53 protein-coding genes (2 of these 53 only partly in view) are annotated in these 57671 nt (G+C 64.4%); 18 read left to right on the plus strand and 35 right to left on the minus strand.

Annotation, left to right across the window (positions count from 1 at the left end; all coding sequences use genetic code 11):
* A protein-coding gene (locus AC5Y42_RS14085; RefSeq protein WP_499898921.1) for a hypothetical protein crosses the window boundary here: on the plus strand, positions 1–510 show its final stretch. Its footprint begins 807 nt before the window's first position; 510 of the gene's 1317 nt are visible here — the last part of the coding sequence; the start codon falls outside the window, past its left edge; the stop codon is at positions 508–510.
* 49 nt (positions 511–559) lie between these two features.
* Here the strand turns inward: AC5Y42_RS14085 and AC5Y42_RS14090 are convergent, their stop codons facing one another.
* Positions 560–790 carry an MbtH family protein gene (locus tag AC5Y42_RS14090; protein ID WP_499898923.1) on the minus strand — a complete coding sequence of 77 codons (231 nt, stop codon included), beginning with the start codon at positions 788–790 and terminating at the stop codon, positions 560–562.
* Positions 791–1521: 731 nt separating this feature from the next.
* On the opposite strand from AC5Y42_RS14090, the gene AC5Y42_RS14095 reads away from it, so the two are divergent.
* From AC5Y42_RS14095 to AC5Y42_RS14105, 3 genes are read left to right on the plus strand one after another with little or no spacing between them, the layout of a single operon-like run.
* On the plus strand, positions 1522–1941 hold the full coding sequence (locus tag AC5Y42_RS14095) for an MmpS family transport accessory protein (RefSeq protein ID WP_499899048.1): 420 nt from the start codon (positions 1522–1524) through the stop codon (positions 1939–1941).
* Complete coding sequence (locus AC5Y42_RS14100; RefSeq protein WP_499898925.1) at positions 1938–4823, plus strand: MMPL/RND family transporter; 2886 nt, start codon at positions 1938–1940, stop codon at positions 4821–4823. Before AC5Y42_RS14095 ends, AC5Y42_RS14100 begins: the two co-directional genes overlap by 4 nt.
* Before the next feature lie 46 nt (positions 4824–4869).
* Positions 4870–7785: an MMPL/RND family transporter gene (locus AC5Y42_RS14105; protein ID WP_499898927.1), complete on the plus strand. Its 2916-nt coding sequence runs from the start codon at positions 4870–4872 to the stop codon at positions 7783–7785.
* Positions 7786–7826: 41 nt separating this feature from the next.
* Here the strand turns inward: AC5Y42_RS14105 and AC5Y42_RS14110 are convergent, their stop codons facing one another.
* Entirely contained in the window at positions 7827–8333 is a 507-nt protein-coding gene (locus tag AC5Y42_RS14110) for a DUF2505 domain-containing protein (protein WP_499898928.1), read from the minus strand.
* A 422-nt stretch (positions 8334–8755) separates the two neighbouring features.
* Between AC5Y42_RS14110 and AC5Y42_RS14115 the strand changes: the two genes are divergently transcribed.
* The 3 genes from AC5Y42_RS14115 to AC5Y42_RS14125 all read left to right on the plus strand — a co-directional run bounded on the left by AC5Y42_RS14115 (position 8756) and on the right by AC5Y42_RS14125 (position 10199).
* Complete coding sequence (locus AC5Y42_RS14115) at positions 8756–9094, plus strand: hemophore-related protein (RefSeq protein WP_499899050.1); 339 nt, start codon at positions 8756–8758, stop codon at positions 9092–9094.
* A gap of 150 nt (positions 9095–9244) precedes the next feature.
* A complete protein-coding gene (locus AC5Y42_RS14120; protein WP_499898929.1) occupies positions 9245–9943 on the plus strand; it encodes a cupin domain-containing protein in 699 nt (232 codons plus the stop codon).
* A gap of 43 nt (positions 9944–9986) precedes the next feature.
* Positions 9987–10199 (plus strand): dodecin, encoded by a 213-nt coding sequence (locus tag AC5Y42_RS14125; protein ID WP_499898930.1) that lies wholly within the window; start codon positions 9987–9989, stop codon positions 10197–10199.
* On the opposite strand, the gene AC5Y42_RS14130 is transcribed toward AC5Y42_RS14125, so the two are convergent.
* The 5 genes from AC5Y42_RS14130 to mutA all read right to left on the minus strand — a co-directional run bounded on the left by AC5Y42_RS14130 (position 10196) and on the right by mutA (position 19031).
* Positions 10196–11758, minus strand: a complete 1563-nt coding sequence (locus AC5Y42_RS14130; RefSeq protein ID WP_499898932.1) for an RNA-guided endonuclease InsQ/TnpB family protein — start codon at positions 11756–11758, stop codon at positions 10196–10198. The two genes, AC5Y42_RS14125 and AC5Y42_RS14130, sit on opposite strands and share 4 nt — an antisense overlap.
* 828 nt (positions 11759–12586) lie before the next feature.
* On the minus strand, positions 12587–13852 hold the full coding sequence (gene lipL, locus AC5Y42_RS14135) for an esterase/beta-lactamase LipL (RefSeq protein WP_499898934.1): 1266 nt from the start codon (positions 13850–13852) through the stop codon (positions 12587–12589).
* Between the two features lie 52 nt (positions 13853–13904).
* Positions 13905–14894, minus strand: a complete 990-nt coding sequence (gene meaB, locus AC5Y42_RS14140; protein WP_499898935.1) for a methylmalonyl Co-A mutase-associated GTPase MeaB — start codon at positions 14892–14894, stop codon at positions 13905–13907.
* Positions 14895–14898: 4 nt separating this feature from the next.
* Complete coding sequence (gene scpA / locus AC5Y42_RS14145) at positions 14899–17187, minus strand: methylmalonyl-CoA mutase (protein WP_499898936.1); 2289 nt, start codon at positions 17185–17187, stop codon at positions 14899–14901.
* Between the two features lie 5 nt (positions 17188–17192).
* Positions 17193–19031, minus strand: coding sequence for a methylmalonyl-CoA mutase small subunit (gene mutA / locus AC5Y42_RS14150; protein WP_499899051.1), 1839 nt, complete (start codon positions 19029–19031; stop codon positions 17193–17195).
* Between the two features lie 120 nt (positions 19032–19151).
* Here mutA and AC5Y42_RS14155 point away from each other — a divergent pair, with 120 nt between their 5' ends.
* Positions 19152–19910 carry a TVP38/TMEM64 family protein gene (locus AC5Y42_RS14155; RefSeq protein WP_499898938.1) on the plus strand — a complete coding sequence of 253 codons (759 nt, stop codon included), beginning with the start codon at positions 19152–19154 and terminating at the stop codon, positions 19908–19910.
* 766 nt (positions 19911–20676) lie between these two features.
* Positions 20677–21810 carry a PPE family protein gene (locus AC5Y42_RS14160; RefSeq protein ID WP_499898940.1) on the plus strand — a complete coding sequence of 378 codons (1134 nt, stop codon included), beginning with the start codon at positions 20677–20679 and terminating at the stop codon, positions 21808–21810.
* A gap of 24 nt (positions 21811–21834) precedes the next feature.
* Here AC5Y42_RS14160 and AC5Y42_RS14165 read toward each other — a convergent pair whose 3' ends face one another.
* Positions 21835–23355, minus strand: coding sequence for a DUF7159 family protein (locus tag AC5Y42_RS14165; protein WP_499898942.1), 1521 nt, complete (start codon positions 23353–23355; stop codon positions 21835–21837).
* Positions 23356–23551: 196 nt separating this feature from the next.
* Between AC5Y42_RS14165 and AC5Y42_RS14170 the strand changes: the two genes are divergently transcribed.
* Complete coding sequence (locus tag AC5Y42_RS14170; RefSeq protein ID WP_499898944.1) at positions 23552–23860, plus strand: helix-turn-helix domain-containing protein; 309 nt, start codon at positions 23552–23554, stop codon at positions 23858–23860.
* A gap of 42 nt (positions 23861–23902) precedes the next feature.
* On the opposite strand, the gene AC5Y42_RS14175 is transcribed toward AC5Y42_RS14170, so the two are convergent.
* The gene (locus AC5Y42_RS14175) at positions 23903–25231 is read right to left on the minus strand and encodes an MFS transporter (RefSeq protein WP_499899053.1); all 1329 of its coding nucleotides are present in this window, start codon (positions 25229–25231) and stop codon (positions 23903–23905) included.
* Between the two features lie 177 nt (positions 25232–25408).
* Here AC5Y42_RS14175 and AC5Y42_RS14180 point away from each other — a divergent pair, with 177 nt between their 5' ends.
* Together AC5Y42_RS14180 and AC5Y42_RS14185 are read left to right on the plus strand one after the other, a co-directional pair.
* Entirely contained in the window at positions 25409–26029 is a 621-nt protein-coding gene (locus AC5Y42_RS14180) for a TetR/AcrR family transcriptional regulator (protein WP_499898945.1), read from the plus strand.
* A 22-nt stretch (positions 26030–26051) separates the two neighbouring features.
* On the plus strand, positions 26052–26546 hold the full coding sequence (locus AC5Y42_RS14185; protein ID WP_499898946.1) for a nitroreductase family deazaflavin-dependent oxidoreductase: 495 nt from the start codon (positions 26052–26054) through the stop codon (positions 26544–26546).
* A 92-nt stretch (positions 26547–26638) separates the two neighbouring features.
* Here the strand turns inward: AC5Y42_RS14185 and AC5Y42_RS14190 are convergent, their stop codons facing one another.
* The 3 genes from AC5Y42_RS14190 to AC5Y42_RS14200 are packed head-to-tail and all read right to left on the minus strand — an operon-like array spanning position 26639 to position 28594.
* Positions 26639–26998 carry a DoxX family protein gene (locus AC5Y42_RS14190; RefSeq protein ID WP_499898948.1) on the minus strand — a complete coding sequence of 120 codons (360 nt, stop codon included), beginning with the start codon at positions 26996–26998 and terminating at the stop codon, positions 26639–26641.
* A gap of 1 nt (position 26999) precedes the next feature.
* Positions 27000–28142, minus strand: coding sequence for an SPFH domain-containing protein (locus AC5Y42_RS14195; RefSeq protein ID WP_499898949.1), 1143 nt, complete (start codon positions 28140–28142; stop codon positions 27000–27002).
* Between the two features lie 17 nt (positions 28143–28159).
* A complete protein-coding gene (locus AC5Y42_RS14200) occupies positions 28160–28594 on the minus strand; it encodes an NfeD family protein (protein ID WP_499898950.1) in 435 nt (144 codons plus the stop codon).
* Positions 28595–28652: 58 nt separating this feature from the next.
* Between AC5Y42_RS14200 and AC5Y42_RS14205 the strand changes: the two genes are divergently transcribed.
* Positions 28653–29510: an Rv1486c family protein gene (locus tag AC5Y42_RS14205; protein WP_499898951.1), complete on the plus strand. Its 858-nt coding sequence runs from the start codon at positions 28653–28655 to the stop codon at positions 29508–29510.
* Here the strand turns inward: AC5Y42_RS14205 and AC5Y42_RS14210 are convergent.
* The 9 genes from AC5Y42_RS14210 to AC5Y42_RS14250 form a co-directional block, all read right to left on the minus strand.
* A complete protein-coding gene (locus AC5Y42_RS14210) occupies positions 29476–30531 on the minus strand; it encodes a ferrochelatase (RefSeq protein ID WP_499898952.1) in 1056 nt (351 codons plus the stop codon). The two genes, AC5Y42_RS14205 and AC5Y42_RS14210, sit on opposite strands and share 35 nt — an antisense overlap.
* 16 nt (positions 30532–30547) lie before the next feature.
* Complete coding sequence (gene inhA, locus AC5Y42_RS14215) at positions 30548–31357, minus strand: NADH-dependent enoyl-ACP reductase InhA (protein WP_499898953.1); 810 nt, start codon at positions 31355–31357, stop codon at positions 30548–30550.
* Between the two features lie 78 nt (positions 31358–31435).
* Entirely contained in the window at positions 31436–32167 is a 732-nt protein-coding gene (fabG, locus tag AC5Y42_RS14220) for a 3-oxoacyl-ACP reductase FabG (RefSeq protein WP_499898955.1), read from the minus strand.
* A gap of 83 nt (positions 32168–32250) precedes the next feature.
* The gene (locus AC5Y42_RS14225; RefSeq protein WP_499898956.1) at positions 32251–33258 is read right to left on the minus strand and encodes a VWA domain-containing protein; all 1008 of its coding nucleotides are present in this window, start codon (positions 33256–33258) and stop codon (positions 32251–32253) included.
* Positions 33255–34166, minus strand: a complete 912-nt coding sequence (locus tag AC5Y42_RS14230) for a DUF58 domain-containing protein (RefSeq protein WP_499899054.1) — start codon at positions 34164–34166, stop codon at positions 33255–33257. Before AC5Y42_RS14230 ends, AC5Y42_RS14225 begins: the two co-directional genes overlap by 4 nt.
* 38 nt (positions 34167–34204) lie before the next feature.
* Positions 34205–35329, minus strand: coding sequence for a chaperone MoxR1 (gene moxR1 / locus AC5Y42_RS14235; protein ID WP_499898957.1), 1125 nt, complete (start codon positions 35327–35329; stop codon positions 34205–34207).
* A gap of 202 nt (positions 35330–35531) precedes the next feature.
* Positions 35532–36242, minus strand: coding sequence for an NlpC/P60 family peptidoglycan endopeptidase RipB (gene ripB, locus AC5Y42_RS14240; RefSeq protein WP_499899056.1), 711 nt, complete (start codon positions 36240–36242; stop codon positions 35532–35534).
* Between the two features lie 14 nt (positions 36243–36256).
* Positions 36257–37717 carry an NlpC/P60 family peptidoglycan endopeptidase RipA gene (gene ripA / locus AC5Y42_RS14245; RefSeq protein ID WP_499898959.1) on the minus strand — a complete coding sequence of 487 codons (1461 nt, stop codon included), beginning with the start codon at positions 37715–37717 and terminating at the stop codon, positions 36257–36259.
* Positions 37718–37956: 239 nt separating this feature from the next.
* On the minus strand, positions 37957–38538 hold the full coding sequence (locus AC5Y42_RS14250) for an Rv1476 family membrane protein (RefSeq protein ID WP_499898961.1): 582 nt from the start codon (positions 38536–38538) through the stop codon (positions 37957–37959).
* Positions 38539–38802: 264 nt separating this feature from the next.
* On the opposite strand from AC5Y42_RS14250, the gene acnA reads away from it, so the two are divergent.
* The gene (acnA, locus tag AC5Y42_RS14255; protein WP_499898963.1) at positions 38803–41625 is read left to right on the plus strand and encodes an aconitate hydratase AcnA; all 2823 of its coding nucleotides are present in this window, start codon (positions 38803–38805) and stop codon (positions 41623–41625) included.
* Between the two features lie 89 nt (positions 41626–41714).
* Positions 41715–42278 (plus strand): TetR/AcrR family transcriptional regulator, encoded by a 564-nt coding sequence (locus AC5Y42_RS14260; RefSeq protein WP_499898964.1) that lies wholly within the window; start codon positions 41715–41717, stop codon positions 42276–42278.
* Positions 42279–42364: 86 nt separating this feature from the next.
* Here AC5Y42_RS14260 and AC5Y42_RS14265 read toward each other — a convergent pair whose 3' ends face one another.
* The 6 genes from AC5Y42_RS14265 to AC5Y42_RS14290 form a co-directional block, all read right to left on the minus strand.
* Positions 42365–42556 (minus strand): helix-turn-helix domain-containing protein, encoded by a 192-nt coding sequence (locus AC5Y42_RS14265; protein ID WP_499898966.1) that lies wholly within the window; start codon positions 42554–42556, stop codon positions 42365–42367.
* A gap of 84 nt (positions 42557–42640) precedes the next feature.
* Positions 42641–44269, minus strand: a complete 1629-nt coding sequence (locus AC5Y42_RS14270) for an ABC-F family ATP-binding cassette domain-containing protein (RefSeq protein WP_499898968.1) — start codon at positions 44267–44269, stop codon at positions 42641–42643.
* A gap of 24 nt (positions 44270–44293) precedes the next feature.
* Positions 44294–45103, minus strand: coding sequence for an enoyl-CoA hydratase (locus AC5Y42_RS14275; protein WP_499898970.1), 810 nt, complete (start codon positions 45101–45103; stop codon positions 44294–44296).
* A 39-nt stretch (positions 45104–45142) separates the two neighbouring features.
* Positions 45143–45511 (minus strand): thioredoxin, encoded by a 369-nt coding sequence (gene trxA / locus AC5Y42_RS14280; protein WP_499898973.1) that lies wholly within the window; start codon positions 45509–45511, stop codon positions 45143–45145.
* Positions 45512–45674: 163 nt separating this feature from the next.
* Complete coding sequence (locus AC5Y42_RS14285; RefSeq protein ID WP_499898975.1) at positions 45675–46487, minus strand: MBL fold metallo-hydrolase; 813 nt, start codon at positions 46485–46487, stop codon at positions 45675–45677.
* 9 nt (positions 46488–46496) lie between these two features.
* Positions 46497–46856 (minus strand): hypothetical protein, encoded by a 360-nt coding sequence (locus AC5Y42_RS14290; protein WP_499898976.1) that lies wholly within the window; start codon positions 46854–46856, stop codon positions 46497–46499.
* A 93-nt stretch (positions 46857–46949) separates the two neighbouring features.
* On the opposite strand from AC5Y42_RS14290, the gene AC5Y42_RS14295 reads away from it, so the two are divergent.
* Positions 46950–47216, plus strand: coding sequence for a hypothetical protein (locus tag AC5Y42_RS14295; protein ID WP_499898978.1), 267 nt, complete (start codon positions 46950–46952; stop codon positions 47214–47216).
* A 163-nt stretch (positions 47217–47379) separates the two neighbouring features.
* A complete protein-coding gene (locus tag AC5Y42_RS14300) occupies positions 47380–49212 on the plus strand; it encodes an acyl-CoA dehydrogenase (protein WP_499898980.1) in 1833 nt (610 codons plus the stop codon).
* Here the strand turns inward: AC5Y42_RS14300 and zwf are convergent.
* From zwf to AC5Y42_RS14340, 8 genes are all read right to left on the minus strand, one after another.
* On the minus strand, positions 49209–50678 hold the full coding sequence (gene zwf, locus AC5Y42_RS14305) for a glucose-6-phosphate dehydrogenase (protein WP_499898982.1): 1470 nt from the start codon (positions 50676–50678) through the stop codon (positions 49209–49211). The two genes, AC5Y42_RS14300 and zwf, sit on opposite strands and share 4 nt — an antisense overlap.
* 84 nt (positions 50679–50762) lie before the next feature.
* Positions 50763–51110, minus strand: a complete 348-nt coding sequence (locus AC5Y42_RS14310; RefSeq protein ID WP_499898984.1) for a metal-sulfur cluster assembly factor — start codon at positions 51108–51110, stop codon at positions 50763–50765.
* Positions 51107–51607: a Fe-S cluster assembly sulfur transfer protein SufU gene (sufU, locus tag AC5Y42_RS14315; RefSeq protein WP_499899057.1), complete on the minus strand. Its 501-nt coding sequence runs from the start codon at positions 51605–51607 to the stop codon at positions 51107–51109. Before sufU ends, AC5Y42_RS14310 begins: the two co-directional genes overlap by 4 nt.
* Complete coding sequence (locus AC5Y42_RS14320) at positions 51604–52857, minus strand: cysteine desulfurase (protein ID WP_499898985.1); 1254 nt, start codon at positions 52855–52857, stop codon at positions 51604–51606. Before AC5Y42_RS14320 ends, sufU begins: the two co-directional genes overlap by 4 nt.
* A 2-nt stretch (positions 52858–52859) precedes the next feature.
* The gene (sufC, locus tag AC5Y42_RS14325) at positions 52860–53633 is read right to left on the minus strand and encodes a Fe-S cluster assembly ATPase SufC (protein ID WP_499898986.1); all 774 of its coding nucleotides are present in this window, start codon (positions 53631–53633) and stop codon (positions 52860–52862) included.
* The gene (gene sufD, locus AC5Y42_RS14330; protein ID WP_499898988.1) at positions 53630–54817 is read right to left on the minus strand and encodes a Fe-S cluster assembly protein SufD; all 1188 of its coding nucleotides are present in this window, start codon (positions 54815–54817) and stop codon (positions 53630–53632) included. Before sufD ends, sufC begins: the two co-directional genes overlap by 4 nt.
* Positions 54814–56268 carry a Fe-S cluster assembly protein SufB gene (gene sufB / locus AC5Y42_RS14335; RefSeq protein ID WP_499898989.1) on the minus strand — a complete coding sequence of 485 codons (1455 nt, stop codon included), beginning with the start codon at positions 56266–56268 and terminating at the stop codon, positions 54814–54816. The genes sufD and sufB overlap by 4 nt, the downstream gene beginning before the upstream one ends.
* The gene (locus AC5Y42_RS14340) at positions 56265–57041 is read right to left on the minus strand and encodes a helix-turn-helix transcriptional regulator (RefSeq protein WP_499898991.1); all 777 of its coding nucleotides are present in this window, start codon (positions 57039–57041) and stop codon (positions 56265–56267) included. The genes sufB and AC5Y42_RS14340 overlap by 4 nt, the downstream gene beginning before the upstream one ends.
* 52 nt (positions 57042–57093) lie before the next feature.
* Between AC5Y42_RS14340 and mptB the strand changes: the two genes are divergently transcribed.
* Positions 57094–57671: the beginning of a polyprenol phosphomannose-dependent alpha 1,6 mannosyltransferase MptB gene (gene mptB, locus AC5Y42_RS14345; RefSeq protein WP_499898993.1), read on the plus strand. It continues 1135 nt past the right edge of the window; only the first 578 of its 1713 coding nucleotides appear in the window; its start codon is at positions 57094–57096; its stop codon lies off the right edge, out of view.

The following is a 57671-nucleotide window of genomic DNA, read 5'->3' on the forward strand; positions in this document are numbered from 1 at the left end:
GACCGCACCGAGAATGATGCGCGTGCCAACGCAGTATCGCTTGCCCGCGTCAGCGTCGACCCGACGCCGGTAACGACGGATCTGCATGACGTCCGCGCTGCCATCAAGCAGGCGCTCAAGACTTCGCGAGAGACACCAGATGAGTCGTCGCAGTTGCTCTGGCTGATGGCGTTGATGCCCAAGCGGGCGTTGAAACGGATGGCCGACGCGGCGCCCGCCGACCCTGATCTCCCGGTTCTTTCCTCTTATCTCGGCGACCTCGGCTCGATGGTGCGCCTGGACGGCACCGACGCCGAGTACGGCACCGCCCGAGGGATCTGGCAACGCGTAACGCGACAGCGGCTTGAGCAGATGGGCGGCCAAATGAGGGTGCAATCATGGCGCATCAGCGGCAAGCTGGGCATGACGGTCGTCGCCTACCAGCCGGGTGCCGAGAACACCAAGCCCGCTTTGCGCGAACTGGCTGCGCGCACGCTGGCTGAGTTCGGTCTGACCGGCGAGATCGACTAACGCGTTGCCGATAGCCCTATATAAGGACTAGCCGACTGCGGAAACGGGCTTAGTTATCAGAGTCCTGGGCCGCAGCCAGCCTGTCGCGCAGACTCTTCGGCCGGATGTCAGGCCAGTTCTGTTCGATGTACTCCAGGCACGCAGCACGGTCCGCTTCGCCGTAAACCACCCGCCAGCCGGCTGGAACGTCGGCGAAGGTTGGCCACAGGCTGTGTTGCTCCTCGTCGTTGATCAGGACGAAAAAGCTGCCGTTGTCGTCGTCGAACGGATTGACGCTCACCGAATCTCCAGACCTCATAGTCGACACGAGTGGTACCGGTTCCAGACCATAGTGGTGGCCAACAGGTCCGTCCGGTATTTCGAGGAAGTCCCTGAGTGCTTACGCGGGACTCCCGGCCAGATTAGCAACCGGTGCGGCGCACACCACGACGGGCTCGGGACCTGCATCTTTAGCGTTCGCATGCGATGGGCGGGGAGCTGCGCGAACGCCGGTAACGCACATGGCGTGATTTGCGGCGTGGGCAGAAGTATCTGTAGCGTGCCGTTACGCACACGGCATGCATTACGATCCGATATCGATTGAGCAACAGCCGATATGGAGGCTACCGGCATGGTTTACTCACCGAGATCGGGTCGTGTCAAGTTTGGGTCGTGTTCTGGGAAGCGTCGCAAGTTTGAGGTGACCGCCGCGCGATTATCCTGCGATGGCCACCGCATTCGCTGTACTGTCGGCTGGTCTATCACGGCCGGTGTGTAAACGGCATGTTCGGACCGGCGGACATGCGCGGGGAGTTAGACAGCGGAAGGTTGGGTGCAGTGGTCGAACGCGGTGGGCGCGCCGTTGCGGAGGCATGGTCGGAAGTCGACGACGCCGGTCACCCAGACGCCAACCAGGAATCTGGCCGTCGACCCGGTCGCTTCGGACGCCGTCGCCAATCGTCAACCGAGCCTCCAACCCGAGCTCATTCTCGACGGAATCGTCCGAATCGGGGGCGTGCGATCCTCAGGGTCCTGCGGCAACTGTGGATTCCGCTGGTCATCGTGGCAGTGATCGTTGCCGGCGGATTCACCGTCTCGCGGCTGCACGGCATCTTCGGCTCGGAGAAGCGCACGTCGTATGCCGACACCAGAGCCGGGGAATCGAAACCGTTCAACCCCAAGCGCCTCACCTACGAGGTCTTCGGGCCGCCCGGGACGGTGGCCTCAATCAGCTACTTCGACGCCGAGGGTGACCCGCAGCGCCTCGAAGGAGTGCATTTGCCGTGGTCGCTGGAATTCCCGATCACCGCGGCGGCGGGCATTGGAAATGTCACGGCTCAGGGTGACGGCGCCAGTATCGGCTGCCGCATCACGGTGGACAATGAGATCAAATCCGAAAGGGTTTCGCACGAAGTGAATGCCTTCACCTTCTGCCTGCTGAAGGCCGCGTGATTACCGATCACACGGGCTACGAGCAGGCCACTCAGTCTCGCGTAGCGCGCACAATTCATCGATTCTCGGTACCGATCATTTTGGCGTGGGTGGGAATCGCCATCATCGTCGGTATCGCCCTTCCCCCATTGGAACAAGTCGCAAAAGAGCATTCAGTCTCGCTGAACCCCAGCGATGCACCGTCGTTTCAGGCGATGTCGCGCATGAATGACGACTTCAAGCAATCCACGTCCGATAGTGCGGCGATGATCGTGTTAGAGGGGAAAGAACCCCTCGGCGACGAGGCCCACAAATATTACGACCATTTGATCCGCCAGTTGAAAGACGATCCCGAACATATCCGGCACATCCAGGACTTCTGGGGCGATCCACTCACCCGCGGCGCCGCACAAAGCTCCGACGCCAAGGCCGCATATGTGCAAGTAAACTTGGCCGGTCTGCCGGCGACGACCTTGGCCGACAATTCACTCGAAGCCCTCCAAAACATCGTGGCGCGGACACCGGCTCCGCAGGGCGTCAAGGCATACGTCACCGGGCCCGCGGCGATCGTTGCGGATATGGGCCATAGCGGTAACCGCACGGTCATTACAATCACGCTGGTCAGCGCCGCCGTGATCTTCGGGACGCTGTTCATCGTTTATCGCTCATTTCTTACCGTCATTCTTTTGCTGGTGACGGTCGGACTGGAATTGCAGGTGGCTCGAGGACTCGTCGCGTTCCTCGGCAACCTGGATATGGTCGGCCTGACGACCTTCGCCGTTAACTTGTTGGTATCCATCGGGATCGCGGCCGGAACCGACTATGGGATCTTTTTCATCGGGCGATATCAAGAGGCACGTCAGGCCGGCGAAGACCGGGAAGCGGCGTACTACACCACGTATCACGGGACCGCCAAGGTTGTGTTGGCCTCCGGCGTGACGATCGCCGGCGCGCTTTTCTGCCTCAGCTTTACCCGGTTGCCGTGGTTCCAGGCGCTGGGCGTCCCCTGTGCAGTCGGGGTACTCGTCGCGGTCGCCGTCGCTCTCACTCTGGTTCCGGCGGTCATCAACGTCGGGAGTCGTTTCGGTGTGTTCGACCCCAAGCGGCCGCTTTCCACTCATGGATGGCGACGAATTGGCACGGCGATTGTTCGGTGGCCAGGACCCATTCTCGTTGCGTCGTTAGCTGTCGCGCTTATCGGGCTTTTGACGCTGCCCGGATACAGCCCCAGCTACAACGACATGGATTACATTCCCAAAAATATTCCCAGCCAGGAGGGGGTCGCGGCCGCGAAACGGCATTTCCCCGAGTCGGCCATGATGGCCCCGGAGATGCTGTTGGTCGAGACCGACCACGATTTGCGCAATCCGGCCGATGCTCTTGTATTGAATAAACTGGCGAAGGGTGTACTCGCGGTTCCGGGAGTTTCCCGGGTGCAGTCGGTCACTCGGCCCGAGGGAACTCCGATCAACCACACGTCGATACCGTATATGCTCAGCATGCAAAACGCGGGTCAGCTTTCGGTCATGGGTTTCCAAAAAGACCGTATGAATGACATCCTCAAGCAAGCTGATGACCTCACCGCAACGATCAACATCATGCAGCGCATGTATGACCTGATGCAGCAACTTGTCGGTACGACGCATAAGATGGTCGCCTCAACACATGAGATGCGGGACATCACGCAAGATTTGCGGGATCACATCGCGGATTTCGAGGATTTCATCAGACCGATCCGCAGCTACTTTTATTGGGAGAAGCACTGCTACGACATCCCCATATGTTGGGCAATCCGATCGGTATTCGATTCCATTGACGGCGTCGACGAGCTCAACGACAAGCTCGACGTTTTGGTGGGAGACCTTGATCAGCTCGACGTGCTCATGCCGCAACTCGTCGCACAATTCCCATCGATGATCGCGACCATGCAGAGCATGCGGACCATGATGCTGACCATGCACAGCACCATGTCCGGGATGATCGGCCAGATGGACGAGGTGGGCGATAACGCGACAGCCATGGGTAAGGCATTCGACGCATCCAAGAACGACGATTCTTTCTACCTCCCTCCGGAGGTTTTCAAGAACAAAGACTTCAAACGAGTCATGGACGTCTTCATCTCTCCGGACGGGAAAGCCACTCGTCTGCTCGTTTCCCAACGGGACGATCCAGCGTCGCCGCAGGGCGTAGCGCGAGTCAACGAGATAAAGACCGCCGCCGAGGAAGCGCTTAAGGGAACTCCGCTGGAAAACGCCAGAATCTACCTCACGGGCACCTCAGCGATGACGAAAGACTTGGTGGACGGCTCCAAGTTCGATCTCATGATTGCCGGCGTCGCCGCGGTCTGCCTCATTTTCATCATCATGCTGCTCATGACGCGAAGCTTTATCGCCGCGCTGGTGATCGTGGGCACAGTATTGCTTTCGCTGGGCGCATCCTTCGGGCTGTCCGTACTGGTCTGGCAACATTTGCTGCACACTCAAATCCACTGGGCCGTGCTCGCGATGTCGGTGCTTGTCCTTTTGGCGGTAGGTTCCGACTACAACTTGCTATTGGTGTCCCGGATGAAAGAGGAAATACACGCGGGCATAAAAACGGGCATTATTCGCGCAATGGGCGGTACCGGCAAGGTCGTAACGAACGCGGGCCTGGTGTTCGCGTTCACCATGGGGTCGATGATCGTCAGCGATCTGGTCATCATCGGTCAGCTGGGCACGACGATCGCAATGGGTCTGCTGTTCGACACACTGATTGTCCGGGCATTCATGACGCCATCCATCGCCGCGCTGCTGGGACGCTGGTTCTGGTGGCCGCAACAAGTGCGTCCACGACCCGCCAGTACGTTGCTCCGACCATCGGGACCCCGTCCGCTGGTGCGTGCCTTGCTGAGACAGCCGCAGTGAGTGGCGATATCCAGGTGGGGACGGAGCCCGGGATAATGAGCGCCGCATGAGCACCGAACACCCTAAGAGCCCTTTCGTGCCGCGGGCCATACGCAGGTTTTCGCTGTTGGTCATCCTGGCCTGGGTAGCGCTCACGCTCCTTGTGACGTTTGCCGTTCCGTCGCTGGAACGCGTGGGCGAAGAGCATTCCGTACCGCTGGCTCCGCAAGACGCGCCGGCAGTACAGGCCATGAAGCAGATGGGCAAGGACTTCCAAGAATCCGATTCGGACAGTTTTGCAATGATCGTGCTGGAGGGGCAGCAGCCGCTCGGCGAGGATGCGCACCTTTACTACGACACATTGGTGCGGGATTTACGCGACGACCCGACGCATGTGCAACACGTGCAAGATTTGTGGGGTGATCGGCTTACCGCCGCCGGCGCGCAAAGCGACGATCGCAAGGCCGCGTATGTGCAGTTGAATCTGGCCGGAAACCAAGGCACAACCCTGGGGCAAGAATCTATCGCCGCGGTCCGGGATATCCTGCACCGGACGGCGCCGCCACCCGGCATGAAGGCCTATGTCACCGGCCCAGCGGCGCTCGTCACCGATATGCAGCGCAGCGGTAATAGATCCATTGTGAAGATGACCGTGATCACCGTTGCGATCATCTTCACGATGCTGCTTCTTGTTTACCGCTCGGCCATCACCGTGGTGCTGTTGCTGGTTATGGTCGGCGTCGAATTAGGGGCGGCTCGGGGTATCGTCGCATTTCTCGGCGACAGTAACATCCTTGTTCTCTCGACTTTTGCCATTAACCTATTAGTGGCTCTCGGTATCGCCGTCGGAACCGACTACGGCATATTCTTCTTCGGTCGGTATCACGAGGCGCGCCAGTCCGGCCAGGACCCGGAAACGGCCTACTACACCACGTATCGAGGAGTCGCTCCCGTTGTCTTGGCCTCGGGTTTGACGATCGCCGGCGCGATCTTGTGCCTGAGCTTCACCCGAATGCCCATCTTCCAGACAATCGGCATCCCCTGTGCAATCGGCATGGTGGTTGCGGTCGCGGTCGCGCTCACTCTGGTACCGGCCGTTCTGGCGCTCGGAAGTGGCTTTGGGTTATTCGACCCCAAGCGCAGAGTCGGCGTCCGCCGGTGGCGCCGACTCGGCACCGCGATTGTTCGCTGGCCCGTACCGATTCTCACTGCGACGCTAGCAATTGCGCTGGTCGGCCTGCTGACCCTGCCGGGTTACAAGACCAGCTACAACGACCGGCTCTACATACCTCAGGATATTCCGGCCAACGAAGGGTATGCGGCTGCCGACCGTCATTTCTCTCAATCGCGGATGATGCCCGAAATTCTGATGATCGAATCAGATCACGACATGCGCAATCCGGCTGATTTCCTAGTCCTGCACAAATTGGCCAAGGGGATCTTCCACGTCCCCGGCGTCTCACTTGTCCAGGGCATAACCCGGCCCGAGGGAGCGCCAATAGAACACACGTCAATCCCCTTTATCATCAGTATGCAAAACGCGAGCCGACAGCAGGTCATGCAGTATATGAAGGCCCGTATTGACGACATGCTGAAGCAGGCGGACATATTGTCCACTCAAGTCGCGACGATGCAGCGGCTGTACGATTTGCAGAAGCAAATCACCGACAATACTCTTCATACGATTGGCGTGACCCGTGAAATGGAGGCCGTGACCAGCGAGCTGCGGGACCATATCGCGGATTTTGAGGACTTCTTTAGGCCGATCAAGAGCTTTTTATTCTGGGAGAAGCACTGTACAAACATCCCGTTGTGCTATGCAATCAGGACAGTATTTGAGAGCGTCGACGGTGTCGATCTGGCGGCCGACAATCTTTCGATTGTGGTTCAGTATCTGGGAGAGCTCGAAAAGCTGTTGCCGCAGCTCCTTGAAAACTTCCCCCAACTCATCGCGACTGCGCAGCGCGCACGCACGATGTTGCTGACGATGCACAGCACCATGTCGGGGCTTTTCAAGGCGATGGACGAATCGAGCGAGAACGCGACCGCCATGGGGCAGGCGTTCGACGCGGCCAAAAACGACGACACCTTCTTCTTGCCTCCGGAGGTTTTCGAGAACAAAGACTTCCAGCGGGCGATGAGCTCCTTCCTGTCCCCGGACGGGAAAGCGGCTCGATTCATCATCTCCCACAAGGGCGATCCCGCCACGCCTGAGGGCATAGCGCGTATCGACAAGATCAGGACGGCGGCCGAGGAGGCGCTGAAGGCGACACCGCTGGAGGACTCCAAGATCTATCTCGCCGGAACTGCATCGACCTTCAAGGACTTCCACGACGGGGCAAAATACGACTTGTGGATCGCCGGCGTTGGTGCACTCTGCCTGATTTTCATCATCATGCTCATCATCACGCGTAGCTTTATTGCCGCGTTAGCGATCGTGGGCACGGTGGCACTTTCGCTCGGCGCATCGTTTGGCTTGTCTGTGCTGATTTGGCAGTACATTCTCGGCATTCAATTGCACTGGATGGTACTGCCGATGTCCGTGATCGTTCTATTGGCGGTGGGGTCTGACTATAACCTGCTGCTCGTATCGCGGATGAAAGAGGAAATAGCCAGCGGTATCAATACCGGCATTATTCGGGCAATGGGCGGCACCGGCAAGGTCGTGACCAATGCAGGCCTGGTGTTCGCCATCACGATGGCCTCGATGGCGGTCAGCGATCTGCGGATCATCGGTCAGGTCGGTACCACCATCGGCTTGGGCCTGCTGTTCGACACCCTGGTGGTGCGCGCGTTCATGACACCGTCCATTGCCGCGCTGCTCGGACGTTGGTTCTGGTGGCCGCAGGTGGTTCGTCCGCGCCCGGCCAGCCTCATGCTTCGCTCTATGGCACCGCGCCCTGTGACACGGACATTGATGCTTCAGGACGAATACCGCGACGACGAGGCCGTCACAGACGTCTTCCCGAGGACGACCGTCTAGGTTGGCGCTCGACGGGTAATCGCAATTTCAGCGACGATCATTCAGGAATTTTCGGCGATCCACGTCGTAGTGAACCGCTGCAATGCCGGGATGCCCTCAGCTAAATTGGTTCCAATGGATTTCTCGAGTTTGCTGCCCAACAGGGGAATTTTGACTTCCACTGTGCCAGAAAACTCCAGCTGCGAACCGTTGCCCGCAGGCACCAAACACCCTTCCGCACGACCAGATCCCAATTCGCCGGAGGCCGAGACGTTGACTTCCCCGCGTACTCTGCGATCACCGATCGCTCTCCACGTTTCGCTGTGCACAATTTTTAGATCGCCCGGAAGGAGTTTGGCGATTAGTCGAGGCAGTAACTGACGGCCTAGATGTTGGGTGGCGCGCATTGTCACCGTCTGGTCGGAGTCGACCGTAAACGAATCCAGTGTGGTGTTGTCGCTGCCACCGGCCGCGATGCGGGCCAGCCAATAGTCCTCGCGGCCGAATGCAGCATGAATCTGTTCAACGCTGCTAGAAGACTCGGCCAACACATTGAATGAACGTGACATAGAAGACCATTCTTATCGAGTGGCAGTTTGTTAGTTCGGCGGACCCCGTGACAGTCCACCATATTCGGGAGCTAGGTGCGGCGCGCAGAGGTAACTGAGGCGGGCCCGTCCAGGGGGCACTGGCCCGTCCAGTGGGCACTGGAAGGCCCCTACGATGGCACCAAGACCCGTTGCGGACCCTCGGAGGACCAGCATCTCACCAGTAGGTATTCACCATCAGAGAACAACCCCCAGGCCCAGCGACGATAGGCCGTATACTTGCGACTGGTAAGGTCAGCTAAGTGCTGATCGCCGGCCGATTGTGGTCCCGTCCTCGGCGTTGTGGGCGGTTTGGGGGGCTACGAAAAGTTCGGGCAGAATGTGAACTGGACGGTTAGAGTCGGTGCAATCAGGGTGCAATCAATGGGAGGAAGCCACACATGATCAAACTGTCGTTGACCAGATCCGCTATCGCGGCTGGCGGTCTGGCACTGGCGTTGACTGCTGGGGCGGGGGTCGCGTCCGCGGATCCCAATCTGGACGTTTTCGTCAACACCACCTGCACGTACGATCAAGCGGCAGCAGCGCTCAACGCTTCGGCAGATCCAGCCACCGTCGAGCAATTCAACAGTAATCCGCAGCTGCAGAATCAGGTGCGGATGTTCCTTGCCGCGCCGCCGCCCCAGCGCTTGAAGTACGCCAAGATGGTCCAGAACTCGCCACAGGGCCAGCAGTACATTCCCCTTCTCACACAAGTCTTCAGCACCTGCAACAACTACTGAGCGGACAAGCACGAGCTTCTTGCTTGTGCCCATCACGCTGCCAGGCGCTGATGATTTCAGCGATGACGCGACGTCCCGGTCCGGGGCGTCGCGTCATTCGTTGGAAGGCAAGGACCCCCCAAGGTTGTTCGCGGCCCATAACATGGGGATATGCCCATCAATAGACGGGTCATGCTGAGCAGCGCCGGCTTGGCCGGTGCCGCGGCAGTCGGCGGGGTTGGTGTCGACCGCGCACTGTCCGGCAATGCCCCCAACAGCTACCGCGAAGGACCCACGGACGATTCGATGACCGATGACCCTGCCCGGTTCGGCGATCCGCGGATTCCCGCCGAACTGAACACCTCGCAATCGCACTTGTTTCGTTTGGGTGCCCTGTCCCCCACCACATTTGACGGCGGCTTTCTGCGCCAGGCCCACGAGGACAATTTCCCGATCCTCACCGGACAGCAGGCCAGCGTCGTTTTTGTGACGCTGCAGCCCGGAGGCATCCGGGAACCACACTGGCATCCCAGCGCATGGGAAATCAGCGTGATCATCAGCGGGACCGCCACCTGGACCCTGCTCGATCCGCTCGGACACACCGAAACCTTCGACGCTGATTCCGGAGACGTGATTTTCGCGCCGCAAGGCTCGCTGCACTACTTCGAGAACAAGGGCAGCGATGACCTGAATCTGGTCATCGTGTTCAACGCCAGCACACAAGAAGGCAAAGACGATATCGGCATCGGCGCCTCGATCAGCAGTCTTCCACCCGAGGTCCTCGCCACTGTCTTCGGCGTTCCTGCAACGACTTTCACGGCATTCAAGAAGATCGATAAGTCGATCACCATCACCCGGCGAACGTCCTGACGCACTATCCCGTTCAAGCCCGCCCGAAAACTAGGGGAAGCCGATGAACAACCACACCTACCGCGTGATCGAAATCGTCGGAACGTCTTCAGAGAGCGTCGACGCGGCGATCCGCAACGGACTGGCCCGCGCAGCGGAGACCACCCGCAACCTCGACTGGTTTGAGGTGCAATCGGTGCGCGGCCACCTCGAGAATGGAGCCGTCGCGCACTACCAGGTGACGATGAAAGTCGGCTTCCGGCTCGAAGACGCCTAAAGCGTGTCGAACAACTCTGGTGAGTATTCGGCACCGCCCTTCTCGGGCGTCGTCGGTTCAGGCCGCGGATGCGGTGTGAACGTCGGTTCCCGCGTCATTCGGGCTGGTTTCACCAACACTAGGGTGTCGGCCAGCGCCGTCCCGTCGGCGGGCATTGGTGGCCCGGCCTCCTGCTTGGGGGTCCGGGGATCGAGGGGGTCGTGGTGGGTGTGGCCCCAGCGGGCCAGATTCACCGCGGCGTTAGTGTCTCTGTCGGCGGTATGCCCGCACCTGCAGGTGAACACCCGATCCGCAAGCGTCATTTCACGGTTGACGGCCCCGCATTGGGGGCATAGGCGGGTCGAGGGATACCAGCGGTCGGCTTCGACGAGCTGCCCGCCGCGCCATCTCTGCTTGTAGGCGAGCATCCGGGCGAACTGCCACCAGCCGGCATCGGAGATGGCGCGAGCCAACCGGTGATTGCGCAGCATTCCGTGCACGTTGAGGTTCTCGATGACGAGCCGGTCGTGGGTCTTGACCAGCTCGCCAGACACCTGGTGCAGAAAATGGCGGCGCACACTGGCGACACGGTGATGATGCCGCCCCAACCGGGTAGCGGCATCCTTGCGGTTGTGTGATCCTTTCTTCTTGCGCGACAACGATTTCGCCAACCGTCGTTGGCGTTTGAGCCCAGCAGCCAACGCCTTGGGCGCGTCGCTGATGCGGGCGACCTCGGTGCCATCGGCGGTGGCGGCGACCAGAAACGCCGACAAACCGCGATCCACGCCTATCCAGCCGCCACCATCGTCAAGGCGAGCCGGGTGCTGGTAGTCGGGATGCAGGTCGGCGGCCTCGACGGTCAGCGAGATCCACCACCGACCCCCGCGATGGCTGATGGTGACGAACGGGATTTTCGCCCGACCCTTTGTGAGCATGCGGCGCAGTCGGCGGGTGTCATCACACACCCCGATCAACCCGATGCCAGGCAGCGTCACCGAGCGGGGCCGCTCGCTGTCGCCGACCCGGATGGCCGGCGGTCTACCCTTGGAATGTTTGTTGCGCAGCCGAAACGACGGAACATCACCGGTCCTCTTTTTGAAGCGCGGAAACCCGACCCGCCTGCCTTTACGCCAACCAGATCGCGAATCCGACCACGATTTCAGGCCCTTACCCAGGTCGACGGCGGCTTCCTCGAACACCTGCTGACACACCTCACCCCGCCACGCCAAGCCGGTCACCGTCGTATCGGCAACACCACGGCTGTCGACAGTGAAGACCCGCCCGGCGTCCTCAGTCTTCTTCCACGCGTTGAAGGTGTTGATCAGATCAAACCCCGTCCAGGGCACCTTAGTATTCGGGTCGGTGCAACGTTGTGTGAGCGCATTTTTCAGCATCCGAAGGCACTGGTTGAACGCGAACCGCGATGCCCCCGCATGCCGCGCCAGCATCTCATGTTGCTCAACCGTCGGGTCCAGACAGAACCTGAATGTGGTGTGTCGGGTCATCTCACCACGCACCATTTCATAGCCCACCGACAACACCCTGGCCAGCGAAGAATTGTCGAACCCTGCGATCACCATCGCCAGCTCATCCGACCCGGAACTCGGTTCCCGACGCCGCTATCGATCCGATCCGTCCGACACCGCGTAGGCTCGCATTACCCGCTTTGTCGTACCGAACATCCCAAAGGTGGACGGTAGTCCGTACCGCGAATATCTCGACGCCGTCCTGTATGTGCTTCGCACCGGCTGTGTGTGCGCCACCTCCCCCACGACTTCGCCGTGAACTGGGCGGCGGCGGCCCACCAACACTTCCTGTGCTGGTGCTGCAACGGCACCTGGGCCCAAATTCTGACCACGATCCGCGCCGAAGTCTGCGCCCGATCCGCTCGCCGCCGCAGACCGCGGCGGCGGTTTGGACTGCTCATTTGGTCAAGGCGTCTCCGGTGCCCGGGCCACACGGGTTTGACGCGGCGAAGAAAGTCGACAGCGTGAAACGGCACATGTTCATCGACTCCGCCGCCATCTTGGTCGCGGTCGCCCCCCTTCCCACCGGTGAGCCTGCAGGACCGGGCTGCCTTCCTGGCGTTATTTTGCGAAGGCCAAAACGGGTCGCGCCCACCATCAGCCACATGTGGGTCGACAAGGGCTACACCGGCCAAACCGTCACCCGGGCGGCAAGCCAAGGCCAGTGTGACCGTCGACGACGTGTCTGGACCAAAACCCGGCCGTGGTTTCATCGTTCAACCCCGCCGCCGGGTCGTCGAACGCACCGATGGCTGGATCAACCACTACCGACGCAGCGGTCACCACTACGAAACCACCCTGGCCGCACGAAGGCTTCGTTTGCCTCAGCCAAATCGCCCTGTTACTAAGCAAACTCGACCGTAGCCACTTGGTCGACACGCTTCAGCCCACAGCAGCTCCGGGCTCAGAGAAGGGTGCCCCGAACTCTGCCACCCGCTCGAACCCGTGTTTGCGGGCCTCAGCGGCACCGTGCCGCAGCATGGTGCCCGTCGCGACGAACCCGGCGTGATCCACCACGACAAACGGCGACAGCAGCCGGTTGTGCACGAAAGCGAATGCCAACCCGCTCGCCGGATCGGCCCATCCCAGCGAACCGCCAAGCCCGACGTGGCCGAAGCCTGGCATCAGATTGAACGGCACCTGGTGATACCCCAGGTGGAAACCCAGCGGCACAAAGATGTTCCGGTCTGGACGGAGACTCGGCCGGCCGGTGAGGCCGGCGACCAACTCGCGGGACAGGAACCGGGTGCCGTCGATCTCGCCGCCGTTGGCGATCGCCCCGTACATCTTCGCCAGAGCACGCGCAGTCACCACTCCGTTCACCGCTGGCAGCTCGCCGTCCAGGAACGGAATCTCGCCCTGCACAACCGCTCTCATTCCCGGGAAATACATGGCGCCGAATCCCGCGGACCTCTGCAGCGCGGCGATCTTAGGGGCCACCGCGTTGAACAGCGGGTTGGGGATGGTGCTTTGCGGCGTAATGATCTGCGCGGGCTGCGTCGGCGCGTGGACTGGAGGCCGGCCCAGGTGCAGCCCGTCGGTATTCAGCGGCTCGGCCAACTCCTGGCGGAACAGCTCGCGCATGCCCTTGCCGGTGACCGCCCGGGCCAGCCCCGACATCAACCAACCGTATGTCAGCGCGTGATACGCGGGTTTGCCCAGGAGCTTCCCGGCCGGCGCCGCTGCCATCCGCTGTTCCATCACCGCGTGATCCAGCAAGTCTTGCGTACTCGCGCCGTGCAAGGCCGACAAGCCGGCCCGGTGCCGCATGACCTGACGGACGGTGATGTCGGCCTTGCCGTTGGCGCCGAACTCCGGCCAGTACTCGGCAACGGGAGCGTCGTAGTCGATCAGGCCTCGGTCGGCCAATCGGTGGATGACGGTGGAAGCCATGCCCTTGGTTGCCGAGAACACCATCGGAGCGGTATCCGCTGTCCATGGCACCCGTCCGCGCCGGTCCGCGCACCCGGTCCACACATCGACGACCGGTTCGCCGTCGAGATACACGGCCAGTGCTCCGCCACCGAGCCGGCCCCCGGGGAACATGCTGGCAAAGCTGCGGACTGCGCAGGAAAAGTGTGGATCGGCGGCTCCGTGTACCCGGCGCGGAAGTACCGACCGCCGGTTGCCCACGACTTCGAGCCTCACATCTTCGAATTTACCGACGTCATCCGCAAACAAGACTGAAGTTACCTTTCCGTTAGCCTGATGCAACCTTGAGTATTTGCTGAGCGGCCAACGCAGGGGTTAATTCCCCGGCAATGACCTGGCGTTCCACCTCGGCGCGGATCTTGCGGACCGCCGGATTGGCCAACACCCGATCCAGCACCGTGTCGCGGACCATCTGCCAGGTCCAGTCGACCTGCTGGGCGCGACGGCGCGCATCGAACTCGCCGGCGTCAGTCAGTACGTGCCGATGACGTTCCACCGTGTCCCACAGCTCAGACAGGCCGGTTCCCTCCAGTGCGCTCATCGTGAGAACCGGCGGTCGCCAGAGCGTCTCGCGCGGATAGATCAACCGGATCGCCCCGGACAGCTCACGTGCAGCGGATCGAGCCTCGGGCAGATGCTGACCGTCGGCCTTGTTCACCACGACGATGTCGGCCAGCTCCAGCACACCCTTCTTGATGCCCTGCAACTGATCCCCGGTGCGGGCCAACGTCAAGAAGACGAAGGTGTCGACCATGTGGGCGACCGCTACTTCGGATTGGCCGACCCCGACGGTCTCGATCAGGATCACGTCGAAACCGGCGGCCTCCAACAACACAACGGTTTCCCGGGTGGCCTTGGCAACCCCGCCTAGGGTGCCCGAGGTCGGTGACGGTCGGATGTAGGCGTCGGGATGCACTGCCAGCCGCGCCATCCGGGTCTTGTCGCCGAGGATCGATCCGCCGGTGCGGGTCGACGACGGATCGACCGCCAGAACCGCCACCCGATGACCCTGCCCGATCAAATACATGCCGAGCGCCTCGATGGCCGTCGACTTGCCTACCCCGGGAACCCCGGTGATGCCGACGTGGTGGGCCCTTCCGGCTTCCGGCATCAGCGCCAGCAGCAGTTGTTGCGCCCGGTCGCGGTGGTCGGCCCGGGTGGACTCCACCAACGTGATGGCCCGCGGCAGGGCCGCACGATCACCGCTGCGGACAGCGGCGGCGAGTTCGTCGATGCTGTCGCCGTTCTCGGTTGTCATTGAGTTAAAGGGTGTACCCCAGCCGCTCGGCCAGCTTGTGCAGCAAGCCGCTCGCGGCGTCGGCGATGACGGTTCCGGGCGGGAAAATGGCGGTGGCTCCGGCGGCGTAGAGCTCGTCGAAGTCGCCCGGCGGGATGACGCCGCCCACCACGATCATGATGTCGGGCCGGCCCACTTCGGCCAGCGCATCCCGCAGCGCCGGCACCAGCGTCAAGTGACCGGCCGCCAGCGACGACACCCCGATGACGTGCACGTCGTTGTCAGCGGCCTGGCGGGCCACCTCGTCCGGAGTTGAGAACAGCGAACCCACGTCGACGTCAAACCCGATGTCGGCGAACGCCGTTGCGATCACCTTTTGCCCACGGTCGTGGCCGTCCTGGCCCATCTTTGCCACCAGGATGCGCGGACGTCGACCGTCGGCCTCGGCGAACTTCTCCACCAGCTCGGTGGCTTTGGAAAGCGGGGTAATGTCTCCGTCTCCTCCCGCCTCGTCGCGGTAAACCCCGGCGATGGTACGGATCTCGGCCTGATGACGTCCGTACACCTTCTCCAGCGCATCGGAGATCTCCCCGACGGTGGCCTTGGCCCGGGCCGCGTTGATCGCCAGTGCCATCAGGTTATTGCCCAGCCCGTCCTCGCCGCCGGGCCCGTGCTCGCCGGCGGCGCGGCTGAGTTCGGCCAACGCATGCTCGACGGCGCCCTGGTCCCGATCGGCCCGTAGCTCCTGCAGTTTGGCGAGTTGCTCGCTACGCACCCGGCTGTTCTCGACCTTTAGCACCTCGATCTCGTGGTCCTCGTCGACCTGGTACTTGTTGACGCCGATCACCGGCTGCCGCCCGGAGTCGATACGCGCCTGGGTGCGCGCGGCAGCCTCCTCGATACGCAGCTTGGGGATGCCATCGTCGATGGCCTGGGCCATACCGCCATGCTCTTGCACCTCGGTGATGTGCGCACGGGCGCGTTGGGCCAACTGGTAGGTCAGCCACTCCACGTAATACGAGCCGGCCCAGGGATCGATCGGCCGGGTGGTTCCCGACTCCTGTTGGAGAACCAACTGCGTATTGCGCGCGATGCGGGCGGAAAAATCGGTGGGCAGGGCCAACGCCTCATCGAGCGCATTGGTGTGCAGTGATTGGGTGTGCCCCTGGGTGGCGGCCATCGCCTCGATGCAGGTACGCGCGACGTTGTTGAACGCGTCCTGGGCGGTCAACGACCAGCCCGACGTCTGCGAATGTGTACGCAGTGACAGCGATTTGGGGTTCTTCGGGCTGAATTGGGCGACGAGCTCGCTCCACAGCAGCCGGCCGGCACGCAGTTTGGCGACTTCCATGAAGAAGTTCATCCCGATGCCCCAGAAGAACGACAGCCGCGGCGCGAACTGGTCGATACTCAGGCCGGCGTCCAGGCCGGCTTTGATGTAGTCCACCCCGTCGGCCAGCGTGTAGGCCAACTCCAAATCAGCTGTGGCGCCGGCCTCTTGGATGTGGTAGCCGGAAATCGAGATCGAGTTGAACTTAGGCATCTTCGTGCTGGTATAGCCGAAGATGTCGGAGATGATCCGCATCGACGGCTTGGGCGGATAAATGTAGGTGTTGCGGACCATGAATTCTTTGAGAATGTCGTTCTGGATGGTGCCGGCCAGTTTTTCCGGCGGCACCCCCTGTTCCTCGGCGGCCACCACATAGAGCGCCAGGATCGGCAGCACCGCGCCGTTCATCGTCATCGACACGCTGACCGCAGAGAGGTCGATCCCGTCGAACAGCTGCCGCATGTCGAGGATGGAATCGATTGCCACACCCGCCATTCCGACATCGCCCTGCACCCGTGGGTGGTCGGAGTCGTAGCCGCGGTGAGTCGCCAAATCGAACGCCACCGACAGGCCCTTCTGGCCGGCGGCCAGGTTGCGGCGATAAAAGGCGTTGGAGTCTGCGGCCGTGGAGAAGCCGGCATACTGGCGGATGGTCCACGGCTGATTGACATACATCGTCGGATAGGGACCGCGCACATACGGCGGTTCACCGGGGAAGCTGTCCAGCGGGTAGCCCTCGGCAACCGCCGCGTCACGGTCAGCGGCGATGTAAACCGGTTTGACCACAATGCCTTCCGGCGTCTGCCAGTCCAACTGGTCCGGGGTGTACCCGTGCGCCGACGCGGCTTTCGCTACGTGCTCGGTGACCGCTGCTTCGGTGGCGGGCTCGGCGGCACGCTCGCCGTGCAACGGAACGTCGGCGAAGCTACCGACGGCGGATGCGGTCTCCGGGGCCGGCCGGCCGGCGACATCGTGGACGGTCATGGTGGCTAGGCTCCCAACCGGGTCAGCAGGTTCGACAAAGCCTGGACCGCATCGATCTTGGCGGTCAGGTAGTCATCGGGCCGGTGTTGGGCCTCCCCCATGGCCTTTTCCGGCCCGGCCAGATAGACGCGCTCTACCCCGGCGTTGCGTGCGGCCTCGACGACGCTCTCGGCCTCGGCCGCGTAGCGCTTGTCGGTGCCGCAGATGATCGCCAATGTCGGAGAACCGTTGGCGGACAGGGCCTGAGCGACACCGTCGGCGTCGAGTGGGCCTGGGTTGACCGCTTCGATACCGCCGGACGCCAACAGGTTTGCTGCAAAGGTAGTTCGGATATTGTGCTCGGCCAGCGGCCCCAACGGCAACAACAGCACCCGGGGGCGCTCGTCGGTGCGTTCGAGGTACGCATCCGAACGGTTCCGCAACGCCTCGAACGCGGCTGCGTATCGTTTGATAGCCGCCGATGAATCTGATTGCGGCAACGGCGGTTCGGTGAGGTTCGGGTATTCATTGACGCCGGTGACGGCGGTGCGTCGGCGCGCAATGTCGTCGGCGCGGCGCCCGGCGATCTCGGCGATCTGATCGGCCACATAGTCGCGGGCGTCGACGAATCCACCGCGATGCTCGATGGCCTGGAAATGTTGCCACGCCTGCTGCGCCAACTGCTCGGTGAGGTCCTCGACAAACCACGACCCGCCGGCCGGGTCCAGTACCCGCCCGATGTGTGACTCCTCGAGCAGCAGCAATTGGGTGTTGCGGGCGATGCGCCGCGAGAAGCTTGTCGCCATGCCCGGGAAGCCGCCGGGGATGGCGACGTCGAACGGCAGCACGAACACGGTGTCGGCTCCGCCGACGCCCGCGCCGAACGCGGCAAGGGTGGTGCGCAGCATGTTCACCCAGGGATCGCGCTGAGTCATCATCGGTAGCGATGTCTCGGCGTGGATGGTGGTCGCTCCGGCCGCTGGGGCGCCGGTAACCTCGGCGACTCGCGCCCAGAGTTGGCGGGCGGCACGGAATTTGGCGATCGTCATGAATTGGTCGTCATCGGCTGCGAATCGGAAACTGATCTGCGGCAGCGCTTTTGCGACCGATAGACGCGATTTTTCGAGTATCCGCAGATACGCCACCGCCGCGGCGATGCTGCCGGCCAGTTCCCAGGCTGCGTTGGCGCCCAGGTTGTGGAACGCCGGGCCGTCGACAGTGATCGCCCGTGCGCCCTGGCTGTCAGTGACCCGTTCGGCGAGCGCGACCACCTCGTCTAGCGGTGCGGATGCCCGTCCGCTCAGGGGGGCGGTCAGCGGGTCGGCTCCCAGGTCGATCGACAACGTCGCCGGGTTGTCCGATTGGGCAGCCAATGCCAGCAGCCGATCAGCAGCGCCGGTGTAGTCCGCGCCGGCATCGAGGATTATTGGCGCCAGTTCGAGGTAGACCCCGGCGAGCAACTGGTCGAGCTGTTCCGGCGGTACACCGTCCTGACCGACACGAAGTAGCAGCGCGCTGGCCCCATCGGTGAGTGCGGCCAGCACCGCGGCGTTGCCGTCGGCGCCATTGGCCGGGAATGCCTCGACGACCTTCCAGCCCGAATTGACATCGCGCAGCGCGTCGCCGCCGCGGAGATAGGGCCATTCGCCAGGCAGAGACGTTTCCGGCAACGCATCGAATGCGGTGTACAGCGGCCGGATGGCGAAGCCCTCATACGTCGGGGTGTCCAACTGCCGCTCCGGCTCGGCGCCGAACTCGTCGGCGTCGCGTCGCATGCTCTTGGCCAACACCCCGGCCACCGCCGCGCGCCATTTCGCCCGGCCCTGACCGAGGTCGGCGGGCTCGGCGGACACATCGAGAGACACCGGCGGCTCCTGTTGTTGCAGCATGTGGCCCCCTTCGTCGGGGGTCGCCACTTGATAACCAGGCTAATTGATACCGGTCCGCGCCCGGAAACCGAGGGCAGCCGCCCGTAGTCTTGAGCTGTGACGGCTCGCGCGACCAGCAAAATCGCTGATGTGCTGCGCGGCGTGGCTTCCTCGGTCGTCGCCACCGCACGGCAGGTGCCCCGACGACGGGTTGTCGTGATCGCGACGGCAGTAGCCGCCCTGGTGGCGGTGGCATTGCTGGTGCCGCTACCCACGGCGGTGCAGCTGCGCGACTGGGCGACGTCCGTCGGGCCGTGGTTTCCGCTGGCGTTTCTGGCCGCCCACATCGTGGTGACGGTATTGCCGTTTCCGCGGACCGCCTTCACCCTGGCCGCCGGGCTGTTGTTCGGGCCGGCGGTGGGGGTGGCGATCGCTGTGGTGGCCAGTACCGCCAGTGCAGTGATTGCGTTGGCGTTGGTGCGCGCGGCCGGTTGGCAGCTGAGCCGTCTGGTGCGCCATCAGGCCGTCGAAACGCTGGATGCCCGCCTGCGCGAGCGCGGCTGGGTGGCGGTGGTATCGCTGCGGCTGATTCCCGCGGTGCCATTCTCGGTGCTCAACTACGCCGTCAGCGCGTCAGCGGTGCGGGCGATGCCGTACACGCTGGCGACGCTTGCGGGTCTATTTCCCGGGACCGCCGCGGTAGTCATCCTGGGCGATGCGCTCACCGGCCACCTCAGCCCGCTGCTGGTTTTAGTGTCGCTGTGCACGGGCCTGGTCGGCGCGGCGCTGTTGAGCTACGAAGTACGCCAGCATCGGCGGCATCACTCGGGATCTGGCGTCGAGCAAAAGACTTGTGCTGCACCCAAAACACGCTGAATCTGGCGACTCGGGAGTGACTGGGCGTAGCGCAGGCTCCGCGAACTCTCTCTATGTATTTGATTTGACCGAAGCGCGGGAGACGTCCATGGGGCAACTGCCTTGATAGTTTTGAATGACTATGAGTTTTCGCGACGGCCCCAGCCCGCCATGGCTGCGGTCGGCCGTTGCACTCGTTGTTGCGACGTGTGTGTTGGTTGGCGTACTCGGATACGGGTTGGTGCGATTCGGGGTCGCGGTGTCTTCACCGTCGCCTCCTGTGTTGGTATCGCTGTCCGTCGACGACATTCAAGGCGCCGATGTTGACGACGACTCGTCGCCGACAAGCCAAAAGGCATCTGCCACTTTGGGACTGCACCGTGCGGTGGCACCGCGGCTACGTTGGTGGCCGCTATCGCGATGGTCGCCTGCGCCGACTCCCTCACCGACGCTCGGTTACCGGCCCAGTGGTGCCGGCACCCACGCGCCTGCCATCTTGCTTGCGGGCCAACAACTTTTGACCCAGTTCTGCATCAACCGTTGCTGATCGGTTCGAGCCGAGCCGTTGTTACCGCACAACGGCCGGTGCGAACTGACTCAATTGCTCCGGTGCGCATCTGTAGCGACCGGTCACTCGCGTCGACCTGCTGATAGGCCCACGCCCACACGACGAGTCGGCGAGACCCATTTCCCTAACGACTTTTCAGGAGAACTCATGTCTTTAGTCAGCATTGGTCCGGAAATGACGACTCGTCCGATCTCGACCGGCTGAAACAGGGTAGTAGAAATGGATTTTGGACTGTTGCCTCCGGAAATCAATTCCGCACGCATGTATTCCGGTCCCGGCTCAGGGCCGATGCTGGCCGCCGCGGTGGCCTGGGACAGACTGGCCGCCGAGCTCCATACCACGGCCGTGGGCTACCAGTCGGTGATCTCACAGCTGAGCAGCGGGCCCTGGCTGGGGCCGGCGTCGGCGTCGATGGCAGCCGCCGTGGCACCGTTTATCGCGTGGTTACACACCACCGCCGGGCAAGCAGAGCAGTCGGCGTCTCAGGCCAGGGCTGCGGCGGGCGTCTACGAGACGGCGCGGGCGATGACGGTGCCTCCGCCGGTGATCGCTGCCAATCGCGCGCTGCTGATGTCGTTGATGTCGACAAACGTTCTGGGCCAAAACACTCCGGCGATTGCGTCCACCGAGTTTCACTACGGCCAGATGTGGGCGCAGGATGCCGCGGCGATGTACGGCTATGCCGCAGGCTCCGCGACGGCGTCGACGGTAATGCCGTTCACCTCCGCGCCGCCCAGTGCGGACCCGGCCGGTGTGGCCCGTCAGGGCGCCGCAGTTGCCAGAGCCGTCGGTGAATTTACCGGCACTCAGGCGCAGAAAATTCTGTCGCCCTCAGTGATTCCCAGAGCGCTGCAGGGACTCGCATCGCCGTCGTCGCCGCTGGAACCGGCTCAGTCGATCCTGGATTCGCTGAGCGGACATACCAGAACTGTGGCGTCGTCGTTGAGTTTCCTCGTCGGTGCGGCTGGGCTGGCGAGGACCGCGAATATCGCCGGCGCGACAGGAGGCGCCAGTGTTCAGACGCTGTCCTCAGCGGCGGGGGCGTCGGGATCAGCGGGGTTATCAGGCCTGGGCGCCGGTGCTGGCGGTGCAATCTCCGCGGGTGTGGGCCGAGGCGCCTCGGTCGGCGCGCTGTCGGTACCGCAAAGTTGGGCTGCGGGGGCGCCGGTCAGCAGCCCGGTTGCCCTGTCGACGACAAACATCGGTTCGAGCGCTTCGCCGGTTGTTGCGCCGGCAGGCATACCGCTAATGCCGATGGCGCCCATGACCGGGCGAGGTGCTGCCCGCGTTGCCGATGCTGGCCGATTCCTGTTGCGGCCCAACATGGTTCCGCGGTGGCCGGTGGGTGGATGACGGGGCGTCGGCCGGGCGGCGGTGTCAGCGACCTCTGCCGTGCCCGCCTCCAAAGCCACCGCCGAAGCCCCCGTGACCGCCACCGATTCCGATGCCGCCACCACCGCCGCGATTACCGCCGCCTGGCTGCCAGCCGCCCCGGTTTCGCGGACCACCGCCTGGCCGCCAAGCCGGACGCTGCGGTAGGCGCTGCGACGGCGGGCTCTGTACCGGCGGATTGAAGACTGGCGGTAGCCGGGGAGCCAGCGGCACCATCGGAACCGGCACCGGTACTGGGACTGGAGCTATCGGCACAGGTGCAGGAGCCGCGGGCGCAGGCGCCGCCGGAACCGGAGCCAGCGCGTCGGGGGCAGGCGCCGGGGCCTCGGGCGCAGGCGCCGGGGCGTCCGGAGCGGGGGCGGAGGCAGCGGGCACATGAACGGGCGCCGGGGCGGAAGCCGCGGGCGCGGGTGCCGGAGCCGCCGGTATGGCATCCGGTATTGGCTGCGACTCGCGCACTGGCGGCTCGATTTTGTTCAGCGACGCCGGCGGAGGCGCCGGGGCCTGCTGAGCCGGCACGACGAGATTTCCGCGCGGGCTTGGCTGCTGACTGACCGCGGGGCGCACGGCAACAGCCAGGGAAACGACCAGTGCCAGGATCCCAGCGAAGAAGACCATCATCACGCTGAGCGCCACCAGGAACGGTCTGCGTCCGTAGTCGTTCTCGTCAGCGCTGAGCTCGGCATCTGCACCGGCGAAAGCGTCGTCGTCCGCTGCAATACTGTATGCACGAATTTCGGTCAGGCCGGTGTCGGCGGAGACGTCGATTCGCTCAGCCGTCGTCCAGTCATGCACTTGCGAGTAGGCCAACGCGGTTGTCGATGACGCAAACAGCGGCGAATTGGCCGACGCTAATGCCGCCCCGCGTGCCAGCGCCGTTTCGGGATCGTCTGGACCGCTGACCGGAAGAGCGGTGGCGGTCGCCAGCTGGGGTCTGATCGCTGTGACGTCGACACCGCAGCCGACGACGAAAACCCCGTCCGGGCGCCCATTCAACGTGTCGAGCCCGTCCATCATCTCGGTCAAGGCGGTGGGCGCATCGGCGCTGCGCAGTGGCTGTCGGCGTACGTCGACGATCGAGCCGTCAGCGGTGTCGACAATGGCCAACGTCGCAGTGTCCGGCTCGACGAACAGCAGCCCGGTATGCGCATACCCCACAGCGCTGCCGGCGGTCTGAGCCAAAGCGGCTGCGGCCAAGAAGGCCGAGACCAACATGACGTTCTCGACTTTGTGGGCGGCCAGCGCGTCGCGTAGTGCCGCGGCTTCCACCGGATCCGTCCACGTCACCCCGGTCGATGCGAGATGGTGGTCGCCTTCGGCCGCACTCTCCCGGGTGCCCAGGATGGCGGCGATCACTTGATCGGCCGCCCCGGAGTTCGCCGAGTCATCGACGGTGGCTACGTCGAAGTCGTCCTTGTCGACCGTCAGCCCGTCGGCGTTTTCTCCCTCGACCAGCACCATGCGGACCGTCTCGGGCGCCATCGACATACCCAGGACGATGTCCACTGATCCTCCCCCGCTGGTTTGCTGGCTTGGCGGTCCTCGGATGACGGCGCATAAGACCGCCGGCTACCACCATAGCGTCGTGGCCCACTACATCAAGACGGCGCGCGCCGCCCATAACCCGCGCCCGCCAACCGGGTCGCCAGCTCTGCATGGCGGAGGGACAACAACTCCATGCCGAGTATTAAAGTTCAAGATCATGGATGACCGCGAAAAGGATCCTGCGGTGGTGCTGCCCTATCTGGTCGGCAGACCGCTGGCCGCGACCGAAGTCTACGAGGCGTTCGGCTACCGCAAGTCCGCGTACTACAAGGCGGCACGCGAGAACAGGCTGATCAGCGCCGACAACCTGATCAAGGTGGCCCGCTACTTCGGCCTGAATCCAGTTGACTTGCAGGTCCGCTACGGGTTGATCGAACCCGAGGCGGTCACCGAATACGTGCAGTCAGATCCCGACCTGCCGCGACTGCGTGATCTTCGCCCGGACCCCACCAAACCGCCGGTTTAACCAGAGCACGCGGGAAACGGCTTAACGATGAGACCCCGCTGACTACACGTCTGCGGCCAACTCACGCGCCTCCTGCTCGTTTTCGACCGATGGTCCGGATCCGGGCAGCCTCCTGCCGGCCATTTCGGGCGTGAAGGGCAAAGTGACCGCGCCGACCAGGCCAGCGACCATCAGCATGTAAGCAGGCACCATCTGACTGCCGGTAATGGAGATCAGCGACTCGGCGATCAGTGGGGTGGTGCCGCCGAAAGCCGACACCGAGATGTTGAATCCGATCGCCACTGCGCCGTAGCGCACATTCGTTGGAAAAAGCGCCGGCAACATGGATGGCTGAGTGCCGTTGAAACAGAGCAGCATGATCCCGACGAGCAGCACGCCGATGAATACCGCCAGGTAGCTACCGCCGAATCGGATGAGCAGGAAGGCCGGGATCGATACTGCAATGAGCAAGCCGCAGCCGGTCCACATGATCGGTTTGACACCGATGTGGTCGGACAACTTTCCGACGAATACCACGGCAGACAGCAAAATAACCAGGACCAGCAGGATCATTACCAGCGCCGCCGACTCGCCGATGCCTGCGGTCTTCTTGAGATAGGTAGGCAGGTAGCCACTGAGCATGTAACTGCTGACGCTGAACGTCAGCACCAGACCCATGCAGACCAGCAGTGGCTTCCATTGCTCCACAACCGTCTGTCTGAACTGTCGCCCGGCGCCCTCGCTGGACCTCTGCTCACTTTCATCCTTGTTCTCGTAGTCCGGCGATTCTTCAAGGCGCCATCGCATGTATACCGCGACGACGGCGAGCGGCGCGCTCACCAGGAACGGGATTCGCCAACCCCAGCTCGCCATCGCGTTGGTCGGCAGCGCGGTCTGCAATCCGGTCACCACGAGCGCTCCGACCACGAACCCGCTCATCGTGCCTACCGGCAGGAATCCGGCCATCATGCCGCGTTTGCGGTCCGGGGCATTCTCACCGATGTAAGTCATCGCGCCGACGTAGTCACCGCCGGTGGAGAGGCCCTGGAGGATTCGCGTGACGACGAGCAGGATCGGGGCCCAGATACCGATGGCGTTGTAGTCCGGCAGCACCCCCGTGGCCGCCGTGGCCGCACTCATCAGCAAGATGGTGATCACCAGCACCTGTTTGCGTCCGATACGGTCGCCGAGCGGGCCGAAGATGAACCCGCCGAGCGGGCGCACGAGGAAAGCTGCCGCCAGCGTGCCGAAGGTGGCCAATAGGCCGACTGCGCTGGAACTGTCGGTCGGGTAAAACACCTGCGCGATCGTCGTTGCCAGATAGCCATAGACGCCGAAGTCGTACCACTCCGTGAAGCTCCCGACGGCAGTACCGGCGATCGACCGCCGCATCGCCTCCTGGTCGGCGACCCGGATCTCGCGTCGTTTCCATTTTCTCTTGTGCCGACGCTTACGGCCGGTCGCGCGACGTCCCTGGCTCATCAGGACATGGCGTACCCAGAACGGCCCGATTCATCCGCAAAGCGGTGCCATTTGGCGTCGACTAAACAAGCGTTTACAATTGTGAACATGCATTTACCGCCGCCGGATGATCGCACGGCGCGGGCCCGCATCCGTGACGAGGCGCTGGCGCTGTTCGCCGCCCGTGGTCCCGACGGCGTCACAATGCGCGACATCGCCGCCGCCGCACGGGTGTCACCGGCCCTACTGGTGCGCCACTACGGTTCCAAGGACGGCTTGGTGGCGGCAGTCGACGATCACGTCGTCAGCAGTCTTGAGGCGGTGCTGAGTGAAATGACGACGCGCACTGCAACTTCCGGTCTGGATCCCGCCACGGTGCCCAGCATGCTCGACGGCCTGGCTACCCACCTGCCACCTGACTCGGCGATCCCGGCCTATCTGAGCCGGTTGCTGATCAGCGGCGGTGCAGCCGGGACAGCACTCTTCGCGCGGCTGCACCGCCTCAGCCGCGACACCCTCGACGCCATGGTCGCCGCCGGAACCGCCAGCCCGGGTGTGGACCCCGACATGCGGGCGGCCTTCCTGTTGGTCAACGACCTGGCGGTGCTGACCCTGCGTTCGCGGCTGGCCGAAGTGCTCGGCGTCGACCCGCTCTCGGCAGAAGGCATAACACGTTGGGCGGGCGAGGTTTTCGCTATCTATCGCGACGGACTTGCCAGCGACGCCTGACCCGCCAAGAAATGGAGGCCCCATGTCCACCACGCATCCGTCCTCGCTGTTCGCTGCTGTGGGCGCACGGATCCTGCGGTCGCGCCGGCTCATGCGCGCGCCGATCTGGATCTATAAGGCCCGTGCCGGAGCGTTGTTGGGGTCACGTCTACTGATGCTCGAACACATCGGCCGCAAAACCGGTACGCCGCGTTACGTCGTGCTCGAAGTCGTCGGCCATCCCGCGTCCGACCGATATGTCGTCGTCGCGGGCTTCGGCGAAAAAGCTCAATGGTTTCGTAATGTCCAGGCCAACCCGCACGTGCGGGTCTACGCGGGGAGCCGTGCGCCTGCGCCAGCAACTGCGCGGGTGCTGAATACGGCGGAGGCAGATCAGGCGCTTGCGGAATACATCGCCGATCGCCCCCGCGCCTGGGAACAGTTCAAGCCCGTGCTCGAGCAGACGCTGGGCGCCCCGATCACCGAAACCGACACACCTCTGCCGATCGTCGAGCTGCGACTCAACGCGAGGGAATGACGACGGCCAACCTCACCCGGTCCCTGACCACCGCAACGACGGCTGCCGCGGAACTCGTGTCCGCGGCAGCCGTTACTTGTTCACACCGCGAGTCACTGACGCCGACTCGGGCCCTTCGCCGTCAGCACTGCGTACATCGCCAAAAATGACGCCGCCGGAACCGTATTCACGACTCGGTCGCGGGCCCGGATGTGCGCCCCGACCGCGAGCACAAAGTAGAGCGTCAGCATCGCCGTCGTCAGCCGCGCAAGTCCTGGGATCCGGGTAACCGACAGCAATCCGACTACGGAGGCCACTTTGGCCACCGGAAGAATCCACCGGATGTTTTGCGGAACGCCCAGCGTATCAAGGGATTTCGCGATGTACGGGAGCGGGATGGCACACGCCACGGCATCACCGGCCTGGAAAACAGCCAGCGCCGCATAGGCTTTTGGGGATGTCAACGCACTCACCTTACTGATGGAGTTCCGGCGGAACACCGATCACACCCTCCACCGGCTTGCGTGCGTCGGCTTCGGCTTTGGCCACCGCCTCGATGATCTTTGGATCGGTTTCGGTGGAGAACCAATCGGCGATCTCGTCGCTGTCATCCTCCGGCTTGGGCAGATCATCCTCGACCGGTGACGGTTGGTAACGAAAGACCCCGTCATCGCCCGGGGCACCCAGCAGTTTGGTGAAACCCTGCAGCGCTGAACCGAAATCGCTGGGTACGACCCACACTTTGCTCGACTCGCCCTGGGCGATCTGTGGCAAAACCTGCAAATACTGATAGGCGAGCAGCTCCGGGGTGGGCCGGCCGGCCTTGATCGCGGCGAATGTCTTCTCGATTGCCTTGGCCTCGCCTTGGGCCTGTAGGTAGGCAGCCGCCCGCTCCCCTTGCGCGCGCAGCATCCGCGACTGCCGATCGGCCTCGGCGGCCAGGATCGCGGCCTGCTTGGCGCCTTCGGCTTGGAGGATCTGCGACTGCTTCTGTCCCTCGGCCTGTTTGATCGCCGACTCCCGCTGACCTTCGGCGGTCAAGATCATCGCCCGCTTTTCGCGGTCGGCCTTCATTTGCTTTTCCATCGACGCCTGGATCGACGGCGGCGGGTCGATGCTGCGCAACTCGACACGGGCCACCCGCAGTCCCCAGCGCCCGGTGGCTTCATCGAGGACACCGCGCAACTGCTGGTTGATCTGATCGCGCGAGGTGAAGGTCTGCTCGAGGTTCATCCCGCCGACCACGTTGCGCAACGTGGTGGTGGTCAACTGCTCGACGCCGACGATGTAGTTACTGATCTCGTAGACCGCCGCCTGCGGATTGGTGACCTGAAAGTAGACGACGGTGTCGATGGCCAGTGTCAGGTTGTCCTCGGTGATCACCGGTTGCGGCGGGAACGACACCACCCGCTCGCGCAGGTCGATGCGGGCGCGGATGCGGTCGATGAACGGCACCAGCAGCGTCAGCTGCCCGCTGACCGTGCGGCTGTAGCGGCCCAGCCGTTCGATCACCGCCGCTTCGGCCTGCGGGATCAGCGCGATGGACTTGGCCACAATGATGACCGCGAAAATCACCAGGACCGCGAGAAACACCAAACCGGCAGCTGCACCTTGCATTCTCCGATTCCTCTCTCTTAGACGTTCTTCCAGACCACGGCGGTGGCTCCGTCGATGTGCATGACGGTCACCTGGTCGCCGGGTTCATAGACGTCGCCGTCGTTGAACGGCCGCGCCGTCCACACTTCGCCGCCCAGCTTTATCTGGCCCTCATGGCGCGCGACGCGATCGAGCACCAGCGCACTTTTGCCTTCCAGCGCCTGAACACCCGTCTGCGCGCCTTTCGCGGGGGTCAACCGTCGCCGCAGTCCCGGTCGGACCAGGACCAGCAGCAGGACTGAAACCACTGCGAACACCGCGCCGTCGGCCCAGACCGGCCAGTCCAGTAACCAACTGCTTCCGGCAGCCGCCAGCGCCCCGCCCCCGAGCATCAGCAAGAACATGTCGCCGGTCAGCGCCTCGGCACCAGCGAGGGCCAGCGCGAGGATCAACCAAATCAGGGCGGCGGGCATGCCGCCAGGATAACGTGCGACCCGTCGATCACGGCGAACAACAACTAGACTGCGGATCATGTGGTGCCCCAGCGCTTCGCTGTCGGTATGGGCCAACGCCTGGCTCGCCGGCAAGGCCGCGCCCGATGATGTCCTCGATGCGTTATGGCTTTGGGCGCCAGCGCAATCCGTCACCGCATATGATGCCGTCGCGGCGGGGCATACCGGCCTGCCGTGGCCGGATCTGGACGACGCCGGTGCGGTGTCGCTGCTGCAAACTCTGCGCACCGCGGCCGGCCGACCGTCGATGTCCGCGCCGGCGATCAACCTGGTATTGCCGGTGCCCGGTGATGTTCGCGGGCTGGCTGCCGGCACACAGTTCGCGCGCGACGCGATGGCGGCCGGCGAGGCGGTAGTGGTGTCTGACCGCGACGACTCCACGGTGGCCGTCGGGTTGGTCCCCGATTTCCGTTATGACGAATCCGACGCGGACACCGATGCCCCGGAGCCGGGTGCGCTGTCCTGGACGGTCTACTCATTGACCGACGTGCCGGTACACAGCCACGACGAGCTCGGCGAAGCCGAATACGGGCTGCGGTCAGCGGTACGGTCGGCTGCGGAAGCGCTCGGCACCATCGGTCTTGGCTCCACCGGCTCGGATGTCGCAGATCCGCGCGGACTTGTCGAGCAGCACCTGGAAACCACGCGCTGCCATCGCATTCCCGACCACGCGCCGCCGCGCGCCGTGCGGGTCCTGGAGACCGCGGCGCATGTGGACGCGATCGTGACCGTCAGCGCGGAATTGAGTCAGACCGGGACGCAGTCGTCATCGGAAGCACAAATCGCCAGCGCCGCGCTGCAACCGCTGGCCACCGTGGTGCGTTCTGCGCGGATGGCTGCGATCAGCGCGATTCTGCAGTCGGCGTGGCAGGGCTGAGCGTCGCCGACCACTCGCCCACGCAGTGCGGCGGTCCGCACGGTATGCCGTTAACACTCGCCCCGCAGCCGGGCACCGGGTCCGGACCCGCCGTACGGGTAGGGCGGCGGCCGTCGCGCAGTTCATCGACCAAATCGATGGCCAGCTGTGCGAATCGGCGATCCGCGTTGGGTGTGGCGGCCCGCGCGAATGCCATGCCCGCCGCATCAGCCTGCTCCCGCAGCTCATGGTCGAGATCCCACACCACTTCAATGTGGTCGGCGACAAAGCCGATCGGGCAGACGATTACAGACTTAGTGTCGGGGAGCGTCGAAAGATGGACGGCCACATCCGGTTCCAGCCACGGAACCTGAGGCGGGCCCGATCGCGACTGCCAGACCACGTCATAGTCCCGGTATCCGGCGGCGGCGGCGACCAGCCCTGCGGCGTAGCCGACTTGGCGGCTGTACAGGCGCGGGCCGCAGCGCTGATCGGCAGCTATCGGGATGGAGTGTGCAGTGAACACCAGTCGCGCATCTGCCGGCACGGTGCCGGCGGCAGCGGCGACGGCCTCGGCGAACATCTGCACGAACAGCGGATGATCGAAGTAGGGCCGCAGTTTGACGAGGTCCGGCACGCGGGGGCCGACCACTCTCCGCGCTCGGGCGATGTCCTCGACATATTGGGTGCAACTGGAATAGCCGCTCCACGCCGACGTGGTGAACACCGCTGCGCGGCGAATCCCGTTGTCTCGCATGGTCGCGACGACGTCTTCGACATACGGCTCCCAGTTACGGTTACCGAAATACACCGGCAGATCCACGCCGCGGTCGGCCAATTCGGCACGTAGCTCGGTGACCAATGCGCGGTTGATCCTGTTGATCGGCGACACTCCACCGAAATGCAGATAGTGCTCGGCAACCTCGTCCAGGCGCTCTGGTGGCACACCGCGGCCGCGAGTGACGTTCTCCAGGAAAGGCCGCACCTGCTCGGGGCCCTCGGGTCCGCCGAACGACAGCAGCAGGACCGCGTCAAAGTCCACGGAATTCCATCGCCGTCTAGAGTAGTTGGGTGCTGGCGCCGCCGTCGGCGTAGATAATGGTGCCCGTCGTCGCCGGAAGCCAGTCTGACAGCAGCGCGCATACCGTCTTCGCGACCGGCGTCGGATCCTTCATGTTCCAACCGATCGGTGCGCGCTGGTCCCAACCCTCTTCGAGCAGCTGCATCTGGGCGCCTGCCTCTTCGCCGAGTGCGCCACCGACGATGGCGCTCATCGCCAACGTCCGGATCGGGCCGGCCGCAACAAGATTGGAGCGCACACCGTACTGGCCCGCCTCGCGCGCCACGAAGCGGTTGACCGATTCGAGTGCGCTCTTGGCCACGGTCATCCAGTTGTATGCCGGCATCGCGCGGGTCGGGTCGAAGTCCATTCCGACAATGGAGCCGCCGGGGTTCATGATCGGCAGCAGTGCCTTGGCCAGCGAGGCGTACGAATACGCCGAGATGTGAATACCTTTGGCGACATCCTCATACGGCGCGTCGAAGAATGGGTTGATCCCCATTCCCGTCTGCGGCATGAAACCGATGGAATGCACCACGCCGTCGAGCTTGTTGCCGTCACCGATCTCGGCGGTCACCCGCTCGGCAAGCGAGTCGAGGTGCTTCTCGTTCTGCACGTCGAGTTCGATCAGCGGCGCCTTCTCCGGGAGCCGGTCGGCGATGCGCTGGATCAGGCGCAACCGGTCAAACCCGGTCAGCACGAGTTGCGCCCCCGCGTCCTGGGCCGCCTTGGCGATGTGAAACGCAATCGACGAGTCGGTGATGATCCCGGAGACCAGGATCCGTTTACCTTCGAGCAGTCCTGCCATGTCCGTCCTAATCGTGTGTTTTCATCAGTGGCGATCGCAAGCGCGGCGCAGCCGGGCGCGGCGGGTCGGCGTCATTCATCAGTGGCCCATGCCCATGCCGCCATCGACCGGGATGACCGCGCCGGCGATGTAGCTCGCGTCCTCGGAGGCCAAGAAGCTGACCGCCCCGGCGACCTCGGCGGCGGTGCCGACTCGCTTGGCGGGGATGAATTCCAATGCGCCCGCTTGGATCCGCTCGTCCAGCGCACGGGTCATCTCGGTGTCGATGTAGCCGGGGGCCACCACATTCGCGGTCACCCCGGCCTTGGACAGCTCGCGGGAGATCGAGCGGGCCATGCCGATCAAGCCGGCTTTGGCGGCCGCGTAGTTGGACTGGTTGCCGATGCCCCAGCTGCCGGAGACCGAGCCGATGTAGATGATCCGGCCGAACCGCTTTTTCTGCATGCTGCGCGCCGCGCGCTGGGTCACCCGGAACGCCCCGGTGAGGTTGGCGTTGATGACCTCCTCAAACCGCTCCTCGGTCATCCGGATGAGGAACGCATCCTTGGAGATGCCGGCGTTGGACACCAGCACCTCGACCGCACCCTGATGCTCCTCGACCTCTTTGAAGGCGCGATCGACGGCGTCGTTGTCGGTGACGTCACACTCGACGCCGAACAGGCCCTCGGGTGCCCCGGATCCGCGGTGCGTGACGGCCACCTTGTGACCGTCTTCGGCCAGACGCTGTGCGATCGCCAGACCGATTCCCCGGTTTCCGCCCGTCACCAGTACTGATCGAGCCACGAACGGTGGCCTCCCCGCGTCAGTCACCCGGCCAACTTATCAGCGCGTTGATTCTGCGCTGACCAAGCGGGCCACTCGCACTTCTGCGTGGTAGGCGCAGAGTCAATGGCCTAGGTGGGCAGCCGGCGGTTGATCACCAGCGCCGCCAAGGCAGCCAGCCCCAGGATCAACGAGCCAAGCCGCAGCCAACCTACGCTGGCGTCGCCGCGGATCGTCTCGTAGCCGATCTGCTGTTGCAAAGTTGCGTAGACCTCTTTGAGCTGCTGCAGATTCGACGCGCTGTAGTTGCTGCCGCCGGAGAGTTCGGCGACCTTTTTCATCGTGGTGTCGTCGACGGGCACCGGCTGGCGCTGGCCGTTGATGTCGACGAACCCGTACGGGGTGCCGAAAGAAATCGTCGAAATCGGCACGCCCTGGTCCTTGGCAGTCCGCGCCGCGGTGAACGCGCCCTTGGGGTTGTCCGGATTGGTCGGCACCGTTTCCTTGCCGTCGGAGAACAACACGATGCGGCCCGGGGGTGGCGTGTCGCCGCCGCCGATCACCGCGCCGACGGTGGCGATGGCCTGCAGCGCCGTGAAGATACCTTCGCCGGTGGCCGTGCGGTCGGCGAACTGCAACTTGTCCAGCGCGACTTTGGTCGCCTCCCGGTTGGTGGTCGGCTGCACCAGGACCGTCGCCGTGCCGGCATAGGCGATCAGTCCCAGGTTGATCCCCGGAGTCAGCTCGCCGGCGAACTCCTTGGCGGCCACCTGTGCGGCCACCATGCGGTTGGGGTCGACATCGGTGGCGCGCATGGACTGCGACACGTCGATCACCAGCATCACCACCGCGCGGTTACGCGGAATCCGCACATCGTGGGTCGGGCCGGCCATCGCGATGGTCAACAGCACCAAGGCCGCCGTCAGCAGGATCGCCGCCAGATGCCGCCAGCGGGTGGGCTGCTTGGGCGCCACGCTTTCCAGCAGCTCCATGTTGGCGAAGCGCAGCATCCGCCGCTGCCGGGACACCTGGGCGATGATGTAGAGCGCGACGATGCCGAGAACCACCAGCAGGAACAGAAACCACCACGCGTGGGCGAACCCGGTCAGGGTCATCGGCCCGAGCAACGGGACCGTCATTGGCGCCCCGCCAATGCACCGCGGCGCCGGGATTCGACGAAACGGACGATGTCGGCGATCCAGTCGCGGTCGGTGCGCAACGACATCAGCGGCGCTCCGCAACTGCGAAGCGTGCGGGCCACCTCGGCGCGATGAGCCGCCGCGGCCTTGGCGAAGTCGTCGCGCAGCTGCGCATCGATGGTGAACTCGCGGGTAACCCCGGATTCGGCGTCCTGCAGGACGACGTCGCCGACGTCGGGCAGCTCGACGTCGCGAGGGTCGAGCACTTCGATGCCCAGCACCTCATGGCGGGCCGCGATCGCGCGCAGCGGGCGCATCCAGTTGATCGGGCCGAGGAAGTCACTGATGATCACGGCCATTCCGCGGCGGCGCTCTGGCCGGCGCAGCGCATCGACGGCCGCAGCCAGATCACCGCGCACTCCGACCGGAGCCTTGGGCGTGGTGGCGATGGTGCGCAGCAGCGTCTGTTCATGCTGGCGCCCGGAGCGGGCCGGCACCCGGATTGTCTGTGCGCCGTTGGCAACAAGCGCGCCGAGCCGGTTGCCGCCGCCACTGTTGAGGAAGGTGATAGCGGCCGCGGCCGCCACCGCCAGATCGCGTTTCTCGCAGACTGCGGTGCCGAAGTCCAGGCTGGCCGACATGTCGACCACCAACCAGGTCTCCAGTTCGCGGTCGGCGATCATCTGCCGGACATGAGGGTGAGTGGTACGCGCGGTGACCGCCCAGTCCATCCGGCGGACGTCGTCACCGGGCTGATACTCGCGCGACTCCCCCGGCTCGGACCCAGGCCCGGGAATCAAGCCGAGATGGTCACCGTGCAAGACACCGTCGAGCTTGCGTCTGACGGTCAACTCGAGGGTCCGCAGCGCTGCCGACAGCTTCGGGTCGTCGATGTTGCCGCGTTGCATCGACGGCGGATGGACTACCGCCCGCGCCTCGGGATCAGTCACCGACCGCTAGCCGCGGTCGCAGCACCCTGCATCACCGGGGGCACCGAATGTCCTTGCTGTGGAACGGCATTCACTTGCGGCATACCAACCGTCTGCAGAACGCGGTTGATGACGATCTCCGGGGAGATCTCGTCGGCGAGCGCGTCGTAGGTGAGCACCAGCCGGTGCCGCAACACGTCGGGGATGACCTCGACGACGTCCTGCGGGATGACGTAGTCACGCCCACGCACCAACGCCAGCGAACGCGAAGCGGCGATGATGCCCAGCGAAGCACGCGGGGATGCGCCGAACGAGATCCAGCTCTTGACGTCGGTCATCCCGAGCTGCTCAGGGTGACGGGTGGCGGTGACGACGCGCACTACGTAGTCGACCAATGCGTGGTGCACGAAGTTGTTGGAGGCGATTTCCTGCAGCCGCAGCAGGTCACCGGTGTCGAGGATCTGCTTGGGCTGGGGTGGAGTCACGCCCATCCGGTAGATGATCTCGCGCTCCTCCTCCGGTGAGGGGTAGCCGACGTTGATCTTGAAAAGGAAGCGGTCCCGCTGAGCCTCGGGCAGCGGGTAGACACCTTCGTGCTCGATCGGGTTCTGCGTGGCCATCACCAAAAACGGGTTGGGCAGCGGGTGGCTCTTACCGCCGATGGACACCTTGCGCTCCTGCATGACCTCCAGCAGCGCCGACTGGACCTTGGCCGGCGCCCGGTTGATCTCGTCGGCGAGCAGGAAGTTCACCATCACCGGACCAAGCTCGGTATCGAACTCTTCGCGGCCCTGCCGGTAGATCCGCGTACCGATGATGTCGGTAGGCACCAGGTCCGGCGTGAACTGGATGCGGGCGAAGGTGCCGCCGACCACCCGGGCGAAGGTCTCCACCGCCAGCGTCTTGGCCACGCCGGGCACACCTTCGAGCAGCACATGGCCTTTGGACAGCAGGCCGACCAGCATCCGCTCCACCAGCTGGTCCTGGCCCACGATGATCCGCTTGACCTCGAAAATGGCCCGTTCCAGGGTGTGTACCTCAGCAGCCAGCCCGTTGCCACCGCCCGGCGAGGCCGCGTGCGCCGGCGTCGTCGCTGGCCCGCCCGGACCCGAGTACCCGCTGGCGCCACCTGCTGATGTCATCGGTACAACCCTTCCACAGCTCTATCCAGACACGACTGCTCGCACGACGAACGTCGAGGGGCAGCGGCGTGCCCGCGTTCAACTATTCCAGGCCGCCCGGGTTCCGTCGACGCGGGCAGCGCCCGGCGGCGTAAGCGTGCATAGATGTACGCCTGTCAGCGGCGTGTCGGGGACAGACACGCACGCTCGCCGCAGCCACGGCTCAGTACTCGATGATCCGGGTCACGAACGGCGTCATGCCTGCCGTCCGCACCGGACTGACCGTCACTTTGCCGGCGATACTGGATGCTTCGAGCATCTGACCCTGTCCCAGGTACATGGTGACGTGCTGACCGCCGCCAGGACCGTAGAAGATCAGGTCACCGCGTTTGGCCTGCGACGGTGGAATGTGCCGGCCGGCGGTGTACTGATCGCCCGAGAATCGCGGAATCAACACGCCCACCCCGGCGAAGGCATACCGCATCAAACCCGAGCAGTCGAAGCCGACGGTGTCTGCGCCGGAGTCCACGCCCTTGCTGGGGCCGTTGGGGGTGCCGCCACCCCACGAATACGGCACCCCCATCTGCGACGACCCACGTTTGATGACGTACTCGACGGCCTGGCGCCCGTACACCCGCGGAATCCCGGTCGGCGCAGTGCTCGCGTTGCTGCTCCCACCCAGATTGATCCCGAGCCCGCCGAGGAACTGCCGACCCAGGTCGAGCGTGCTCTGGGTCGCCTGGGCGGTGGCGTTCAGCGATGCGTTGGCGATGGCGACCGGGTCCCCCGGCGCACCGGCGCTGATCGTCGCCGGCAATGTCGGATCCCATCCGCCTTCCTCGGCAGCGGCTGGACCGGCCAGAGCGATCAACAGCCCGATCACCGCCGACACCGCCCAGGTCAGCTTGATCGCACGAGATGCCTTGTGCAGCACAAATATTCTCACTGTCAGTACTCGATGTAGCGCACCACGTACGGCGTCATCCCGCTGGTGCGCACCGGGGACACCTTTACCTTCTGCCCGACGTCGGGAGCCTCGAGCATCTGACCCTGACCGAGGTAGATCGTCACGTGCTGGCTGCCGCCGGGGCCGTAGAAGATCACGTCGCCGCGGCGCATTTGGGCGGATGGGATTTTGCGGCCCATGTCGTACTGCGAGCCGGAGTAGTGCGGCAGCTTGATGCCCACCCCGGCGAACGAATACAGCACCAAACCCGAGCAGTCGAATCCGTTTGTGCCCGAGCCGGAGCCGATGCCGTTGCTCGGTCCGGCGGCATTGCCACCGCCCCATGAATAGGGCACCCCGATCTGCGACATTCCTCGCCGAATCACATATTCGGACGCCTGCCGCCCATAAACTCGCGGGATCCGACCGTTGGTGATCCCCGGATCAGGGGTGTCCGGCTTGATGAGGCCCACCGACTGCAGAAACTTGTGTCCCATATTTGCGGTGACCTGCGACGAAGTCGCCGAAACACCCAAGATGGTGTTGATGACAGCAATCGGATCGCCGGGGACGTTGGCGCTGGGCACCATCGGAAGGGTGGGATCCCACACCCCGTCCCACTGACCCTGGTTCCGGGCCGGCGCTGCCGCCGCGCCCTGGGCGCCGGGATCCCAGCGGTCACCGGGTGGCGACGCCGCCCGCGGGCCGGAACCTGGTCCGCCCCCCGGTGCCGACCAATTGCGGGCGGCGTCGAGTCTGATCCGGGCCGCGTCGCGTTCGGCGCCCAGACGGTTTACTTCCTGCTGCTGCTCGGCGAACTTGCGGTGGGCGTTCGTGAGTGCCGCCACCGCAGCGTCCTGGCTGGACTGAGCGTCGGCAGCGGCCTTATCAGCCTTCTGCTTGGCCAGTCGTGCCGCGGACTCCTTATTCACCTGCTCGGTGCGGGCCCGTTGCAGGTTGTCCATCACGCGCTGCGAACTGGCAGCCAGCGCCCGACCCGCCGTAGCGGTGGCGATGATGTCGTCGGGACCGGCCGCGGTGATGTAGCTGTCCGACGGTCCATTGATGTAGGTGGCTGCGGCGAAACTGTCGAACCGGTGCTGGGCCGCGCTGATTGCGGCGGTGGCATCCTTGACGCCTTGCTGGCTGGTCTCGACGTCCTGCTGGGCCGATGCGACGTTGTCACGCGCGGTCTCCACGTCGACCAGAGCCTTGTTGACGCTTTCCTGTTCGGTCCGGATGGCCGCACTGAGATCCTGCAACTGTTGGTCGGCCTTGGCGACGTCAGCGATCAGCGCCGCCAAGGTGTCCGGGGTGGCACCGGGATCCGCCGCCGCGAGCCCCGGTGCGCCCAGTAGCACGACCACGCTGAGCCCCGCGGGGGCAAGCGGGCGCGCCAGCTTGGCGGCCAATCGAAGGCTCGGGGCCAATTGAGAAAGCGAGCCGCGGCGGATGCGCCTCATTAGTCTCCCTATGGCTCAACGCTGGACGGATGGCGTCGGCCCCAGTTGTCTTGTCACTGGAAGCACGAAAAGAACACAAACATCAACTGCACCGTAAGTCACAGGTGGCTCATTGGAAACTTTAGTCACAAACTACAAGTCTGTAATTGAAATGATTGTGACCTAATGGTGACCTGACTAATTTGCCAGTCGACAGGGTTATGGCGGGCGACTATGCGACACATGTCGCATACCGCCAGTTAGACGCTTCGCTCCGACTGGCTGTCCAGCGTTCCGGCGTCTTGTTCGGGCGTTGCTGAGCACCTACCGCGCAGCTGCAGAATCCGGGTTCCGACGGCGGCGGCCAGTACGCCGATCAACAGCACTATTGTCAATGCGGCCCAGGGGAACTGCGGCGTATTCAGCTGGTGCAGGAAATTCTGTGCGGAGACAACCGAGTTGCCGGTCTTGGCGTTGTCTTCGCCGATCTCCAGCGTCGACCGCGGGAAGTGCGTGCTATAGGAGCCGACGTACGACGGGCTGAGGACCAGCACGGTAGCGTCCGGATGGTCAGAACCGACCACGGTGGCGACGTCGCGCAGCGGCGGGTCGTTCGGCGGATTGTGGTCGAGCACGACGATCTTCAGGTCGATGCCGTCGCCACGGGCCTGGTTGACCACCTCGAGTAGCGCCGGCTTGACCGCCGCCGGGGCGCTGACGGACTCGGCGTCGATCTGCCCCCGGACCAATGCCATGCATTGATCGGGCGGTGTCGCCGGGTCGGCGCCGACGGTGCCACAGATCTCGCCCGGGATGTATGCGGGCGCGTGCGGGGTGGTCACGGATCAAGACCGTACCGCGCGGCGCCGATGATGTGGTGGCAACGCAGGCTTGAGGCGGGGGTCCCCCCGCGTGCGGGGGCAAGCCGCGGGCACGGGAACACTGTCGGGCACGGGCAGGCGCCCGGAATGCAGGACAAGCGTACTGTTAAGGTAGTCCCATCCCGTCGACACGGCCCGTCGGCGGGCAGAACTAGCGGCGATCGCAACTGCGGCGTAGCCGGGCGCAGCGGGTCGCCGCCGACGAACTAGATCACGGGAGTTGATGTGAGCAGCAAGGATTCGGTGAATTCGTTCGACGCCTGCAACACCTTGAAGGTCGGCGACAAGAGTTATCAGATCTATCGCCTCGACGCGGTGCCGGGCACCGAGAAACTCCCCTACAGTCTCAAGGTCCTGGCCGAAAACCTGCTGCGCAACGAGGACGGCAGCAACATCACCAAGGACCACATCCAGGCCATTGCGAACTGGGACCCCGAGGCCGAGCCCAGTATCGAAATCCAGTACACGCCGGCGCGAGTGGTGATGCAGGACTTCACCGGCGTGCCCTGCATCGTCGACTTGGCCACCATGCGCGAGGCCGTCGGCGAATTGGGCGGCAACGCCGAGAAGGTCAACCCATTGGCACCGGCCGACCTGGTGATCGACCACTCGGTGATCGCGGACCTTTTCGGCCGCGCCGATGCGTTCGAGCGCAATGTCGAGATCGAGTACGAGCGCAACGGGGAGCGCTACCAGTTCCTGCGTTGGGGGCAGGGCGCCTTCCAGGACTTCAAGGTCGTTCCGCCCGGAACGGGCATCGTGCACCAGGTCAACATCGAATACCTGGCCAGCGTGGTGATGGAGCGCGACGGGGTGGTCTACCCCGACACCTGTGTGGGAACCGACTCGCACACCACGATGGTCAACGGCCTGGGCGTGCTGGGCTGGGGTGTTGGCGGCATCGAGGCCGAGGCCGCGATGCTCGGCCAGCCGGTGTCCATGCTGATCCCACGGGTGGTCGGCTTTAAGCTGACCGGTGAGATCCAGCCGGGCGTGACCGCCACCGACGTCGTGCTCACCGTCACCGAGATGCTGCGCGAACACGGTGTGGTCGGCAAATTTGTCGAGTTCTACGGCGAGGGAGTGGCCGAGGTGCCGTTGGCCAACCGGGCCACGTTAGGCAACATGAGCCCCGAATTCGGTTCTACCGCAGCGATTTTCCCGATCGACCAGGAGACCATCGACTACCTGCGGTTCACCGGGCGCACTGACGAGCAGTTGGCGCTTGTCGAGGGATACGCCAAAGAACAGGGCATGTGGCACGACCCGGCCCACGAGCCGGCATTCTCCGAGTACATCGAGCTCGACCTGTCCGATGTGGTGCCGTCAATCGCCGGGCCGAAGCGTCCGCAGGACCGCATCGCGTTGTCCGACGCGAAAGCCACTTTCCGCGAGCAGATTCCGAACTACGTCGGCGACGATCCCGACAAGCAGGAATACACGAAACTCGACGAGGCCGTCGACGAAACTTTCCCGGCCAGCGATGCGGTGCGCAACATCTCGTTCGCCGAGAACGGCGAAACCCCCGCGACCAAGTCGGCCGCTGTTCATGCCGAAGGCCGTGTCAGCAACCCGGTTTCGGTGCAGTCCAAGGAACTGGGAGAGTTCGTGCTCGACCACGGCGCGGTGGTGATCGCCGCGGTTACGTCGTGCACCAACACCTCGAACCCGGAGGTGATGTTGGGAGCGGCGCTGTTGGCACGCAACGCGGTGGAGAAGGGGTTGGCCTCCAAGCCGTGGGTGAAGACCACTATGGCCCCGGGCTCGCAGGTTGTTCACGACTATTACGAAAAAGCCGGTCTGTGGCCGTATCTGGAGAAACTGGGCTTTTATCTGGTCGGCTACGGCTGCACGACGTGTATCGGCAACTCCGGCCCGCTGCCCGAGGAAATCTCGAAAGCGATCAACGACAACGACCTTTCGGTCTCGGCGGTTCTGTCGGGCAACCGCAACTTCGAGGGTCGCATCAACCCGGACGTGAAGATGAACTACCTGGCGTCTCCCCCGCTGGTGGTCGCCTACGCGCTGGCCGGGAGCATGGACTTCGATTTCGAATCGGAGCCGCTCGGTCAGGACAAAGACGGCAACGACGTTTTCCTGCGCGACATCTGGCCGTCGCAGAAGGATGTCTCCGACACCATCGCGTCGGCGATCAACCAGGAGATGTTCACCAAGAACTACGCCGACGTGTTCAAAGGCGATGAGCGGTGGCGCAACCTGCCCACGCCCAGCGGCAATACCTTTGAATGGAATGCGGATTCGACCTACGTGCGTAAGCCGCCGTACTTCGAGGGGATGTCGGCCGACCCAGAACCGGTCAGCGACATCAGTGGCGCCCGAGTGCTGGCGCTGCTGGGCGATTCGGTGACCACCGACCACATCTCGCCGGCGGGCAGCATCAAGCCGGGGACTCCGGCAGCGCAGTACCTCGACGAGCACGGCGTCGAGCGCAAGGACTACAACTCCTTCGGGTCGCGGCGCGGCAACCACGAGGTGATGATCCGCGGCACCTTCGCCAACATCCGGTTGCGCAACTTGCTGCTCGACGATGTCGCCGGCGGGTACACCCGCGACTTCACCCAGGATGGCGGCCCGCAGGCGTTCATCTACGATGCGGCGCAAAACTATGCGGCACAAGATGTTCCGCTGGTGGTGCTAGGCGGCAAAGAGTACGGGTCCGGGTCTTCGCGGGACTGGGCGGCCAAGGGCACGCTGTTGCTGGGTGTGCGAGCGGTGATCGCCGAGTCGTTCGAGCGCATCCACCGCTCCAACCTGATCGGCATGGGCGTGATCCCGCTGCAGTTCCCCGAGGGCAAGAACGCCGAGTCGCTCGGACTCGACGGCACCGAGACGTTCGACATCACCGGTATCGAGGAGCTCAACGACGGCAAGACGCCGAAGACGGTGCGCGTCAAGGCCAGCAAGGAAGATGGCAAGCCGGTCGAATTCGATGCGGTGGTGCGGATCGACACCCCCGGTGAGGCCGACTACTACCGCAACGGCGGCATCTTGCAGTACGTGCTGCGCAACATGCTGAAGTCAAAATAGTGGCGATCGCAAGCGCGGCGCCGGGGGCACCTCCCGCTTGCGGGGGCCCCGGCGCAGCGGGTCGCCACGCGACAACGTAGGCGTCGCCTGTGCCCAAGGTCAGCCAGGACCATCTGGCGGCCCGGCGCCGTCAAATCCTCGACGGCGCTCGCCGCTGCTTCGCCGAGTACGGCTACGAGAACGCGACGGTGCGTCGGCTCGAGCGGGCCATCGGATTGTCGCGGGGGGCGATCTTTCACCATTTCCGCGACAAGGACACGCTGTTCTTCGAGCTGGCGCGCGAGGATGCCGAGCGGATGGCGGCCGTGGCGTCCCGCGAGGGGCTGATCCAAGTGATGCGTGACTTGCTCGCTGCTCCCGACCAGTTCGATTGGCTTGCTACACGATTGGAGATCGCCCGCAAGCTGCGCAACGATCCCGCGTTCAGCCGGGGGTGGACGGAGCGTTCCGCCGAACTCGCCACGGCGACCACAGATCGGCTGCGCCGGCAGAAGCAGGCCGGGCGGCTGCGCGGCGACGTGGCGAGCGACGTGCTGCAGTGCTACCTGGACCTGGTGCTGGACGGGTTGGTGGCCCGGGTCGCATCCGGTGAAGACGTACAGCGTCTTGCCGCCGTGCTGGACTTGGTCGAAAGCTCGGTGCGGCAGAGCTAGTTCGCTGTCCTTGCGTGTGCGCGAGAGTGCGCAAACCCGGGATCAGCGCGGCGTGTCGCACCGGGGACACGCACGCTCGCGGGTGACTAGCGGGTGCGGGTGCGGTGGTTGGGCCCGCCGCGGCTGCGCATCGGCGTGCCCGACTCGCGCAGCATGCTGTGAATTGATCCGTACGATCGGCCGGTGGATGCCACCAGCTTACGAATGCTGGCGCCACCCTCATACGCGCTGCGCAACTCGACCAGCAGTTGGTCGCGTGTTTTCTGCGACTTCCTCATCGACACCTCCCCGCGTCACTGAACCCCACGCGCATCAGCGTAGGAAGCAGCCGTCATCGCCGGACCGATTTCGCGAAATCGCCGTCAGGCCAACTCGATGAGATCCCGATACTCGTTGGACCAATGGTCTTCGGTGCCGTCGGGCAGCAGCACGACGCGTTGCGGATCCAGCGCCTCGGCCGCTCCCGGATCGTGAGTGACCAGTACGACCGCGCCGGCGTAACTGCGCAGCGCGTCGAGCACCTGCTCGCGAGAGGCCGGATCGAGATTGTTGGTGGGCTCGTCGAGCAACAACACATTCGCGGTGGACGCCACCAGCCCGGCCAGCGCCAGCCGGGTCTTCTCTCCACCGGAGAGTGTGCCGGCCAATTGGTCGAGCTGCGGCCCGCTGAACATGAACGCACCCAGCAGACCACGCAACTCCTGTTCACCGGAATCGGGTGCCGCGTGCCGGATGTTCTGCCATACCGTCGCGGTGTCGTCGAGGGTGTCGTGTTCCTGCGCGAAATACCCGATTTTCAAACCATGTCCAGGCGCCAGCGCCCCGGCATCGGCTTGCTCTACACCGGCCAGCAGCCGCAACAGCGTCGTCTTGCCGGCACCGTTGAGTCCCAGCACCACCACCCGTGACCCGCGGTCGATGGCCAGATCGACACCGGTGAACACCTCCAGCGAGCCGTACATCTTGGTCAGCCCGTTGGCAACCAGCGGCGTGCGCCCGCACGACGCCGGACTCGGGAATTTGATTCGGGCCACCTTGTCGGCTGCCCGCTCTTCGTCCAGCGCTGCCATCATCCGATCGGCGCGCCGCAACATGTTCTGCGCCGCAACCGCTTTGGTGGCCTTGGCGCCCAACTTGGCGGCCTGGGTGCGCAACGCGGTGGCTTTGCGTTCGGCGTTCACCCGTTCCCGGCGGCGACGCTGCTCGTCAGTGGCGCGGGCATCGAGATACTTCTGCCAGCCCATGTTGTAGACGTCGACCTCGCCGCGCACGGCGTCGAGGAACCACACCCGATTGACGACATCGGCCAGCAGGTCGACGTTGTGGCTGATCACCACCAGCCCGCCAGTGTGCGTGCGCAGGAAATCCCGCAGCCAGCCCAGTGAATCGGCGTCGAGGTGGTTGGTGGGCTCGTCGAGCAACAGGGTGGTGTCCGAGCCTGCGCCCGTATCGGATGCGGCGAACAGGATGCGCGACAACTCCACGCGGCGGCGCTGTCCGCCCGACAGGGTGCGCAGCGGTTGGGTCAATACCCGTTCGGGCAGCCCGAGACTGGCGCAAATCCGGCCCGCTTCGCTTTCGGCGCTGTAGCCGCCCAGCGCGGCGAATCGCTCCTCGAGTTGGCCGTAGCGGCGCACGGCGCGGTCGCGCGCGTCGTCGTCGGCGACTTCGGCCATCAGCGCCTGTTGCTTTTCCAGATCGGTCAGCAGCGTGTCGAGGCCGCGCGCCGACAGCACCCGGTCGCGGGCCAGCACATCCAGGTCGCCCTCTTTGGGATCCTGCGGCAGATAACCGATCTCGCCGGTGCGGGCCACCGTTCCGGCATACGGCTCGCCCTCGCCGGCCAGGATGCGCAGCGTGGTGGTTTTGCCCGCACCGTTGCGCCCGACCAACCCGATGCGGTCACCGGGTTGTACCCGCAGTGCCGGTCCATCAGCGGAGAGCAGCGTGCGCGCACCAGCGCGGACCTCAAGGTCCGTTGCCGTGATCACGGTCACTCTCCTATTCGAATTGCGTTACTTGTCGTCGGTGAACACTGCCGGCCGCTTCTCTGCGCGCGCGGCGACCGCCTCTTCGAAGTTGGCGGTGAGCAGACGAACAAAAAGCTGTCCCAGGCCTTCGGCCTGCATGTGCCCTTCCAGGGTAGCGGCGTCCAGTCCACTCCACAGTGTGCGCTTGGTCAACTCGATTCCCGGCCGGGAGAACGCGGCGATCCGCTCAGCCATCGCATAACAGGTGTCGAGCAGCTGCTCGCCGGGAACCTGACGCGACACCAGGCCGATCCGCTCGGCTTCCTCGGCGTCGACGTCGCGGCCGGTGAGCATCAGCTCGAAGGCGCGCGACGACCCGATGGCCCGTGGCAGCAGATAGCTCAGGCCAAGCTCGCTGGCGGTCAACCCGTTGTTGATGCCGGCGGCGCGGAAATAGGCTTCGGTTGACGCAACCCGGATATCGGCGGCCAACGCCAAACACAGCCCCCCGCCGATCGCCGCCCCGTTGACCGCAGCGATCACCGGTTGATGCAGGCGCCGCAGCCCCAGGATGACGTCGTCGAGCAGTTCCATCGAGCGCAGCGCGTAGGTCGGCCGGGTCAGCCCGTCGACGTGCGGCACCGCCCCCGCCGATTTGTGGTCGGCGCCAGAGGAAAAGCCTCGGCCGGCGCCGGTCAGCACGACCACCCGCACCGAGTTGTCGTAGGTGATTTCCGCCAAGGCCGCTTTGAGCGGGACCATGACGTCGAACGCCATGGAGTTCATCCGCTCCGGCCGGTTCAGGGTGATCTGCGCGACCGACGGTCGCGGATGCTCGACGAGTACGTAGTTCACGAAACAGCACGCTATCGCGTGCAGTGCTTGCGATTGTCGCTACGCCTGGTCGGGCTCGGACTCCTGCGCTGCGATCGCGGCGTCGATGTCGAAGTCTTTGACCTTTTGCACCAGCTCTTCCAACGCCGGCGGAGGCAGCACGCCGGCCTGGTTGAACACCAGCTTGCCCTTCTTAAAGGCCATCAGCGTCGGGATGGAGCGGATTTCAGCGGCCGCGGCCAGCTGCTGTTCGGCTTCGGTGTCGACTTTGGCGTGCACGACGTCGGGGTGTTTCTCCGACGATGCGGCAAAGGTCGGCGCAAACGCACGGCACGGTCCGCACCAGGACGCCCAGAAGTCGACGAGCACGATGTCGTTGCCGTTGACGGTGTCGTTGAACTGTTCGGCGGTGAGGTCTTGGGTAGTCACCCCTTGCTCAACGTCACGAACAGCGCCGATGTTCCCTGGGTGCCGGCTCCGCCCCGCATCGAGTGTGAGTTCAGGGCTTTGAAATTGCATCCTGGGCGAGAAAATTGCGATATTTCCGCCCTGTGCTCACGCTGAAAGCCCTGAGTTCACACTCGACGTGACGTCAGGTCAAGTGGTCGTAGTCGCCGCGGACCCAGGCTGCGTGGCGCGCCGCTGATCGCTGGACGGCGGCCTGCCCGTCGGTGTCGATCGCATTGGTGAACAAACCATAGACGCGGTCGAATTGCAGCCCCGACAGCGTGTCGGCCATCCGCTGCACCACCGCCGCCGACAACGGCAGCCGATTCGGGTAACTGCGCAGGAACGCGACCGTGCGCCGATCCGGGTTGGGAAAGATGGTGTCGCCGACCAGCAGCACGCCGCGTCCGTCGGCGCCGTCGCTCCAGCAAGCGACTGCGCTGCCGGGGAAATGGCCGCCGACCCGGGCCACCGTGAGTGACGGGGTCAACGTCAGGGTGTCCGACCAGTGTTCGATCACCGGGTCGGGGCGCATCACCCATTCGGCGTCGGCGGCATTGACGTACACCGGGACACCGCCGAGCCGACGACTCCACTCCACCTGCGCGCCGAACATGTGCGGATGACTGCTCGCGATTGCGATGACCGGCCCGCGCTCGGTTACCGCAGCGACGGCGGCGTCGTCGACAAAGCCGGAGGGATCCCACAACACATTGCCGGCGTTGGTGCACACCAGCTTTCCCAGTTGCCCGATGCCCAGCGGCGGTGAACTTCCGATTCCGAGGAGTCCGTTTTCGATGTCGATGACCTGCGACCGCGTTCCCTCTGCTGCGAGTTGCTCCAGCGTCGCCCACTGTTGACCGTCGCTCGGCACCCATTGCCGTTCGTCGGCGCAGATCTTGCACACCGCCGACGCGGTCGCATGCTCGACGCCACAGGTCTTGCACACCCAGAACATGGCCCAACTCTAAGCCCGGCTGAGTCCGGCCACAGCCCACAACCGCTTGGCGGCTAACCGCAGCGAATATCCACCCGTACCGCGCACCAGGCGGAGAACCCCGATGTCCGCCATCCCGCATATTCGTCGACTGGCAGCCCTCATGGTGGCCGCCTCCACCGCACTGTCGGTCGCCGCATGCGGGAATTCGGATAGCGGAAACGCCGGCAAACCCAGCGCTTCGGCAAGTCCAACGACGAGCGCGCCGAGTTCTGCGCCCAAGCCGCCCCCGATGGGCCACGACCACGTCGAAGGCCTGGTCCGATCGGTATCGGGCAACACGATCCAGCTGACCCAGCGCGACAGGACCGCGGCGACCGTCGAGTTCACACCAGCGACGACAGCTGCGTCGACGTCGGCGCCGCCCCACCGAACGCCGCCGCCGGCGGGCCGCGCGCCGGTGTTTCCGGGACGGTCAAGTCCGTGGCGGGCAACACCATCGCCGTCGACAGCATCGATCCGACCGGCAAGACCGTGCACACCGACGTCAACGTCAGCGACTCGACCACCTACCAAGAACACGCAGTCACCGACCGACAAGCGATCCAGAACGGTAAGTGCCTGGCGGCGCAGGGAACTCAGGACGGCGGTGTGGTGCATGCCGACAGCATCGACTTGGAGCCGTGTCCGCCGATGGGCCGTCCACACCATCACTTCCACATCCCCCGCCTGCCCCATTTCCACCACTAGGGGCAACCTCCGCGGACAGCATGAAAGCGGCTGTCTTGTAGCAATTCTCGCGCCCTCGAGAGTGACCTCGGACCCTACGGTTGCGTCACCGTAGGTTACGGTTGCGTACCCATTCCCGCTTCGGAGACACTGCGTTGCAGTTCGGCAGCGAAGGGGGCAACCGGTGGGGCACTACATCGCCAATGTCCGCGATCTCAGGTTCAATCTGTTCGAGGTACTGAACATCGGCGGCGTCCTGGGCACCGGCCGCTACCGCGATCTCGACCCCGACACGGTCTGTTCGATGCTCGACGAGGTTGCTCGCTTGGCCGAGGGCCCGGTCGCGGACTCCTTCGCCGACGGCGACCGCAATCCACCGGTCTTCGACCCGCAACGCCACACGATCGGTGTCCCGGCCGAGTTCGCGAAATCCGTGCAGACAGTCAAAGACGCCGAGTGGTGGCGGATCGGCCTTGCTGAAGGGATCGGCGGCGTTCCCGCGCCGACGCCGCTGACCTGGGCGATCACCGAGATGCTGCTCTCCGCAAACCCATCCGCGGGCTTCTTCTACAACCTCGGCCCGGCGATGGCCCAGGCGCTGTACATCGAGGGCACCGACGAGCAGAAGCGCTGGGCGGCCGCGGGCCTGCAGCGAGGCTGGTCGGCCACCATGGTGCTGACCGAGGCAGACGCCGGTTCCGATGTCGGGGCAGGCCGCACCAAGGCCATTGCGCAACCCGACGGCAGCTGGCACATCGAGGGCGTCAAGCGGTTCATCTCCGGAGGCGACGTCGGCGATACCGCCGAGAACATTTTCCATCTCGTGCTCGCCCGACCCGAGGGCGCCGGGCCCGGCACCAAAGGGTTGAGCCTGTTCTACGTGCCCAAGTACCTGTTCGATCCGGACACCTTCGAACTGGGTCCGCGCAACGGTGTTTTCGCTACCGGGCTGGAACACAAGATGGGTTTGAAGTCCTCCCCCACCTGCGAGTTGACATTCGGCGGCCATGGATCGCCCGCCGTGGGCTACCTGGTCGGCGACGTGCACAACGGGATCGCGCAGATGTTCACCGTTATCATCAATGCCCGCATGACAATCGGCGTCAAGGCGGCAGGCGCACTGTCCACCGGGTACCTCAACGCACTGGCCTTCGCCAAGGAACGGGTGCAGGGCCCAGATCTGACCTCGATGACCGACAAGGACGCGGCGCGGGTGACGATCCTGCACCACCCCGATGTGCGCCGCAGCTTGATGACCCAGAAGGCCTATGCCGAAGGTCTGCGCGCACTCTATATGTATGCCGCCGCCCACCAGGAACACGCTGTCGTGCAACAGATCTCGAACACAGACGCGGATATGACGGCCAGGGTCGCCGATTTACTGTTGCCCGTCGTCAAAGGAGCGGGCTCAGAACGGGCCTACGAAACACTCACCGAGTCACTGCAGACATTGGGCGGATCGGGTTATATGGCCGATTACCCCATCGAACAGTACATCCGCGACGCCAAGATCGATTCCCTGTACGAGGGCACCACCGCCATTCAGGCACTGGACTTCTTTTTCCGCAAAGTCATCCGCGACGGCGGAGCGGCGTTGGACCATGTGGCGTCTCAGGTGCGCCACACCATCGATACCTGCGATGAGACATTACGAAAGCCCGCCCTCCTGCTTAGCGTCGCAGTCGACGACGTCCAAGCGATGACGACCGCGCTGAGCCAATACTTCGTCGCGGCCATTCAGCAAGTGTCGGAGGTCTACAAGGTGGGACTCGCCTCCGTGCGATTCCTACTCGCCGTCGGTGATCTGCTCATCGGCTGGCGGCTACTCGTGCAGGCTGATGTCGCGACCGCGGCGATCGCCGACGCCGCAACGAAAAACGACGACGCGTTTTACCAAGGCAAGATCGCGGCCGCGTCGTTCTTCGCCAAAAACATACTTCCGAACCTGACTGCGCTGCGCGGCATCATCGAATCCCTCGACGACGGCATCATGCGCCTACCCGAAGCCGCGTTCTAGCTCTTGCCCCGCCAAACACGCTCGAACGGCAGCCGCCAGGCCCTCGGGGCAATCAACTGATGGATGGCGTTCGGACCCCACGAGTCAAGGTCATAGCTGCGCACGGGCGGCGGATCCTCCAACAACGGTTCCGAGATCTCCCACAGTCGTTCGATGCCTTCGGCCGTCGTGTACAGCGTGCGGTCACCGCGCATCGCGTCGAGAAGCAGCCGTTCGTAGGCCTCGAGGACCTCGCCGGCGTGACCGGTCTCTTCGACCGTGAATTGCAGGCTGAGCTTGTCCAGCTTCATACCCGGCCCGGGCCGCTTGCCGTAGAACGACAGCGACATTTTGCCCACATCGGCGAGATCGAACGTCAGATGATCCGGACCATGCTTTCCCACCCCGGATCCGGACGGGAACATGCTTTTCGGTGGCTCGTTGAACGCGATCGAGATGATGCGCTGGCCCTCCGCGAGGCCCTTGCCGGTGCGGAGATAAAACGGGACACCCGCCCACCGCCAGTTGTCGATCTCGCACTTGAGCGCGACGAAGGTATCGGTATCCGATTCCGGTGACACGCCGGGCTCATCGCGATAGCCCTTGTACTGTCCGCGCACCACGTCGTTTGGATCGAGCGGACGCATCGAGCGAAACACCTTGTTCTTTTCCTCGGTGATCGCATGCGGAGCCAGCTCGGTGGGTGGCTCCATCGCCACGAACCCCAGAATCTGGAACAAATGCGTGACCACCATGTCCCGGAACGCGCCCACCGACTCGTAGAATTGTGCGCGACCCTCCAATGTGAGCTTTTCGGGCACATCGATCTGGATGTGGTCGATGAAGTTGCGGTTCCAGATCGGCTCGAACAACCCGTTCGCGAACCGGAAAGCCAGAATGTTCTGCGCGGGCTCCTTGCCGAGAAAGTGGTCGATCCGGAAGATCCGTTCTTCTTCGAAGCGCTGGTGGATCGACTCGTTGAGTTCCCGCGCGCTCTGTAGATCGGTGCCGAACGGCTTTTCCATGACTACCCGGGAGTGCTGCACCAAGTCCGCCTCGTGCAGCGTCTCCAGGACGGCCATCGCCGCCGATGGCGGCACGCTCAGATAGTGCAGCAGCCGGGCATCACCGCCGAGCTCCTCGATCTGCTCGCGCACCGCTGTGCCCAATGTTTCCGGGCCGGCACTCTGCGGCACGTAGGTCAAGTTCGTGCTGAACCGGTCGAGTGATTCATCGGAGACATCGTGGCTGGAGAACTCGTGGCAGGCCTTGTGTGCCAGCTTGCGAAAGGCGTCGTTGTCGAGGTCGTCCAGCGACGTGCCAACGATGCGGATTTCAGGAGCAAGGTTCGAGCAGGAAAGATGGAACATGCCCGGCAGCAACTTTCGGCGCGCCAAATCACCTGTCGCGCCGAAAATGACGACCACGTGCGGCTCGGTGCTTCTGCCCGCTCGGTCGGCTCCGCGGGCCTTCGCGGAATCAGTCATACCCATGGTGGTAGCCAGAGACGGTCGCGACGAAACCGAATTGCGCAGGTCAGTGCGCCACGATGGGCCCGCTGAAGCGTTGCGTCAGACGGTGAAGCCGAGCGCGCGCAGTTGGTCGCGACCGTCGTCGGTGATCTTGTCCGGGCCCCACGGCGGGTTCCACACCCAGTTGATCTTCAGCTCGCTGACCAGCCCGGCACCGACCAGTGCGGTGCGCGACTGGTCCTCGATGACGTCTTGCAACGGGCACGCCGGTGAGGTCAAGGTCATGTCGATCAACGCCACCGGCCCTTCATCTCCGTGCTCGACCTCCAAGCCGTATACCAGGCCCAGGTCCATGACGTTGATGCCGAGTTCGGGGTCGATGACGTCGTGCATCGCCTCGTCGACATCGGCCAGCACCGCGTCATGCGGTGTCGTGGTTTCGCTCATTTTCTACCTCCGGTTGAGTGCGATGTACTGGCCTCAGCCAGTGCCGACGTTTCCGCGATGGCCCGCGCCAGCGCGTCTTTGAATGCCATCCATCCCAGCAGCGCGCATTTCACCCGCGCCGGGTACTTCGCCACGCCGGCGAACGCGACGCCATCGCCGATGACGTCTTCGTCCCCTTCGACAGTGCCGCGCGATGACACCATCTCGGTGAACGCGGCGACGGTCTTCAGCGCCTGTCCGACGCTCTGACCGATCAGCTGCTCGGTGAGTACCGACGTTGCCGCCTGGCTGATCGAACAGCCCTGCCCGTCGTAGGACACGTCGGCAACGTGCTCACCATCCTCGGACAACGCCACCCGCAGAGTCAGCTCGTCGCCGCAGACCGGGTTGACGTGGTAAACCTGGGCACCGTACGGCTCTCGCAAGCCCCGGTGTCGTGGGTGCTTGTAGTGATCGAGGATCACGTCCTGATAGATCTGCTCCAGTCGCACGGTCAGGGCACCCCGAAGAAACCCTGGGCACGCCGTACACCGGCCACCAGACGTTCGACCTCATCGAGCGTGTTGTAAACCGCGAACGATGCCCGCGCGGTGGCCGCCACGCCGAATCTGCGATGCAGCGGCATCGCGCAGTGGTGCCCGACCCGTACCGCGACGCCGTCATCGTCGAGCACCTGACCGACGTCGTGCGCGTGCACGCCGTCAACGACGAACGACACCGGGGATCCGCGGTGTTCCATCGACGTCGGCCCGATGATCCGCACGCCGTCGATACCCGACAGACCCTCGAGCGCGGCGGCGGTCAACTGACGTTCATGGTTCTCGACGGCGTCCATGCCGATGGCTTGCAGGTAGCGTGCCGCGGCACCCAATCCGACGACCTGGGAGGTCATCGGGGTGCCGGCCTCGAAACGCTGCGGCACCGGTGCGTAGCTGCTGGCCTCCATGGTGACCGCTTCGATCATCGAGCCGCCGGTGAGAAACGGCGGCATCGCGTCGAGAAGCTCGCGGCGACCGTAAAGCACACCGATACCGTTGGGCCCCAGCATCTTGTGTCCGGAGAACGCCGCGAAGTCGACGTCGAGTGCCTGCAGGTCGACCGGCTCGTGCGGTACCGACTGGCAGGCGTCCAGCACGGCCAGCGCGCCCACGTCGCGGACTTTGGCAACCAGTTCGGCCACTGGGGCCAGGGCTCCGGTGACGTTCGAATGATGGCTGAACGCCACGACTTTGACACGCTCGTCGAGTTGCAAAGACTCCAGGTCGATACGACCGTCGTCGGTAATGCCATACCAGCGCAACGTGGCGCCGGTGCGCTTGGCAAGCTCCTGCCAGGGCACCAGGTTGGCGTGGTGCTCGAGCTCGGTGGTGACGATGACGTCGCCCGGGCCGACAGCATGCTCAAAACGGCTGTCGCCCAACACGTAGGACAGCAGGTTGAGCGCCTCGGTGGCGTTTTTGGTGAACACCAACTCGCCGGTGTCGGCGCCGACCAACTGCGCGATGTCGGCACGGCCCTGCTCGTAGGCGTCGGTGGACTCCTCCATCAGCTGGTGGGCGCCGCGGTGTACCGCACCGTTGGAGGTGGTGAGGAAGTCGCGCTCGGCGTCAAGCACCTGCACTGGCCGCTGCGAGGTGGCACCGGAATCCAAGTAGGCCAACTGTTTTCCGCCGCGCATCACCCGTTTGAGGATCGGAAAGTCGGCCCGGATCGCGGCAAGGTCGAGCGGGGCCAGCGACGCCGTCATTATTAGACTCCCGTGGCCGCCGCTTGGGTGAATCGCTCGTAACCGTTCTCTTCGAGTTCGTCGGCCAGCTCCGGACCACCGGACTCGATGATTCGACCGCCGATGAAGACGTGCACGAATTGTGGCTGGATGTAGCGCAAGATGCGGGTGTAGTGGGTGATCAGCAGGATGCCGCCGTGCTCGGATTCCGCGTAGCGGTTGACGCCCTCGCTGACCACGCGCAGCGCATCGACGTCCAGCCCGGAGTCGGTTTCGTCGAGGATCGCGATCTTCGGCTTCAGCAGTCCCAGTTGCAGGATCTCGTGCCGCTTCTTCTCCCCGCCGGAGAAGCCCTCGTTGACGCTGCGCTCGGCGAATGCCGGCTCGATGTCGAGGCTGTCCATCGCGGCCTTGACCTCTTTGATCCAGTGCCGCAGTTTCGGCGCCTCGCCGCGCACCGCGGTGGCCGCGCTGCGCAGGAAGTTCGACATCGACACGCCGGGTACCTCGACGGGGTACTGCATGGCCAAAAACAGTCCGGCCCGGGCGCGTTCGTCGACGCTCATCTCGAGCACGTCCTGGCCGTCGAGCGTGATCGAACCGGAGGTCACTCTGTATTTCGGATGCCCCGCGATCGCATACGACAAGGTGGACTTGCCGGAGCCGTTGGGGCCCATCACGGCGTGGGTCTCACCGGATCGCACCGTCAGATTGACGCCGTTGAGAATGGCGATTTCGTCGCCGTCCGCCGGGTTTTCGACACTGACGTGCAGGTCTTTGACTTCCAGAGTGGTCATGAGGCTGTTGCTCTCGATTCTGTGATGGCCAGTTCGTGTTCGATGGCTGTGGTCAGGCGCTCACGTACCTCGGGCACCGCGATCTTGGCGATGATCTCCCCAAAGAAGCCGCGCACCACCAGCCGGCGGGCTTGCTCCTCGGGGATGCCGCGGGCACGTAGATAAAACAGTTGCTCGTCGTCGAATCGTCCGGTGGCGCTGGCGTGTCCGGCGCCGACGATCTCCCCGGTCTCGATCTCGAGATTAGGCACCGAGTCGGCCCGCGCGCCGTCGGTGAGCACCAGGTTTCGGTTCACTTCGAAGGTGTCGGTGCCGGTGGCCTCGGCGCGGATCAGCACGTCACCCACCCAGACGGTGTGTGCGTCGGGGCGGTCCGAGTCCGGATCTCCTTGCAGCGCACCCTTGTACAGCACGTTCGACTGGCAATCGGGTTGGGCATGGTCGATCAGTAGCCGTGATTCGAGGTGCTGGCCGTCGTCGGCGAAGTACAGGCCGAGCAGGCTGGCGTCTCCACCCGGGGCGGCAAACCGGACCCCGCCCGACATCCGCACGACTTCACCACCCAGAGTGACCGCAACATGGCGCAGTACCGCGTCCTTGCCGAGTCGGGCGTGGTGTGCACTGACATGGACGGTGTCGTCGGCCCAGTCGGCGATCCACACCACGGTCAGTCGAGCGGCGTCGTCGATGACGAATTCGACGTTGTCGGCGTAGGTTCCGCTACCGCGGTTGTCGATGACCACGACCGCTTCACCAAGCTCCTCGACCCGGATCTGCAGATGTCCGTAGGCCACCGCGCCCTCGCCGGGACCGGTGACGGCGATCTCCACCGGGTCGGCGATGTGGGTGTCACGGCCTACGGTGACCAACGTCGCGGCGTTGAACGACGAAAACGCCTGGGCGGCAACACGGTCGGCGGGGACACCACCCTGGCCGAGCCGCTCGTCACCACGCCGTACCGTCTCGACCCGCACGCCGGGCTGCTCGGTGACGACGATTTTCGCGCTGCCATTTGCCAACGCCGAACCGTCGTGCAGTCCGCGCAACCGCCGCAGCGGGGTGAACCGCCAGGTCTCGTCACGGCCGCGTGGTACCTCGAAGGCGTCCACGTCGAACGACGCGAACTGCTCCCCCTTGTTCAGCGCCGGAGTTTCCAGGGCCGCTGTCAGATTTTCAGCCGTCATCCGACAGCGCCCTCCATTTGCAGCTCGATCAGTCGGTTGAGCTCGAGCGCATACTCCATCGGCAGCTCCTTGGCGATCGGCTCGACAAAGCCGCGCACCACCATCGCCATCGCCTCGTCCTCGCCGAGACCGCGGCTCATCAGGTAGAACAACTGGTTGTCGCTGACCTTGGACACCGTGGCCTCGTGACCCATCGTCACGTCGTCCTCGCGGATGTCGACGTACGGGTAGGTGTCGCTGCGGCTGATGTCATCGACCAGCAGCGCATCGCATTTCACACTTGCCCGAGACCCGTGCGAGCCCTTGTGCACCTCGACCAGACCGCGGTAAGAGGAGCGGCCGCCGCCGCGCGCCACCGACTTGGACACGATGTTGCTCGACGTGTTGGGCGCCAGATGCAGCATCTTGGCACCGGTGTCCTGGTGTTGATCCTCGCCGGCGAATGCCACCGACAGCACCTCGCCCTTGGCGTGCTCGCCGGTCATCCACACCGCGGGGTACTTCATGGTGACCTTAGAGCCGATGTTGCCGTCGACCCACTCCATGGTGGCGCCCGCCTCGGCACGCGCCCGCTTGGTCACCAGGTTGTAGACGTTGTTCGACCAGTTCTGAATCGTGGTGTAACGGCACCGGCCGCCAGGCTTGACGACGATCTCCACCACCGCCGAGTGCAGCGAAGCCGACGAGTACACCGGCGCGGTACAGCCCTCCACGTAATGCACGTAGGCGTCCTCGTCGACGATGATCAGCGTCCGTTCGAACTGGCCCATGTTCTCGGTGTTGATCCGGAAATAGGCCTGCAGCGGGATGTCGACGTGTACGCCCGGCGGCACGTAAATGAACGACCCGCCGCTCCACACCGCGCTGTTCAGCGCGGAGAACTTGTTGTCGCCCGCCGGGATCACGGTGCCGAAGTACTGCTTGAAGATGTCCTCGTGCTGCCGCAGACCGGAGTCGGTGTCCAGGAAGATAACCCCTTGTGCTTCAAGGTCTTCGCGGATCTTGTGGTACACCACCTCGGACTCGTACTGGGCCGCAACCCCGGCCACGTAGCGGTTCTTCTCGGCTTCTGGGATGCCCAGCCGGTCGTAGGTGTTGCGGATGTCCTCGGGCAAGTCCTCCCAAGTCTGGGCCTGCGCCTCGGTGGACCGCACGAAGTACTTGATGTTGTCGAAGTCGATGCCACTGAGGTCGGAGCCCCAAGTCGGCATCGGCTTCTTGAGGAAGGTCCGCAGCGCCCGCAGCCGGCTGTTCAGCATCCACTCCGGTTCGTTCTTCTTCGCCGAGATGTCACGCACCACCGCCTCGGAAAGCCCACGCTTGGCGCTGGCACCCGCGGTGTCGGAGTCGGCCCAGCCGTACTCGTAGCGGCCCAGCGAGGCGATGGCCTCCTCCTGGGTCAACTGCCCTGCGGCGGCAGCGGCCTTGGTGGCCTCTGGGGTGAGAGTCATAACGACGCTCCTTCGGTGCTGTTGGTGGCTTCGGAGCGGGCTGCGCGCCGAAGTGTGGGCTGGTTGATGTCGGTGGTGAGTGGAACATGGGTCGTACAGACACAGTCGCCGTTGACGATGGTCGCCAACCGCTGGACATGGGTCCCGAGTACCTCGGCCATGGCCTGCTGTTCGGCTTCGCACAATTGCGGGAATTCCTCGGCCACGTGCGACACCGGGCAGTGGTGCTGGCAGATCTGCACACCGTGAATCGGGCCGTCGACCCGTGTCGTCGTCGCGACGTACCCGGCCTCGGTCAACGCGCCGGCGATCCGCCCGGCGGCCGCCTCGACATCGGCTTCGGCATCGGAATCGGCTTGGTCGACGTCGGACAGAATCGCATCGATGCGCTGCCGGGCGAAGGTGCGAACCGCGTCCTCACCACCGATTTCACGCAACTGTCGCATCGCCGCTGAGGCCAGGTCGTCGTAGCTGTGGTCCAACTTGGCGCGGCCCGCCGCAGTCAGCCGGTACCGCTTCGCGGGCCGGCCCCGTCCAACCTGCTGCCAGGCCGCTGCAGGAACCGACTCCGCCTCCCCCGCATCAATCAGCGCGTCGAGATGGCGCCGAACCCCGGCCGCGGACAAACCCAGCCGATCACCGATTTTGCCTGCCGTGACCGACCCAGATTCCAGCAGCAACCGCACGACGGCGCCTCGGGTGTGGCCGTCGTGTGTCGATGACGCGGCTGCGACCGCATCCGACGGGATTTTCACAACACCAGTGTGACGCAATTCCCGCGCTGGGTAAAGCGGGGCTGGCCTGCGCGGCGGTTACGCTGCACTGGTGGCAGCCCGCCAACACACGCTGAGTTCATCGATTGCCAGTTGGCATGGCGACGAACAGGCTGTGGGCTCGCCGCTCAACGATAGTGAACTGGTCGCGGTCCGACGCACCCGGTTGTTCGGCGCGACCGGCACGGTGTTGATGGCGATCGGCGCGCTGGGGGCCGGCGCTCGGCCGGTGGTGCAGGACCCGACGTTCGGGGTTCGGCTGCTCAACCTGCCGTCGCGCATCCAGACGGTGTCGCTGACGATGACCACCACCGGCGCGGTGATGATGGCGCTGGCCTGGCTGATGCTGGGCCGGTTCGCGCTGGGCGACCGGCGGATGTCGCGCGGCGACCTGGACCGAACGCTGCTGTTGTGGGTGGTGCCGTTGCTGGTGGCGCCGCCGATGTACAGCAAGGACGTCTACTCCTACCTGGCGCAAAGCCAGATCTGCCGAGAAGGTCTCGACCCCTACCGGGTCGGCCCGGCCCCAGGCCTGGGCCTCGGTCACGTGTTCACGCTGTCGGTGCCCAGCCTGTGGCGGGAGACGCCTGCGCCCTACGGGCCGCTGTTCTTGTGGGTGGGCCGCGGGAT

The sequence above is a fragment of the Mycobacterium sp. NGS48 genome (assembly GCF_059812585.1).

Excerpts from the sequence above, each read along its gene's own strand:
- AC5Y42_RS14105 (WP_499898927.1), top strand. The coding sequence starts at position 4,870 with ATGAGCACCGAACACCCTAAGAGCCCTTTCGTGCCGCGGGCCATACGC.
- AC5Y42_RS14110 (WP_499898928.1), bottom strand. The coding sequence starts at position 8,333 with ATGTCACGTTCATTCAATGTGTTGGCCGAGTCTTCTAGCAGCGTTGAA.
- AC5Y42_RS14120 (WP_499898929.1), top strand. The coding sequence starts at position 9,245 with ATGCCCATCAATAGACGGGTCATGCTGAGCAGCGCCGGCTTGGCCGGT.
- AC5Y42_RS14125 (WP_499898930.1), top strand. The coding sequence starts at position 9,987 with ATGAACAACCACACCTACCGCGTGATCGAAATCGTCGGAACGTCTTCA.
- AC5Y42_RS14130 (WP_499898932.1), bottom strand. The coding sequence starts at position 11,758 with ATGGTGATCGCAGGGTTCGACAATTCTTCGCTGGCCAGGGTGTTGTCG.
- meaB (WP_499898935.1), bottom strand. The coding sequence starts at position 14,894 with ATGACAACCGAGAACGGCGACAGCATCGACGAACTCGCCGCCGCTGTC.
- scpA (WP_499898936.1), bottom strand. The coding sequence starts at position 17,187 with ATGACCGTCCACGATGTCGCCGGCCGGCCGGCCCCGGAGACCGCATCC.
- AC5Y42_RS14160 (WP_499898940.1), top strand. The coding sequence starts at position 20,677 with ATGGATTTTGGACTGTTGCCTCCGGAAATCAATTCCGCACGCATGTAT.
- AC5Y42_RS14170 (WP_499898944.1), top strand. The coding sequence starts at position 23,552 with ATGGATGACCGCGAAAAGGATCCTGCGGTGGTGCTGCCCTATCTGGTC.
- AC5Y42_RS14175 (WP_499899053.1), bottom strand. The coding sequence starts at position 25,231 with ATGCGGCGGTCGATCGCCGGTACTGCCGTCGGGAGCTTCACGGAGTGG.
- AC5Y42_RS14180 (WP_499898945.1), top strand. The coding sequence starts at position 25,409 with ATGCATTTACCGCCGCCGGATGATCGCACGGCGCGGGCCCGCATCCGT.
- AC5Y42_RS14185 (WP_499898946.1), top strand. The coding sequence starts at position 26,052 with ATGTCCACCACGCATCCGTCCTCGCTGTTCGCTGCTGTGGGCGCACGG.
- AC5Y42_RS14195 (WP_499898949.1), bottom strand. The coding sequence starts at position 28,142 with ATGCAAGGTGCAGCTGCCGGTTTGGTGTTTCTCGCGGTCCTGGTGATT.
- AC5Y42_RS14200 (WP_499898950.1), bottom strand. The coding sequence starts at position 28,594 with ATGCCCGCCGCCCTGATTTGGTTGATCCTCGCGCTGGCCCTCGCTGGT.
- AC5Y42_RS14205 (WP_499898951.1), top strand. The coding sequence starts at position 28,653 with ATGTGGTGCCCCAGCGCTTCGCTGTCGGTATGGGCCAACGCCTGGCTC.
- inhA (WP_499898953.1), bottom strand. The coding sequence starts at position 31,357 with ATGGCAGGACTGCTCGAAGGTAAACGGATCCTGGTCTCCGGGATCATC.
- AC5Y42_RS14225 (WP_499898956.1), bottom strand. The coding sequence starts at position 33,258 with ATGACGGTCCCGTTGCTCGGGCCGATGACCCTGACCGGGTTCGCCCAC.
- AC5Y42_RS14230 (WP_499899054.1), bottom strand. The coding sequence starts at position 34,166 with ATGCAACGCGGCAACATCGACGACCCGAAGCTGTCGGCAGCGCTGCGG.
- moxR1 (WP_499898957.1), bottom strand. The coding sequence starts at position 35,329 with ATGACATCAGCAGGTGGCGCCAGCGGGTACTCGGGTCCGGGCGGGCCA.
- ripA (WP_499898959.1), bottom strand. The coding sequence starts at position 37,717 with ATGAGGCGCATCCGCCGCGGCTCGCTTTCTCAATTGGCCCCGAGCCTT.
- AC5Y42_RS14265 (WP_499898966.1), bottom strand. The coding sequence starts at position 42,556 with ATGAGGAAGTCGCAGAAAACACGCGACCAACTGCTGGTCGAGTTGCGC.
- AC5Y42_RS14285 (WP_499898975.1), bottom strand. The coding sequence starts at position 46,487 with ATGTTCTGGGTGTGCAAGACCTGTGGCGTCGAGCATGCGACCGCGTCG.
- zwf (WP_499898982.1), bottom strand. The coding sequence starts at position 50,678 with ATGACTGATTCCGCGAAGGCCCGCGGAGCCGACCGAGCGGGCAGAAGC.
- AC5Y42_RS14310 (WP_499898984.1), bottom strand. The coding sequence starts at position 51,110 with ATGAGCGAAACCACGACACCGCATGACGCGGTGCTGGCCGATGTCGAC.
- AC5Y42_RS14320 (WP_499898985.1), bottom strand. The coding sequence starts at position 52,857 with ATGACGGCGTCGCTGGCCCCGCTCGACCTTGCCGCGATCCGGGCCGAC.
- sufC (WP_499898986.1), bottom strand. The coding sequence starts at position 53,633 with ATGACCACTCTGGAAGTCAAAGACCTGCACGTCAGTGTCGAAAACCCG.
- sufD (WP_499898988.1), bottom strand. The coding sequence starts at position 54,817 with ATGACGGCTGAAAATCTGACAGCGGCCCTGGAAACTCCGGCGCTGAAC.
- sufB (WP_499898989.1), bottom strand. The coding sequence starts at position 56,268 with ATGACTCTCACCCCAGAGGCCACCAAGGCCGCTGCCGCCGCAGGGCAG.